The organism is Luteimonas sp. AC640a, from assembly GCF_979256585.1.
On the sequence record NZ_CEEDOV010000008.1, the window covers coordinates 1 to 56,469 of the forward strand.

Annotated in this window: 49 protein-coding genes and 1 pseudogene; 21 read left to right on the forward strand and 29 right to left on the reverse strand. The window is 67.8% G+C overall.

Annotated elements, in window-relative coordinates; all coding sequences use genetic code 11:
• Nucleotides 1-363: 363 nt before the first annotated feature.
• From ACZ9YD_RS08375 to ACZ9YD_RS08385, 3 genes are all read right to left on the reverse strand, one after another.
• The gene (locus ACZ9YD_RS08375; RefSeq protein ID WP_159681218.1) at nt 364-798 is read right to left on the reverse strand and encodes a response regulator; all 435 of its coding nucleotides are present in this window, start codon (nt 796-798) and stop codon (nt 364-366) included.
• On the reverse strand, nt 795-1,862 hold the full coding sequence (locus ACZ9YD_RS08380) for a sensor histidine kinase (RefSeq protein ID WP_465074715.1): 1,068 nt from the start codon (nt 1,860-1,862) through the stop codon (nt 795-797). The genes ACZ9YD_RS08375 and ACZ9YD_RS08380 overlap by 4 nt, the downstream gene beginning before the upstream one ends.
• Before the next feature lie 81 nt (nt 1,863-1,943).
• Nucleotides 1,944-3,038 (reverse strand): PA0069 family radical SAM protein, encoded by a 1,095-nt coding sequence (locus tag ACZ9YD_RS08385; RefSeq protein WP_465074716.1) that lies wholly within the window; start codon nt 3,036-3,038, stop codon nt 1,944-1,946.
• A 197-nt stretch (nt 3,039-3,235) separates the two neighbouring features.
• Between ACZ9YD_RS08385 and ACZ9YD_RS08390 the strand changes: the two genes are divergently transcribed.
• The gene (locus tag ACZ9YD_RS08390; RefSeq protein ID WP_465074717.1) at nt 3,236-4,555 is read left to right on the forward strand and encodes a sigma-54 interaction domain-containing protein; all 1,320 of its coding nucleotides are present in this window, start codon (nt 3,236-3,238) and stop codon (nt 4,553-4,555) included.
• A gap of 194 nt (nt 4,556-4,749) precedes the next feature.
• Here the strand turns inward: ACZ9YD_RS08390 and ACZ9YD_RS08395 are convergent, their stop codons facing one another.
• From ACZ9YD_RS08395 to ACZ9YD_RS08420, 6 genes are all read right to left on the reverse strand, one after another.
• Complete coding sequence (locus tag ACZ9YD_RS08395) at nt 4,750-6,060, reverse strand: transporter family protein (RefSeq protein WP_465074784.1); 1,311 nt, start codon at nt 6,058-6,060, stop codon at nt 4,750-4,752.
• A 115-nt stretch (nt 6,061-6,175) separates the two neighbouring features.
• The gene (locus tag ACZ9YD_RS08400; RefSeq protein WP_465074719.1) at nt 6,176-6,937 is read right to left on the reverse strand and encodes a hypothetical protein; all 762 of its coding nucleotides are present in this window, start codon (nt 6,935-6,937) and stop codon (nt 6,176-6,178) included.
• A gap of 13 nt (nt 6,938-6,950) precedes the next feature.
• Nucleotides 6,951-7,646 (reverse strand): C39 family peptidase, encoded by a 696-nt coding sequence (locus ACZ9YD_RS08405; RefSeq protein WP_465074720.1) that lies wholly within the window; start codon nt 7,644-7,646, stop codon nt 6,951-6,953.
• Nucleotides 7,647-7,829: 183 nt separating this feature from the next.
• A complete protein-coding gene (locus ACZ9YD_RS08410) occupies nt 7,830-9,404 on the reverse strand; it encodes an adhesin (RefSeq protein ID WP_465074721.1) in 1,575 nt (524 codons plus the stop codon).
• A gap of 53 nt (nt 9,405-9,457) precedes the next feature.
• On the reverse strand, nt 9,458-10,075 hold the full coding sequence (locus ACZ9YD_RS08415) for a hypothetical protein (RefSeq protein WP_465074785.1): 618 nt from the start codon (nt 10,073-10,075) through the stop codon (nt 9,458-9,460).
• Nucleotides 10,075-10,596 (reverse strand): hypothetical protein, encoded by a 522-nt coding sequence (locus tag ACZ9YD_RS08420; RefSeq protein ID WP_465074722.1) that lies wholly within the window; start codon nt 10,594-10,596, stop codon nt 10,075-10,077. Before ACZ9YD_RS08420 ends, ACZ9YD_RS08415 begins: the two co-directional genes overlap by 1 nt.
• 299 nt (nt 10,597-10,895) lie before the next feature.
• On the opposite strand from ACZ9YD_RS08420, the gene cls reads away from it, so the two are divergent.
• The 3 genes from cls to ACZ9YD_RS08435 all read left to right on the forward strand — a co-directional run bounded on the left by cls (nt 10,896) and on the right by ACZ9YD_RS08435 (nt 13,744).
• Entirely contained in the window at nt 10,896-12,338 is a 1,443-nt protein-coding gene (cls, locus tag ACZ9YD_RS08425; RefSeq protein ID WP_465074723.1) for a cardiolipin synthase, read from the forward strand.
• A 369-nt stretch (nt 12,339-12,707) separates the two neighbouring features.
• Nucleotides 12,708-12,989 (forward strand): hypothetical protein, encoded by a 282-nt coding sequence (locus tag ACZ9YD_RS08430; RefSeq protein ID WP_465074724.1) that lies wholly within the window; start codon nt 12,708-12,710, stop codon nt 12,987-12,989.
• The gene (locus tag ACZ9YD_RS08435; RefSeq protein ID WP_465074725.1) at nt 12,986-13,744 is read left to right on the forward strand and encodes a pyridoxine 5'-phosphate synthase; all 759 of its coding nucleotides are present in this window, start codon (nt 12,986-12,988) and stop codon (nt 13,742-13,744) included. Before ACZ9YD_RS08430 ends, ACZ9YD_RS08435 begins: the two co-directional genes overlap by 4 nt.
• A 268-nt stretch (nt 13,745-14,012) precedes the next feature.
• Here ACZ9YD_RS08435 and ACZ9YD_RS08440 read toward each other — a convergent pair whose 3' ends face one another.
• From ACZ9YD_RS08440 to dnaA, 10 genes are all read right to left on the reverse strand, one after another.
• Entirely contained in the window at nt 14,013-14,423 is a 411-nt protein-coding gene (locus ACZ9YD_RS08440) for an ExbD/TolR family protein (RefSeq protein ID WP_465074726.1), read from the reverse strand.
• A 15-nt stretch (nt 14,424-14,438) separates the two neighbouring features.
• On the reverse strand, nt 14,439-14,861 hold the full coding sequence (locus tag ACZ9YD_RS08445; protein WP_465074727.1) for an ExbD/TolR family protein: 423 nt from the start codon (nt 14,859-14,861) through the stop codon (nt 14,439-14,441).
• 37 nt (nt 14,862-14,898) lie between these two features.
• Nucleotides 14,899-15,648, reverse strand: a complete 750-nt coding sequence (locus ACZ9YD_RS08450; RefSeq protein ID WP_159681206.1) for a MotA/TolQ/ExbB proton channel family protein — start codon at nt 15,646-15,648, stop codon at nt 14,899-14,901.
• Nucleotides 15,649-15,748: 100 nt separating this feature from the next.
• Entirely contained in the window at nt 15,749-16,414 is a 666-nt protein-coding gene (locus ACZ9YD_RS08455) for an energy transducer TonB (RefSeq protein ID WP_465074728.1), read from the reverse strand.
• Nucleotides 16,415-16,549: 135 nt separating this feature from the next.
• Nucleotides 16,550-17,785 (reverse strand): tetratricopeptide repeat protein, encoded by a 1,236-nt coding sequence (locus ACZ9YD_RS08460; RefSeq protein ID WP_465074729.1) that lies wholly within the window; start codon nt 17,783-17,785, stop codon nt 16,550-16,552.
• Between the two features lie 109 nt (nt 17,786-17,894).
• Nucleotides 17,895-18,704 (reverse strand): M48 family metallopeptidase, encoded by an 810-nt coding sequence (locus tag ACZ9YD_RS08465; protein WP_465074730.1) that lies wholly within the window; start codon nt 18,702-18,704, stop codon nt 17,895-17,897.
• 107 nt (nt 18,705-18,811) lie between these two features.
• The gene (gyrB, locus tag ACZ9YD_RS08470) at nt 18,812-21,250 is read right to left on the reverse strand and encodes a DNA topoisomerase (ATP-hydrolyzing) subunit B (RefSeq protein WP_465074731.1); all 2,439 of its coding nucleotides are present in this window, start codon (nt 21,248-21,250) and stop codon (nt 18,812-18,814) included.
• A 224-nt stretch (nt 21,251-21,474) separates the two neighbouring features.
• Entirely contained in the window at nt 21,475-22,572 is a 1,098-nt protein-coding gene (gene recF / locus ACZ9YD_RS08475; protein WP_465074733.1) for a DNA replication/repair protein RecF, read from the reverse strand.
• Nucleotides 22,573-22,710: 138 nt separating this feature from the next.
• Entirely contained in the window at nt 22,711-23,811 is a 1,101-nt protein-coding gene (dnaN, locus tag ACZ9YD_RS08480) for a DNA polymerase III subunit beta (RefSeq protein WP_465074734.1), read from the reverse strand.
• Nucleotides 23,812-24,065: 254 nt separating this feature from the next.
• A complete protein-coding gene (dnaA, locus tag ACZ9YD_RS08485) occupies nt 24,066-25,403 on the reverse strand; it encodes a chromosomal replication initiator protein DnaA (protein WP_465074735.1) in 1,338 nt (445 codons plus the stop codon).
• 207 nt (nt 25,404-25,610) lie between these two features.
• Between dnaA and rpmH the strand changes: the two genes are divergently transcribed.
• The 5 genes from rpmH (at nt 25,611) to ACZ9YD_RS08510 (ending at nt 30,574) form a co-directional block, all read left to right on the forward strand.
• A complete protein-coding gene (gene rpmH / locus ACZ9YD_RS08490) occupies nt 25,611-25,751 on the forward strand; it encodes a 50S ribosomal protein L34 (protein WP_047138036.1) in 141 nt (46 codons plus the stop codon).
• Between the two features lie 61 nt (nt 25,752-25,812).
• Nucleotides 25,813-26,229 carry a ribonuclease P protein component gene (gene rnpA / locus ACZ9YD_RS08495; protein WP_465074736.1) on the forward strand — a complete coding sequence of 139 codons (417 nt, stop codon included), beginning with the start codon at nt 25,813-25,815 and terminating at the stop codon, nt 26,227-26,229.
• Between the two features lie 13 nt (nt 26,230-26,242).
• On the forward strand, nt 26,243-27,952 hold the full coding sequence (gene yidC, locus ACZ9YD_RS08500; protein WP_465074737.1) for a membrane protein insertase YidC: 1,710 nt from the start codon (nt 26,243-26,245) through the stop codon (nt 27,950-27,952).
• Nucleotides 27,953-28,018: 66 nt separating this feature from the next.
• Nucleotides 28,019-29,356: a tRNA uridine-5-carboxymethylaminomethyl(34) synthesis GTPase MnmE gene (gene mnmE / locus ACZ9YD_RS08505; protein ID WP_465074738.1), complete on the forward strand. Its 1,338-nt coding sequence runs from the start codon at nt 28,019-28,021 to the stop codon at nt 29,354-29,356.
• Nucleotides 29,357-29,521: 165 nt separating this feature from the next.
• Entirely contained in the window at nt 29,522-30,574 is a 1,053-nt protein-coding gene (locus ACZ9YD_RS08510) for an energy transducer TonB (RefSeq protein WP_465074739.1), read from the forward strand.
• Nucleotides 30,575-30,852: 278 nt separating this feature from the next.
• Here the strand turns inward: ACZ9YD_RS08510 and ACZ9YD_RS08515 are convergent, their stop codons facing one another.
• From ACZ9YD_RS08515 to ACZ9YD_RS08525, 3 genes are all read right to left on the reverse strand, one after another.
• Nucleotides 30,853-31,554: an alpha/beta fold hydrolase gene (locus ACZ9YD_RS08515; RefSeq protein ID WP_465074740.1), complete on the reverse strand. Its 702-nt coding sequence runs from the start codon at nt 31,552-31,554 to the stop codon at nt 30,853-30,855.
• A 19-nt stretch (nt 31,555-31,573) separates the two neighbouring features.
• Nucleotides 31,574-33,751, reverse strand: coding sequence for a beta-glucosidase BglX (gene bglX / locus ACZ9YD_RS08520; RefSeq protein WP_465074741.1), 2,178 nt, complete (start codon nt 33,749-33,751; stop codon nt 31,574-31,576).
• A 104-nt stretch (nt 33,752-33,855) separates the two neighbouring features.
• Nucleotides 33,856-34,035, reverse strand: coding sequence for a hypothetical protein (locus ACZ9YD_RS08525; protein WP_465074743.1), 180 nt, complete (start codon nt 34,033-34,035; stop codon nt 33,856-33,858).
• Between the two features lie 148 nt (nt 34,036-34,183).
• On the opposite strand from ACZ9YD_RS08525, the gene ku reads away from it, so the two are divergent.
• From ku to ACZ9YD_RS08540, 3 genes are all read left to right on the forward strand, one after another.
• The gene (gene ku / locus ACZ9YD_RS08530) at nt 34,184-35,119 is read left to right on the forward strand and encodes a non-homologous end joining protein Ku (protein WP_465074744.1); all 936 of its coding nucleotides are present in this window, start codon (nt 34,184-34,186) and stop codon (nt 35,117-35,119) included.
• Between the two features lies 1 nt (nt 35,120).
• A complete protein-coding gene (gene ligD, locus ACZ9YD_RS08535; protein ID WP_465074745.1) occupies nt 35,121-37,736 on the forward strand; it encodes a DNA ligase D in 2,616 nt (871 codons plus the stop codon).
• A 62-nt stretch (nt 37,737-37,798) separates the two neighbouring features.
• On the forward strand, nt 37,799-38,407 hold the full coding sequence (locus tag ACZ9YD_RS08540; protein ID WP_465074746.1) for a hypothetical protein: 609 nt from the start codon (nt 37,799-37,801) through the stop codon (nt 38,405-38,407).
• Between the two features lie 6 nt (nt 38,408-38,413).
• On the opposite strand, the gene ACZ9YD_RS08545 is transcribed toward ACZ9YD_RS08540, so the two are convergent.
• Nucleotides 38,414-39,850, reverse strand: coding sequence for an ABC transporter permease/substrate-binding protein (locus ACZ9YD_RS08545; protein WP_465074786.1), 1,437 nt, complete (start codon nt 39,848-39,850; stop codon nt 38,414-38,416).
• A 35-nt stretch (nt 39,851-39,885) separates the two neighbouring features.
• Entirely contained in the window at nt 39,886-40,623 is a 738-nt protein-coding gene (locus ACZ9YD_RS08550) for an ATP-binding cassette domain-containing protein (protein ID WP_465074747.1), read from the reverse strand.
• 107 nt (nt 40,624-40,730) lie between these two features.
• On the opposite strand from ACZ9YD_RS08550, the gene ACZ9YD_RS08555 reads away from it, so the two are divergent.
• The 4 genes from ACZ9YD_RS08555 to ACZ9YD_RS08570 all read left to right on the forward strand — a co-directional run bounded on the left by ACZ9YD_RS08555 (nt 40,731) and on the right by ACZ9YD_RS08570 (nt 46,217).
• Entirely contained in the window at nt 40,731-41,336 is a 606-nt protein-coding gene (locus ACZ9YD_RS08555) for a hypothetical protein (protein WP_465074748.1), read from the forward strand.
• 48 nt (nt 41,337-41,384) lie between these two features.
• Entirely contained in the window at nt 41,385-43,079 is a 1,695-nt protein-coding gene (locus ACZ9YD_RS08560; RefSeq protein WP_465074749.1) for a M28 family peptidase, read from the forward strand.
• 75 nt (nt 43,080-43,154) lie between these two features.
• Nucleotides 43,155-44,195 (forward strand): patatin-like phospholipase family protein, encoded by a 1,041-nt coding sequence (locus ACZ9YD_RS08565; protein ID WP_465074750.1) that lies wholly within the window; start codon nt 43,155-43,157, stop codon nt 44,193-44,195.
• Between the two features lie 396 nt (nt 44,196-44,591).
• The gene (locus ACZ9YD_RS08570; RefSeq protein ID WP_465074751.1) at nt 44,592-46,217 is read left to right on the forward strand and encodes a mechanosensitive ion channel; all 1,626 of its coding nucleotides are present in this window, start codon (nt 44,592-44,594) and stop codon (nt 46,215-46,217) included.
• Nucleotides 46,218-46,469: 252 nt separating this feature from the next.
• On the opposite strand, the gene ACZ9YD_RS08575 is transcribed toward ACZ9YD_RS08570, so the two are convergent.
• From ACZ9YD_RS08575 to coaBC, 4 genes and pseudogenes are all read right to left on the reverse strand, one after another.
• Nucleotides 46,470-47,345, reverse strand: a complete 876-nt coding sequence (locus tag ACZ9YD_RS08575) for a DNA ligase (protein WP_465074752.1) — start codon at nt 47,343-47,345, stop codon at nt 46,470-46,472.
• A gap of 402 nt (nt 47,346-47,747) precedes the next feature.
• Nucleotides 47,748-50,084, reverse strand: coding sequence for a phosphomannomutase/phosphoglucomutase (locus ACZ9YD_RS08580; RefSeq protein WP_465074753.1), 2,337 nt, complete (start codon nt 50,082-50,084; stop codon nt 47,748-47,750).
• 12 nt (nt 50,085-50,096) lie between these two features.
• Nucleotides 50,097-50,570, reverse strand: coding sequence for a dUTP diphosphatase (dut, locus tag ACZ9YD_RS08585; RefSeq protein WP_465074754.1), 474 nt, complete (start codon nt 50,568-50,570; stop codon nt 50,097-50,099).
• Nucleotides 50,567-51,783, reverse strand: a pseudogene (gene coaBC / locus ACZ9YD_RS08590) (bifunctional phosphopantothenoylcysteine decarboxylase/phosphopantothenate--cysteine ligase CoaBC). Before coaBC ends, dut begins: the two are co-directional and overlap by 4 nt.
• 173 nt (nt 51,784-51,956) lie before the next feature.
• On the opposite strand from coaBC, the gene radC reads away from it, so the two are divergent.
• From radC to ACZ9YD_RS08615, 5 genes are all read left to right on the forward strand, one after another.
• A complete protein-coding gene (gene radC, locus ACZ9YD_RS08595) occupies nt 51,957-52,631 on the forward strand; it encodes a RadC family protein (RefSeq protein ID WP_465074755.1) in 675 nt (224 codons plus the stop codon).
• Between the two features lie 100 nt (nt 52,632-52,731).
• Nucleotides 52,732-53,130, forward strand: a complete 399-nt coding sequence (locus tag ACZ9YD_RS08600; RefSeq protein WP_465074756.1) for a YchJ family protein — start codon at nt 52,732-52,734, stop codon at nt 53,128-53,130.
• Nucleotides 53,131-53,218: 88 nt separating this feature from the next.
• On the forward strand, nt 53,219-54,484 hold the full coding sequence (locus ACZ9YD_RS08605) for a lytic murein transglycosylase (RefSeq protein WP_465074757.1): 1,266 nt from the start codon (nt 53,219-53,221) through the stop codon (nt 54,482-54,484).
• A gap of 270 nt (nt 54,485-54,754) precedes the next feature.
• The gene (locus tag ACZ9YD_RS08610) at nt 54,755-55,561 is read left to right on the forward strand and encodes a hypothetical protein (protein WP_465074758.1); all 807 of its coding nucleotides are present in this window, start codon (nt 54,755-54,757) and stop codon (nt 55,559-55,561) included.
• A 64-nt stretch (nt 55,562-55,625) separates the two neighbouring features.
• Entirely contained in the window at nt 55,626-55,853 is a 228-nt protein-coding gene (locus tag ACZ9YD_RS08615; RefSeq protein ID WP_465074759.1) for a hypothetical protein, read from the forward strand.
• A gap of 89 nt (nt 55,854-55,942) precedes the next feature.
• Here the strand turns inward: ACZ9YD_RS08615 and ACZ9YD_RS08620 are convergent, their stop codons facing one another.
• Nucleotides 55,943-56,383 (reverse strand): I78 family peptidase inhibitor, encoded by a 441-nt coding sequence (locus ACZ9YD_RS08620; protein ID WP_465074761.1) that lies wholly within the window; start codon nt 56,381-56,383, stop codon nt 55,943-55,945.
• Nucleotides 56,384-56,469: the final 86 nt, after the last annotated feature.

A 56,469-nucleotide genomic window follows, 5' to 3' on the forward strand; every position in this document is an offset into this window, starting at 1 on the left:
CCGCGCTGTCGCGCGGCTTACTTTTGTCTTGGCAAAAGTAAGCAAAACCGTCTTCGCCGGACGCGATCCGCCGCGATGAAGCCGCGGCGGTCCCCTGCGCTTCTCAGACGACGGGGCACGCAGCCCAAACTCGCTACGCTCAGACATGGGCTGCTCTTCGACCCCGTCGTCCTGCGATGCTCGGCTCGCTTTACGGCTCGATTGAGATCAAGAGCCAACGCAAAGCCGAAGCAAAAGCCAAGGCGAAAAGCGGTAGCACCTCTATTCCTGGATCTAAGCCCAACGCGGCGCACGGAGCAGACGCTAGACCCGCGCCTTATATGAAACCGACCGCCTCAAAGGCCGAAACCCCAGAACCCACCATCACCCCCGCGGATGATTCAACACCAGCCAATACAGCCCGATCTGCTTCACCACCTCGACGAACTTCTTGAAGTCCACCGGCTTGCGGATGTAGCTGTTGACGCCCAGCGCGTAGCTGGCTTCGACGTCGAAGGGCTCGGTGCTGGTGGTCAGCACGACGACCGGCAGACCGCGGGTCGCGGGGTTCGCGCGCAGGGCCTGCAGCACTTCGCGGCCGTCGAGCTTGGGCAGGTTGAGATCGAGCAGCACGATCGACGGCAGGTCGGCCGCATCGCGCGCGGCGTACTTGCCTTGGGCGAACAGGTAGTCGAGCGCTTCGGCGCCGTCGCCGACCACGACCAGCTGGCTGTCGATGGCGGCCTCGGCGAAGGCGATGCGGGTCAGCTCGGCGTCGTCGGGGTTGTCCTCGATCAACAGGATCGTGTGGTCGCTCATGGCGCGGCTGCGTCCTCGTCCGGCACCGCCGGCAGTTCGATGAAAAAGGTGGTGCCGGCGTCCGGTTCCGATTCCACGCGGATGTGTCCGCCCTGCGCACGCGCCAGTTGCTGGGCGATGGCGAGGCCGAGGCCATGTCCGGCCCCGTCGTCGGCGCTGTGCAAGCGCCTGAAAGGCACGAACAGTCGTTCAGCATAGCGCATGTCGAAACCGCGGCCGGCGTCGCGCAGGCGCAGCTGCAGGCGGTCGCCGATGCGTTCGCCGTCGAGGTCGATGCGCACCGTGTCGCGCAGCGCCGAGAACTTCCAGGCGTTGTGCAGCAGCTTGCCGAGGAGTTGCTTGAGCGCGTGTTCGTCACCCCAGGCCCAGAGGTCCGGCGCGATGTGGATCTCGGCGGCGCGCCCCGGATCGGCGTCCTGCAGCTCGGCGCAGATCCAGTCGCCGAGCAGGCTGACATCGACGGCGGCGGCCGCGCGGGGCGGGCGCGAGGCGCGCATGGTTTCGAGCAGGGCATCGATCAGGCCGCCGGCGTGGCCGGACGCGTGCTGGATGCGCTGCAGATGGTCGCGGGCGGTCTGGGGATCGGCGCCAGCGTCCTGGGCGAGCAGACGGCGCGCGAACTGTTCGATCGCGCGCACCGGCGCGCGCAACTCGTGCGAGATACCAAAGGCCAGCGTCTCCTGCTGGGCTTCCAGCATCTTCAGTGCGGTGTCGTCGTGCAGCTGCAACAGCGCGGTGCCGTCGGCCAGCGGGCGCAGGGTCAATCGCAGATGGCGGCCGGTCGCGTCATCGGGAACGGCGACATCGCGCAGGGTCTCATCGGCAACCGGCAGCTGGGCCAGCGCGGCATCGATGCGCGCGGCAAGGGCCGGCAGGTGCTCGCGATGGGCGGCGTGGCCGACCAGCGCAGCGGGCGCCACGCCCACGAGATCACCCAGCGCCGCATTCGCACGCAGCCAAGTCCCGTCCGCCGCGAGCACGGCGAGGCCGTTGGGCAACTGGTCGATCAGGTCCGCGGAGGCGCCGGCTTCGGCGGCGTTCCGCAATGGCGCGGCATCGGACATTGCGACGGGTCGTCTGACGGGGACCGCGCAGTGTAGGAGACGCCCACGTCGATGCGGGGTGCAGACCGGGTGAATGCCCCGTTAGAACAGTTCGCCCTGTGGTGTCTGCGGGCGCAGTGGGACGAACAGGTCTGTCCGCAGCGGCGGCAAACGCGCGAACCCCAGGCTGCGCCGCGCCCGGGCGAAGCGCGCGGCGATCAGGTCGGCGAACGGGCCTTTTCCACGCATGCGATGGCCGAAGGTGCTGTCGTAGTCGCGGCCGCCGTGCAGCTGCTGCAGCAGACTCATGACGTGGGCGGCGCGCTCGGGGTAATGCAACTCCAGCCATTCCCGCCACACCGCCTTGAGCTCGTTCGGCAGACGCAGCAGCACATAACCGGCACTGCCGGCGCCGGCCTCACGCGCCGCGCCGAGGATCGCTTCCAGCTCGTGATCGGTGATCGCCGGCACGACCGGCGCGACCAGCACACCGACCGGCACGCCGGCCTCGTGCAGCGTGCGTATCGCCCGCAGCCGCGCGTGCGGGGCCGCCGCGCGCGGTTCCATTCGGGCCGAGAGGCGGTTGTCGAGCGAGGTCACCGAAAAGTGCACCGTGACCAGGCCGTCGGCCGCCATCGGCGCCAGCAGGTCGAGATCGCGGACGACGTTGGCGCTCTTGGTCACGATGCTGAAGGGATGCCGGGCCTCGGCCATGACCTCGATCAGCGCGCGCGTCAGCCCGTAGCGGCGTTCGATCGGCTGGTAGCCGTCGGTGTTGATGCCCAGCGCGATCGGCGAGCAGACATAGCCGGGGCGGGCGAACTCCGCGCGCAGGCGCTCGGCGGCGTTGGTCTTGGCGAACAGCCGGGTCTCGAAGTCCAGCCCCGGCGACAGATCCAGATAGGCATGGGAGGGCCGGGCGAAGCAGTAGACGCAGCCGTGTTCGCAGCCGCGATACGGATTGACCGACTGCGAGAAGCTGATATCGGGCGAGGTGTTGCGGCTGACGATGCTGCGCGCGCGCTCCTCGGTGACGACGGTCGCCGGCGAGATCGCGTCGTCCTGCAGGCTTTGCAGCGCGTCCCAGCCGTCGTCCTCGGCGATCGCAGATCGCTTTTCGAAACGGCCGGCGACCCACGACGCACTGCCGCGGCCTTTCAGGGCGACGGAAACGGGGGGCGGCGCGCGAGAGCTCATGCGGGCAGTGTCGCCGGTGCCCGTCTCAACCCCTGCGACCCGGGCCCACGTGAATACGCGTGCGATGTCTGTCCGCCCCCGGACGCTCCCGGCGTTGGACGGACTGACACTCGGGGCATCGAATGGAGAGGGGGCATGTCTAACCGTTTCGCGCCGGCGTTGGCCGGTCCGTCCGCACGGCTGCGCGGGGCTGCGCCATGGCATCGATGACGGCGCCGCGCGTGCAACGCTGCGCGGTCTGGTTCGGCACCCCGGGCCCTCGCGAAGAGGCCGTGTTCGCGGCCAGCGGTTGGCACCTGCGCGTGGCCTGTCCGGAAGTCAGCGTCCAGGTCGGCATGCGTGGCGGCGATCAGGTGATCGCGATCGTCGACCTGCGCGGCGCCGATGCGGTGCGCCTGGCCACATTCGAACGGATTCTCGCCGAGCACGCCGACCTGCCGAGCCTGGCGCTGGTCGACGACACCGTCGATGCGAGCGATCCCGTTTGCCTGCGCGTGCTGGCACGCTGTGGTGGACACCTGCCGCAGCCGCTCGATCCGCAGCGCCTCGATGCCGCGCTCGCCACCTTGTTGACCAGCCCGCGGCGCGATATCGCCAGCGTCGGTGGCGAGAGCGCGGTGATGCTCGGCGTGCGCGCCCTGCTGCATCGTTATGCCGACGTCGAACTGCCGGTGCTGATCACCGGCGAGTCCGGCACCGGCAAGGAACTCGCGGCGCATGCGCTGCACGATCTGTCCGGCCGGCGCGCGCGTCCGTTCGTGGCGATGAACTGCGGCGCGATCTCGCCGACACTGGTGCAGTCGGAACTGTTCGGCCACGAACGCGGCGCGTTCACCGGCGCGGCGACGCGGCGCATGGGTCTGTTCGAATCGGCCGATGGCGGCACCGTGTTTCTCGACGAGATCGGCGATCTCCCGCTCGATGCGCAGACCAATCTGCTGCGGGTGCTGCAGGAAGGCACGATCGAACGCGTCGGCAGCAATCACGCGATCCGCGTCGACGTGCGCGTGCTCGCGGCGACCCATGTGGATCTGGAAGCGGCGATCGCCGCCGGCCGCTTCCGCCAGGATCTGTACTACCGCCTCGATGTGCTGCGTCTGCAGTTGCCACCACTGCGTGCGCGCGGCGCCGATGTCGAACTGCTCGCGCGCCAGTTCCTCGATGAATTCCGCGCGGGTCACTCCGTGCAGGCGCGCGGCTTCAGCGCGGCCGCGCGGCAATGTCTGCGTCAGCATGCGTGGCCGGGCAATGTGCGCGAACTGCTCAACCGCGTGCGTCGCGCCGCAGTGGTCGCCGAGCACGCGCTGATCGAACCGGCGGACCTGCAACTCGGTGCGAACGCGCAGGTGGTCGCACTCGATCATCATCGCGACCGCACCGAACACGACGCCTTGGTCGACGCGCTGCGCGCGACCGGCTGCAACGTCAGCGCCAGTGCGCGTCGGCTCAGCGTGTCGCGCGTGACGATCTACCGGCTGTGCCGCAAGCACGGCGTGTCGCTCGAGGCGTTCCGCTGACGCATGGCGATGCGTGAGACCGAACCGCAGGATGGGTAGCGCGCAGCAACGCCCATGGCGTGGTCCGCGATATCGACGCATACGCCCGATAACGCGCATGGCTTCGATCGATTCGCCGGAGACCTGATCGCGCATGGACGATGGGTTTCGCTGTGCTCTACCCATCCTACGAAGCGGGCCGCGAAGCGCGCGCCCTACAGCGAGTAGGGCACCTTCACCGTCAGATTGAAATCCGGCGCATCCGGCGTCAGGCCGATGCCGAGTACGCCGACGAAGGTCGCGTTCGGGGTCATCGCATGGGTCACGCCGAGGCTCATCGTCGCGGCATTCGCATCGCTGCCGATCAGCTTCATCCAATCGGCGCCCTCGTAGCGCGTGCGCGCACGGGCGTTGAGGCGATCGCTGAAGGAGATGCTCAGGCTGGTGCGTTCGTTGAACGCGAACGCGACGCCGGCGCCGAAGTAGAACGCATCACCCAGCTCGACCCGGCCGGGATTCGTCGTGTCCGGATTGTTGTCGAGATCGCCGAAGTCCTTGCCGAACGAACGCACGTAACCGATGTTGCCGAACAGGATCGCCGGATCGGTGGTCTTGACCGCCGACAGGCCCACGGTCGCCTGCCACAGGCCGTTGCCGGTGGGTTGTTCCTCGGGCACCGCGAAGCGGATGAAGTTGTCGGAGTCGCGTTCGAGCACGCGCCACGGAATGCCGTAGGGCTCGCGGCCAGTCGGTGCGGTGACGCCGACATTGAGCACGGTCTCCGGCCAGGGTCCGCGTTCGCCGAACAGTTTCCAGTTCGCGCTCGCGCTGATGTCGCCCAGGCCGTGGCCGTCGGTTTCTTCCTGTGCGATTGCCGCCGCAGCACCACCGGCGCCGCCCTTCTGATAGACGGTCTTGCGCGCGATGTAGGGCACGTCGAGGTTCAAGCTCAGGCGCGGGCTGACGCCCCAGCGCGCAGCGAAGTTGTAGTTCACCGTGTCGGACTCGACGTTCTCGATCGCGATGTTGCCGAGGAAGATCGCATCCAGCGCGAGGAAGCCGTTGAGCGTGACCTGCTTGCGGTCGTAGCGGTTGTAGCTGATGCCGTTCTCGAGCGTGAGCCGGCGATTGAACAGCGCGGTGCTCTGCTGTTTGACGTCGGCGACGCTGCGCGAGTCGGTGTCCTGGGCGCGCTGCGCATCTTCGGCGGTACTGGCATAGCCTTCGTCGCCGCGCGACGCCGGCGCCGCGGCCGCGTTGGCCGGCAACGGTGGCGGACTGGTCGATGGCATCGACGACACCGGCGCAGGCGCGCCCGGCTGCGCCGCCATCTGCGGCGCGTCACGCGGTGCGATAGCCGGTGCCACGCCTGCGACGCGCGCCTGCAGCGCCTGGATCTGCATGTCCAGTTCGCGCAGCCGGCGCACTTCCTGCGCGTAGTCCTGCTTCAGCGACTGCAGCGCCTGCAGCAACTGCTGCATGCGCGCACGGTCCTCGGCGGTGATCTGCCCGGCGTCCTGCGCCATGCTGATCGACGGGCACAGCAGTGCCAGTCCCAGCGCGATGGCCAATGGCCGTCGCGCGCGTGTCGGTGTCGATTTCAAGGTGCCCCTCCCGCATCGACGCGTATGTGTGCCTGCCTCAGATGCCGCCGGCACGTGTCATGCCGATGGCCTGGATCAGGTTCTGGTGGATGGTCTGGCTGGACGGCACCGACTGGCGCACGAGATCCAGCTGCAACTGGTTGCCGACCGCCTGGCCATTGCCGGCGAGCTGGATGCTCTGGCCGAACGAACGTGCATCGATCCATTGCTCGGCGGCGCCCTGACCGGCCACCTGCAGCAGGATCCGCGCGCCGCCGTCCTCGAGCGACGCCCGCGCATGCGCACCGTTGAGGGTCATGTCGGCGACCGTCGTGCTGCCGGTGTTCGCAGCCGCGACGGGCACCTCGCCATCGCGCACCTGCAGCGACATGCCGTTGCGCGCGATATTGCCGTCGCCGGCGACCTGCACGCTCTGCACCAGTCCGCCAACATTGGAGAGGCCGGATGCATCCACTTCACCAGTGCCCGCAGCCGCAGCCAGTGCCGGCGTCTGCTCGGTGATGGTGACGCTGGGCTGGAAGCTGACTTCCGGCTTCGCGCCGCGCAGATCGAAGCCCAGCTTCACCGCGCTCTGTATCGATTGGCCGGCGCTGGTAACCCAGTTCGACACCATGGTCACGCCGAACCAGGCGACGCGGTTGTCGCCGACGATATAGCGGCCGCGCATTGCGCCGAGTTCGCTGTCGGGAATCTCGCGCAGGCCGCTGGCGTGCGTCGATGTCGTGTCGTCGCTGGACCACGCCGGCGCGACGCTCGCGCCCAGGGCGATGGCCACCAGCCATGTCGTGTAGTTGCGCATCTCATGTCTCCTGTCAGAACAGGTCCGCGTGGCTGAAGCCGAAATCCAGCAGCTCGGCATCGGTCACCGGACCCTGACGCGCGAACAACCGCTTCGCGCTCGGGCGCTCGACCGGCTGCAGCAGCGCGGTCGAACGGTCGAAGTCACTTCCTATGACGATAAAAATGGCCCGCGACGGCCACGACTCGAGAAACTCGGCCATCGGCACACTGCGGTTGCCGAGGATCGGGTCGGCGACTTCCGCGTACTCGCCGCTGATCTGCTTGAGCACCACGAAGTGGCGGAAGCCGCGCACGTCCATCAGCACCAGGCCCGGCACACGCAAGGCGCGCAGCCGATCTTCCTCGATGCGATACCCGCGGCCGCGCATGCCCAGCGATTCCACGTAGCGCTTGATGTCCAGCAGCGAGAAGCCGCGTGCCTGCACGGTCTCCGGATCGGCCAGGCCCATCATCCCTTCGATGACGGTCGCTTCTTCGACATCCAGCCGGTAGGCGAACTTGAGCACCGTCGCGAGTGCGGCGGCGCCGCAGCTGTAGTCGGTGTGCTGGCGCACGATGTTGCGGTAACGCGCCTCGCGCATGCTCTCCACGTTGACCGGCATCACCGCGCCATTGGGCAGGATGCCCTGGAAGGCCACGTCGGCCGCCCGCACGGGGCTGGCCAGCGCGAGCAAGACCACTGCGATGCCGGAAAGACTGCGGATCATTGCGTTGACTCCTGATGCGCATTGCGCGCATCGCGTGTCTTCCATTGCCGGACCTGACACCAGCCTCCGGCAATGGAAGCCACGACCTTCGAAAGGAAGGCCCCGCGCCACGGGGCATGTGGCGCGGGGCTTCCGGGAGAAGCCCGGTCTGGGGGCAGACCGGGCGTCACACCTCGTGGGCGCTTACTCGCCGCCACCACCGCCCGGAGGCGGGGCCGCTGCGCCCGGCTGCGCGACCGCCATCGACAGGCTGTTGGCCTGCAGATTGCCGGTACCCGCCGCCACGTTCACACCGATGTTGCCCGAGGCCGCGCTGAAGGCGCTGCCCGACAGGCTGGCATCGTTGGTCGCCGCGACCGCGACCCAGCGCGACGTGGTGACCGTGCCGCTGAGCGCCGCGTCGAGCTCGGTGTAGCCCAGCTCGATGAAGGCCAGGTCGCCCGACTCGGTGCCCTCGTAGGCGCCTTCCGAATCCGTATCGAACGCCAGGCCGCCCACGCCCGGACGACCCGGATTCTGGACCGCACCCTGGCTGTCGGTATCGAAGTCCGCATGGCCGATCACCGGGCCGTTCGGGTGGTTCTCGCCCTCCCACATGTCGGCGTAGAAGTTCGACTGCTGATAGGCGTTGCCGGTCGACTCGGTGGAGCCGCTGGTGCTGCCCTCGTAACCGCCGTACCCCACCGCCACCGATCCGCCGCTCATCGTGCCGCTGAGCGACACGTTGACCGTATCGGTGAAGCGCTCGTAGCTGCCGGCGTTCGACGTCATGTTGCCCGACGAGGCCTGGTTGGAACTGACGCTGGCCTGCGCATAGGCGGCGGTGGCGACTGAAGCGGCCATCGCATTCTTCTGCGCGTTGTTGTTGCCCGAGGCGATGTTGACGCCGATGTTGCCGGTCGCCGCCGAGAACGCGTTGCCGCCGATGCTGGCGTCGTTGGTGACACCATGGTTCATCGTCATGTTCTGCGAGCCGGACTGGTTCACGAACACTTCGGCATCGGCGAGACCGAACGCGAAACCGGCATCGGCGGCCGACAGCGCCGCGGCGTTGTCCTGCACGTTGTTGTCGCCGGCGGCGACGTTGAACAGCAGGTTGCCCGAGGCTTCCGAACCTACGTCGTCGGCGATGCCGGCGGTGTTCTCGAGCACCTTGTTCAGACCCGTGTTGCCGCTGACCGACTGACGGTTGTCGACGACGGCGATCGCGGCCGAGTCCAGATCGATGTTGCCGGTGATGGTCGGGTCGCCGCTGAAGGCGATGTCCGAGCTCAGCGACAGATCCTTCTCGAGATTCACCGACACGCCGTGTTCGTTGCGCTCGCGACGCACGTCGGAGCTCACGTTCTCGGTGCGGTCGATGTTCTCGTAGACCTGGTTGGTGCGGATGCGATGGGCCTCGTCGAGGCTCTGGTCGACCTGCTGGTTGACCTCGCGATTGAACGCATCGTTGACGCTGATGTCGTAGGACTCGGTGAGGCTGCGATCGACGGTCTCGGTCAGGCTCTGGTCGACCGACTGGTTGACGGTCTGGGTCCAGTCCTGGGTCTGGTTGACCGTGGTGTTGACCTCGGTATTGGTGTTGGTGATGTTGGTTTCGTAATTGCGCGTGTCGTCGACGTTGGTCTCGTAGTTGCGCGTGTCGTCGATGGTGATGTCGTAATCGACGATCTGCCAGTCGACGCTCTGGGCCTGTGCCGCGCCCACCGCGGCTGCGCTGACGGCAATCGCCAGCAGTGTGGTCTTGATGGTCTTCATGTCTGTGATCTCTCTCTCGTCTGCTCTCGTGGAGTTCCCGTTGAAGTGCCCGGTCACGGCCCCGCCTGGATCGACATCGCCAGCGTGTTGCCGGTGTCGTTCCCGGATCCCGCGACCTGGTTGAGCTGCAACACACCTTCGAAGCCCTGCAGCGCAGTGGACTCGACGGACGCCACGCGACGATTCGATGTCGCGCCCCCGTGTTCGAAACCGTGCTGTTGCCCCGCCGACGCGAACGCCGCCGACAACGAACCGTCGTCGTCGGTTTCGCGTATGCCCTGTTGCGCCAGTGCGAGCGACACCGCGTTGAACGACGCGTTGCCGGCCCCACTGGCCTGATTGATCGATGCGATGCCCGACGCGCCCGCGAGCGTGTTGCCGGCGATGACGGCCGTGGCCGTATCGGGCGATGTGGCGAAGTCGCGACGGCGCGACTGGCGCGCGTCGACATCGGCGATCGCATGCGTGCCGACCGCGATCGCACGCAGGTTCGCCTGCTGGTTGAGATCGCCGGCGGCGACGTTGATCGCGATCGCGCCGGACGCGCCGGTGAACGCGTTGCCGTCGACGCGCGACTGCGTGAGGTAGCCGAGCATCGCCGGGTAATCGTCCGCGGCGATCACGGGCGCGGCGGCGAGCAGGCCCAGCGCGAGGCAGGTGGCGATACGGATCACGGCCCGCCTCCATTCGCCGGCTGGGCGAAGGGCATCTGCGACAGCGCGCCGGTGATCTGGCTGCCGATGCCGCGGGTTGCGCCAGTGACCATGCCCGAGACGCCGCCGGTGGTGGCGCCCAGCGTGCCGGCGCCCTGGATGCCGCTGGCATCGCGTGCATTCGCGCCGCCGCCGAGCGTGCCGGTCAGCGCGCGCGTTACCGGCGCGGCGATGCCGCCGTCGCCGCGCATCGCGCCCTGTACCTGGTTGCCGGTGTCGAGCGCGAGGAAGTCGGCGTCGCTCAGTTCGCCGCCGGGCAGCGACGGCATCAGCTGCCTGTTTGGTGTCGGGTCGACGATCAGGCCGATGCCCGGGGGCGCCTGGCGCACCGCGTGGCGAGCGCTGACGTCGCGCAGCAACACCATCTCGCCGTGCGTCGGCTGCACGCCAGCGCGCGCGCCTGCGGCCTGCGCCGTGCCGGCGGCCAATGCGAGGCACGGCAGCAGCAGGATCAGGCCCGTCTGGATTGGATGGCGCATCGTCGGCTCCCCGGTTCTTCAGCGAGGGAGTCAACGCAGAGCGCGTGCCAAGTCTTTTTATCCTTTCGGATCAATCGCTTGGAATTATCTGTAAGGATTTGTGCAGTGCCCGGCGTCGCCACTTGTTACAGGTGGATCGACCATTGAGCGCCTCGAACCGCGCCACGACGCGGCTGCGCGGGTGTCACAGGGATGCGACACCCGGATGTGACAGGTGACAGTGCTCCGGCGTTGCGCGTTTTTGCATGGGGCGCCGCTACCCTGTGCGCGGCGCGATCGGCGCCGTCGTCGAGTCCTCCATGTCCGCACCCTTGCAGCGCGCCTGGGAGTCGTTCGCGACCATGCCGCATCTCGTGACGCTGCTGACTGTCGGCTGGGTGCTGTATCTGCTGGTGCTGGGCATGTGGATCGTGCTGCAGAAGCGAGAGCCGGTCGCCACGCTGAGCTGGCTGCTGGGCCTCGCGCTGCTGCCGTATATCGGCTTTCTGATCTATCACGTGTTCGGGCCGCAGAAGATCCACCGCAATCGACTACGCCGCAGCCACAGTCGCGCCTCGATACGGAGTAACCAGATCGAGGCGGAGCAGGGCGAAGCTGCCGAACTCGTACGACTGGGACAGGCGACGACCGGGCTGCCGGCGACCTCCTCGGCCGAAGTCGACCTGCTGGTCGATGGGGCTGCGAAGTACACCGCGCTGCTCGCCGACATCGCGCGCGCCGAACATCACGTGCATCTCGAGTACTACATCTACGAACCCGACACGACCGGCGCCGCGCTGCGCGATGCACTGGTGGAACGCGCGCGCGTGGGTGTCCACGTACGGGTGCTGCTCGACTTCGTCGGCTCCAAAGCCTCGCGGAAGTTCTTTGCGCCACTGATCGATGCCGGCGGCGAACTTGCGTGGTTCCACCCGATGCGCTTTGGTCGCATCTGGCAGCGGCCCTGGACCAACCTGCGCACGCATCGCAAGATCGTCGTCATCGATGGCCGCATCGGCTACACCGGCGGCATGAACATCACCGACGAGCAGGACGAACGCCTGCGCAAGGACGCCTACCGCGATCTGCACATGCGTCTGGTCGGCAAGTCTGTGCGCGTGCTGCAGCTGGTATTCGCCGAGGACTGGGCCTATGCCACCGGCCGGCGGGATTTTCTCGCCGACGTCGAACGGCAGACGCCGCCCGCCGACGCCGGACCGATCCGCACCCAGGTGCTGACCTCGGGCCCGGACTCCAACTGGGAAGCGATCCACCGCGCGCACGTCGGCGCGATCCACGCCGCGAAGCACCGTGTGTGGATGACCACGCCGTACTTCGTGCCCGGCGAGGCCGCGATGATGGCGCTGACCTCGGCCGCACTCGCCGGTCTCGACGTGCGCCTGCTGGTGCCGCAGACCAGTGACTCGACACTGGTGACGCTGGCCGCGCGTTCCTATTTCGGCCAGCTGCTGGTCGCCGGCGTGAAGATCTACGAGTACCGCTCGCGCCTGCTGCACAGCAAGACGCTGCTGGTCGACGACCATCTCGCGTTGATCGGCAGCGCCAACTTCGATCACCGCAGCTTCCGGCTCAATTTCGAAGTGTCGGTCCTGTTCGATGACGCCGGTATGGCAGCCTCGCTGGCGCACTATATCGAGCGCGAATTCGCGAATGCCCCGCGCGTGCAGCGCGGTCGCCATCGTCCGCTGCTGTCGGCGCGTCTGCCCGAAGCCCTCGCGCGGCTGTGTTCGCCGTTGCTGTAGGCGCGCCCTGCGGGCGATCAGAGTGCCATCACATTTCGCAGAATGGTCGGGCGCCGGTGAGGTCCACCTCGGCCTCTCCCACTGACACGGCTCGGAGACGCAAAGACGCTTGCATCCTGCCTGTTTCGCCAGGTCCGGGACCGTGAGCCACGTATTTGCAGTTCGCGCGCACCCACCCATCTGGGTGTCGCTGACGCGCTCATCAAACACCCATCCTGTCGTTGCTCAGCGTGTCCGTGGAACACCGCTGCGATGCAGGACCGCCGCTTGTCGCGCCCGTGCCACGTTCGTCGTGGCGCCGGCGCCTCGGGGCTGGTTCCGGCCAACGACTGGTTTAGACTCGCGGACACGTCAGGCGGAGCCCGTCCCATGCCCTGGTTGTTCCTGTTGCTCGCGCTCGGCGCGGTCGTCATCGCGTTCACCACAACGTCGGTCCCGCTCGCGGCGATCGCGCTGGTGTTGTCGCTCGTGTTCGTGGTGATCGGTGTGCTCGGCCTGCTGGCCCAACGCGTCGGCAACCAGAGCCGCAGCGAAGCGATGATGGTCGACCCGGCGGAGCTGCGTCGTCTGCGCGAGCAGGCCGATGCCCGCCGCGCGGCCGCGACGTCGTCGGTCGACGATCCGGCCCGCACGCCACCCGCCGGTCCGTGACCCGGCTCAGCGTCAACGTCAACAAGATCGCGGTGCTGCGCAATTCGCGCGGCGGTCGCGATCCCGATGTCGTGCGCGCGGCGCGTGCCTGTCTCGACGCCGGCGCGCACGGCATCACTGTGCATCCGCGGCCCGATGCCCGGCATATTCGCGCCGACGACGTGCGTGCACTGGCGAAACTGACGGCAGAGCGCGGTGTCGAGTTCAACATCGAGGGCAACCCGTTCGCGCCACCGCGCGAGGGCTATCCGGGGCTGCTCGCCCTATGCGAAGAAACACGTCCGGCGCAGGTCACCCTGGTGCCCGACGGCGATGCACAACTGACATCCGATCACGGCTTCGACTTCGCGCGCGAGCGCGACGCGTTGATTCCGGTGGTCGCAGCCTTCCGCGATCTCGGGTGTCGTGTCAGCCTGTTCGCCAACGCCGGTGCCGACATCGAATCGGCATGCGCCACCGGTGCCGATCGCATCGAGCTCTATACCGGTCCGTGGGCCGAGGCCTTCGATGCGGGGGCGCCGGAGATCGCACTGCCCGCATTCGTGGTCACTGCGCAGCAGGCCCGCGCCGCCGGACTCGGCGTCAATGCCGGACATGATCTGAGCCAGGCCAATCTCGGTACGTTCCTCGCCGCCCTTGGCGGTATCGACGAAGTGTCGATCGGTCATGCGCTGATCGGGGAGGCGCTGTACGACGGCCTGGAAACGACGGTGTGTCGCTATCTGGCGATCACCGGCACCGCTGCTGGCGTGTGATCCGCGCGTTGCGATCGCAGGCGTTCGATCGGACGCCTGACTGCACCGGATAGCAGCTGCATCCGTCGCTATCAAATCCGCGCCGCACTCTTCACGCACGACGGACCGCGGTACACATCGATGCGCGCAGGACGCACGCGGCAGGCTTTGCATCGACATACCGCCCAGTTTCTGAAACGCATAAAAAAACGCCGCCCGAAGGCGGCGTTCAAATCACTGCATCGATCACCGGCGCGTGCTGCAGGCCCGCACCGGTGCTGACTGCATCTTACTGGCGCACGAAGCCGATCTTCTGCATCTGCGCGTTCTTCGCTTCCGCCAACACCTTGGCCAGCACGCCGTAATCGGCGTCGCCATTGGTGTCGATCTCGAGCGTCGGCTGATTGGTCGGGTCACGCTGGACTTCCGACTCCATCATGTTGCGCAGTGCCGAGACTGGCGTCGGGCTGTCGTTCCAGAAGACCTGGCCCGAACCGTCGATGCGCAGCCGGATCGGCTCCGGTGGTTCCACCGGATTCTCCGGCGGCGTCGTCGAACGCTGCGGGAGATCGATGTCGATTGGATAGGAAGCCTTCGGCGCCGTCACCATGAAGATGATCAGCAGCACCAACATCACGTCGCAGAGCGGAATGATGTTGATGTCGGCCATCGGGCCTTCGCCACCGGATGAAAATGCCATGCGTGTTGCTCCGGTTTACCTGTTTTCGACCGTCGCGATGAAGCCGACCTTGCGCATGCCCTGGGCCTGCGCAGTGTTGACCACATCGTTGATCGTCCGGTACTTCGTCGTCGAGTCGCCGCGGATGTTGACCGGCGGCTGCGGCGTCTTCTGGGCCTCGACCGAGAAAGCGCTCTCCAGCAGCTGGAGCGTCACCGGCTCGTCGTTGAGGTAGATGTCACCGGTTTCGGTGACCGCTACCGTCAGCGGCGTCGGACCTGGTGCATTTTCCGGCCGCTCGTCGAGGTTAGCTTCCGGCAACTCGACCTGCACCTTGTGCGCCATCAGGGGTGCCGTGACCATGAAGATGATCAGCAGCACCAGCATGACGTCGACAAGCGGGACGATGTTGATCGTGGCGTTGACCTTGTCGTTGCCACCACCTGAGCTGAAAGCCATATCTGAACTCCGTTGTCGCTACTGACGTGCGCGCTTCTTAGACCTTGGCCGGAGCCGGCGTCTCGCCGACGCGCGAACCGGTGGCGAAGAAGTCGTGCAGGTCGTGCGCGAAGGTGTCGAGCTTGTTGTTCGTACCGCGGTTCAGACGGACGAAGAAGTTGTAGCCAAGCACGGCCGGGATTGCGACGCCCAGACCGATCGCGGTCATGATCAGCGCCTCGCCGACGGGACCTGCCACTGCGCCGATGTCGGCCTGGCCGCTGGCACCGATGCGGATCAGGGCGCGATAGATGCCCCACACCGTACCGAGCAGACCCACGAACGGGGCGGTTGCACCAACGGTCGCGAGCACGGTCAGACCGTCTTCGAGCTTCAGCGATTCGCGAGTCACGGCCTGACGCAGGGCGCGATCAACGAATTCCGAACGGTTCAGCGACTCGACCAGACGCGAGCCTTCATGACGCTGGTGATGCGCGGCGGCCTGTGCGGCGTCGAGGGCGACCTTCGAGAAGGGCTCGCTCTTCGGCTGCTCTTCCATGAAGCGGATCGCATCCTGCGCGTTCGAGGTTTCCCAGAACGTGTTGATCACGCGATCGGTGCTGCCCTTGAGGCGCGCAGCCTTGATGGCGTTGAAAATGATCCAGAAGATCGACATGGCCGACATCACGATCAGAACGATGAGCACGGTCCAGTTGACCGCGTCCATGTGCTCGATCATGTCAGCGAAGCCCATCGACTCCAGACCGGCAGCGTTGGACACAGCGGCGTTGGTGGTTTCCTGCAGCATGACGCTTACCTTCTAGATGTAGTGGTTTGAAGAGTGCAACGTTGACGCGTAAGTGTCGACGTCCCGAAGAACGCCGGTGTATCGGATACAGCGGAATCGATCAACCGAGGTTGAAGTCAACCGGGACGCGGACGCGACCTGCAGCCGGCTGGCCATTCGACATGGCCGGTGCGAAGGACCACTTGCGTGCGGCTTCGATCGCGGCGCGGTCGAGGTCACGGTTGCGGCTGGACTTCTCGACCGACACGTTGGTGACGTTGCCATTCGCATCGACGTCGATCACCAGGATCACCGTGCCCTCGATCTGTGCGCGGGCGGCGGCAGGCGGGTAGCGCGGCGGATTCATGTTCTTCGACGAGATGTCGACGCTGGCGCCGATGTCGGCGGACGGCGCGGGCGGCGACGGCGGTGCCGGCGGCGGCGCGGGCGTATCCATCGGCGACGGATCGTCGAACACGACCGGCGGCGCTTCCGGCGGCGGCGGCACCGGCGTCGGACGCGGCGGTGTCAGTTCCTTGATCGGCGTCGGCTTCGGCGGTTCCGGCGGCGGCGGCGGCGGCGGGGGAGGCGGCGGCGGCGGTTCGATGATCACGACACGCGTCGCCGCTTCTTCCTGCGCTGCAGCGTTCGGCGGATTGACGGGCGCGAGCAGCAGCATGATCGCAGCGGCGTGGAACGCGACCACCATCGTGAAGCCGGCGATGCGGCCCCAGTTCAGGCCCTCGTCTTCGTCGTTCCTGTCGGTCGTCGTCGAGCGTTGCGTCATGCGGAGAACTCTGGTGAGGCCGGGGTCGAAACCCCGGTGGAAAAGTTGAACTGCCGACCTGTTCGGGCGGCAGGAACCCTAAAGCTTATACCAATCCAAGTGGCCAGTACCATCGATAATTCCGGCAACTTTTTTTTAACGGCCCGAAATGATGCGCTCTGCGTCGGTGTTGGATTTCAGGCCTTTTGCAATCGCCTGACGTGCCGCTTCCTTCGCTTCGTCCGCACGTCCTTCCTGATGCAGCACGCGCGCGAGATTGAGGTAGGTGTCGCCATTCTCGGCAAGCGGTGCAGCCTTGCGCCACGCAGCAATCGCGGGCTCGATCTGCTCACTGAAATAGTTGGCCTGACCGAGCGCCGCCATCGTGCGGTAATCCTCCTTGAGGATGTTCTTCTGCAGGCCCTCGTTGATCACGGCGATCGCTTCGCGTTCTTTGTTTTCGCTGTTGAGGTACAGCGCGTAGAGGTTGCGATACTCGCTCTCTTCGGTGAGCTGACCCGCTGCGCGCAAACGCTCGAATACTTCGATCGCCTTGTCGTTCTGGTCGGTCTGCAGATACGACACAGCGAGATTGACCTGCGAACGCTTGTCGTCCGGCGTCGCCTGCGCGACCTGCTCGGCGAGACGCGTGGCCTCGGCGCTATTGCCCGATTCGGCGTACGACGCCATCAGGATCTGCGACCACTGCGGATCGACTTCGCCGCCCGCATCGACCAACGGCTTGAGCGTCGCGATCGCCTCCGGATACCGCTCCAGGCGATACAGCAGATTGCCCCTGAGTGCCTGGTCCTTGGCCTCGGTCGAACCCGACTCGCTGATGTAGCGGTCGAGCGACACGAGCGCCTGGTCGTACTTGTCTTCCTGCGCCTGCAGCTGCGCGACGATCAGCATCGCCTGGAAGTGATTGTTGTTGTCGAGGCCGCCGGTTTCGATCGCCTGGTTGAGATAGGCGATCGCGCGATCGTTGTCTTCGTTGAGTAGCAGCTGACCCGCGATGAGACCCGCTATCGACTTGTCATAGGTGTTGGCGGCCTCGTTGGCGAGGATCTCGTCGGCGATCGGGAGTCCTGCGGCTGCGTCGGACGCGTTGCTCGCTTCCGACAACGCGTTGAGCTGCTTGACCAGACGCTCGCTGGCTGCGACACCGGGCTCCTGTCGGCTGCTGTTGGGATACAGCGCCTCGGCCTTCTGCGGCGCCTGACGCGAGCTGCGGCGTTCGCTGCGCTCCGAGCTGCGCGAAGACCGGTCGGCGCGGCTGCTGCGATCGCTCCCTTCGTCCTGCGCAAACGCCAGCGTCGGCGCGGCGAATGCCAGCAAGGCGGTGGTCAGGGCAGCGGCGAGCGCCTGCTGGGACATACGGGACTTCGACATGGAGCACCTCGATTGGCTGGTGGCCCGCGGTGCGCCGGGGCCGGAGTCTGGGGACGGCGATTATCGCCCGATGGTGGCGGATCTACGTGCAGGCGCGGGTGAAACGCGCTCAACCGCAGCGCGGACGCTTGCCTGCAGCCTGGGCCTGCTCGAAGGTCGGCACGAGGCTGGCGGCGCGCGTCTGCAGTTCGCTGATGCGGTTCTCGGGATTGGGATGCGTCGACAGCCACTGCGGCTGGCTGCTGCCGCCACTGGCCGCGATCATGTTCTGCCAGAGCCCGACCGCCGCGCGCGGATCGAAGCCCGCCTTGGCCATCAGGTCCTGACCGACGACGTCGGCTTCGGTTTCCTGGGTGCGCGTGCCGGGCAACAGGAACGTCGTCTGCAGCGCCGCGCCGCCGAGCTGGTTCGCCGACTGCTGCGCCCCTTCGCCGTAGCGTGAGCCCAGCGCGGCGCCGGCGACGCCGAGCAGACCCTGCGCGCCCATCTGGCGGGTGATGCGCTCGTCGTGATGGTTTGCGTAGACGTGACCGATCTCGTGGGCGATTACCGCGGCCAGCTGATCCTGATTCTGCGCGACCTTCAGGATGCCGGTGTGCACGCCCACCTTGCCGCCGGGCAGCGCGAACGCATTCGGGTTGTCGTCGACGAAGACGACCGATTCCCAGTTGAGCTGCTGCCAGTTGGACGGCAGTTCGCGCACGATGTCCGTGACAATGCAGCGCACATAGGCCTGCTGCTTCGCATCGGGCGAGGCCCGCATCTGGGTCTTGGTTTCGGCGAACGCCTGCTCGCCCATCTGGTTGAGTTGCGCGGCGGTCACGGCGCCGACGTACTGGGTACGGCCGGTCGGGGACGTGGTGGTCGCACAGCCGGCAAGCAGCACAGCTGCAGCGAGCGCCGCAATAGGCGTTTTCATGACGAGACTCCCCTGTTCAAGAACCCACGTTTTAAAACGTCGTGGATTAACGCGCCGTCAACCGCAGCCCCCATACGGGGGCGCACGGCGTATCGCAATCCGACGGATCAAACGTCGAGATTGGCGACCTTGAGCGCATTGTCGTCGATGAATGCGCGGCGTGGCTCGACGACATCGCCCATCAGCGTGCTGAAGATTTCGTCCGCGGCGACGGCGTCTTCGATCCGCACCTGCAGCAGGCGGCGGGTTTCCGGATTCACCGTGGTGTCCCAGAGCTGCTCGGGGTTCATTTCGCCCAGACCCTTGAAGCGCTGGATCTGGCGGCCCCGCTTGGCCTCCTCGAGCAACCAGGCCTGCACGTCGGCGAAGGACTTCACCGGCTGCGCGCGGTTGCCGCGGACGATCTGTGCGCCCTCACGGATCAGGCCATGCAGCTCGCGCGCCGCTTCGCCGATCGTGCGCAGCTCGCCGCTCTCCAGCGTGGCCAGCGGCACCAGCTGGGTGATATCAAGACCCATGTGCTGGCGATCGATGGTCAGCACGGCGCCGCGCGCTTCTGTCGCCGGCTGGATCGCGAACTTGAAGCGCGGACGCCCCAGACCCTTCTGGTTCAGCCGTGCCTCGAGCGCACGCAACGCGGTGTCGATCTCGGCATCGGTGCCGGACGCGATCGGCGCGACATCGAGCAGCAGCTCCATGACGGCCGGATCGTAGCGATGCGCATTGCGGGCGATCGTCTCCTTGGCGGCGGCGAAGGTCAGCAGCAGCTTCTCCAGCGCGGCGCCCTCGATCGCGGGTTCACCCGCGGCCGGCGTCAGCGCTGCACCTTCGACAGCGTTGCCAGCGAGGTAGACGTCGAGCGCGGCGTCGTCCTTGAGGTAGAGCTCGTTCTTGCCCTGCTTGATCTTGTACAGCGGCGGCAGGCCGATGTAGACGTAGCCGCGCTCGATCAGCTCCGGCATCTGCCGGTAGAAGAACGTCAGCAGCAGCGTGCGGATGTGCGATCCGTCCACGTCGGCGTCGGTCATGATGATGATGCGGTGGTAGCGCAGCTTGTCCGGGTTGTACTCGTCCTTGCCGATGCCGGTGCCAAGCGCAGTGATCAGCGTGCCGACCTCGGCACTGGCGAGCATGCGGTCGAAGCGCGCGCGTTCGACGTTGAGGATCTTGCCGCGAAGGGGAAGCACCGCCTGGTTCTTGCGGTTGCGGCCCTGCTTGGCGGAGCCGCCTGCAGAGTCACCCTCGACGATGAAGAGTTCCGACAGCGCCGGATCCTTTTCCTGGCAATCGGCCAGCTTGCCCGGCAGGCCGGCAATGTCGAGCGCACCCTTGCGACGCGTCAGATCGCGGGCCTTGCGGGCGGCCTCGCGAGCGCGCGCGGCGTCGACGATCTTGCCGGCGATCGCGCGCGCTTCGGCCGGGTTCTCGTCGAGGAATTCCTGCAGCCGCTGGCCGAAGGCGCTCTCGACCACCGGACGGACCTCGGAGGACACCAGCTTTTCCTTGGTCTGCGAGGAGAAGCTCGGGTCCGGCACCTTGACCGACAGCACCGCGATCATGCCTTCGCGCATGTCGTCGCCCGACAGTGCCACCTTGGCCTGCTTGGCGATGCCGTTGCGTTCGATGTAGTTGGTCAGCGTGCGCGTCAGCGCGGCGCGGAAGCCGATCAGGTGCGTGCCGCCGTCCTTCTGCGGGATGTTGTTGGTGAAGCAGAACATCGTTTCCTGGTAGGCGTCGGTCCACTGCAGCGCGACGTCGACCGTGATGCCGTTCTGCTCGCCGGTCACCGAAATCACGTTCGGGTGCAGCGGCGTCTTGAGCTGCGCCAGGTGTTCAACGAACGAGCGGATGCCGCCTTCGTACTCGAACAGGTCGCGACGGCCGTCGCCGCGCAGGTCGACGAGGTTGATCTTGACGCCGGAATTCAGGAACGACAGCTCGCGCAGGCGGCGGGCCAGGATGTCGTAGTGGAAGGTGACGTCGGAGAACGTCGCCACGGCCGGCCAGAAGCGCAGCAGCGTGCCGCGTTTGGTGGACGGCTCGCCGCGTTCGACCGGCGACACCGCCTCACCCATCGCGTATTCCTGATGGTGGTGGAAGCCGTCGCGCCAGATGTCGAGGGTGAGCTTCTCGCTGAGCGCGTTGACCACCGAAACACCGACGCCGTGCAGGCCGCCCGAAACCTTGTAGCTGTTGTCGTCGAACTTACCGCCGGCATGCAGCTGGGTCATGATGACCTCGGCCGCCGAGATGCCTTCTTCCTTGTGGATGTCGACCGGAATACCGCGGCCGTTGTCCGACACCGAGACCGAGCCGTCTTCGTGAATGGTCACCACGATATCGTCGGCATGGCCGGCCAGGGCTTCGTCGATCGAGTTGTCGACGACCTCGAACACCATGTGGTGCAGGCCTGTGCCGTCATGCACGTCGCCGATGTACATGCCGGGACGCTTGCGCACGGCCTCGAGGCCACGCAGGACGGTGATTCGGCTGGAATCGTAATCGGAGTTGGCGGTATCGCCGCTGGAGATCGTCTCGTCGCTCATTCGGTTCGCTGTCTGGCCGGGAGCGCGGCGTCCGTGCGCGGCGTCCGGAGCACCGGTCGCACACGGCAGGAATGGGCCGCAAGGGCGGAATTATAGCAGTTCGGGCCCGGTACCCCGACCGGTGTTCCACGTGGAACACCAATGCGGCAGAAGCGTCTTCAAACCTGCTTCGGTGATGTTTCACGTGGAACACGACGCCACACGCTAGATGCTGGATTGAACTCTCAGGCCTGCCGGACGACGCCATGTTCCACGTGGAACGTCGTCACTTCATCGAGCACTGCGTCCGGCCAGTGGTCCGGGCGCTCGGTACCGGTGATCAACACCTGCGCGCCCGCGTCCCGCAGATACGTCAACACCTGTCGCTGATGATGCCGATCAAGTTCGGACGCCAGATCGTCCAGCGCGATCACAGGCCAGCGCCCTTCGAAGCGATCGGCGCAGTCCCGCGCCTGGGCGAGGAGACAGCACAGGGCGGACTGTTTCGCCTGGCCACGCGAGAGCAGTGACTGCTCGGGTCTGCCATCGAAGCGGATCCGCCAGTCGGCACGGTGCGGCCCGACGCTGGTATGGCCCGCAGCGCGATCCCGGTCACGCGCCACCACCAGTGCATCTGCGAGCGACAGCTCGTGCCGGCGCCAACCCGGCAGAAACACCAGCTCCGGAGCACCCAGTGCGGGCGCGACCTGATGCGCAACCGTCTGCAGTGCGCCCTGCAGCCGTTGGAGATAGGCCTCACGTCGGGTGTCGAGCGGAGTCGCCGCATCGGCAAGTTCGTGGTCCCACGCATCCAGCTGCGAGCCGCCGGCGCCTGATTTGAGCAGGGCGTTGCGCTGTCGCAGCGCGCGGGCGTAGCGGCGCCATTGTTGGAGAAAGTCCTGTTCCACGTGGAACAGTCCCCAATCGAGAAACCGTCGGCGCACTTCGCTACTGCCGGAGATCAGCGCGTGGCTTCCGGGCTCGAAGGTCACGACCATCAGCGCGGCGCAGAGATCGCCGAGCTGGGCGACATCCTCGCCGTCGAGGCGGCCGCTCCAGTCCTGTCCAGTGTGGCGCAGGCCGGCGCGACGGATGCGCTCCGGATGCGCGGGATCCTCGCGCCATTCGGCGTAGAGCTCGACCGCCTCGCAGCCGCGTTGCACCAGCCCGTCGCGCACCCGGCCCCGGAAGCTGCGTCCGTAGGCCATCAGATGCAGCCCTTCGAGCACGCTGGTCTTCCCGGCCCCGTTGTCGCCCAGCAGCAGATTCAGGCCCGGACCGGGGCGCAGCGATGCCGGCTGCAAGTTGCGCACTTGGTGGAGGTCGAAGCGGGTGATCTGCACGGAAGTCCTGGGAATGGCGTTTTCTGCGCCTGCCACGGCGGGCGCACTCGTCGGGCTGGAACGGAAGACGCCCGGCAAGCCGGGCGTCGTGTTCCACGTGAAACATGTGTGGGCGACGGGCGCCCAGTCTACCGATCGTCAGAGACGCAGCGGCATCACCACGTGACGGCTGCGCTCGTCGGTCGCCTCGCGCACCAGCGCGGACGAGTTCGCATCGCGCAGCTTCAGGATCACCTGTTCGCCGCGCAATGCCGTCAGCGCGTCCAGCAGATAGTTCACGTTGAAGCCCACCGCGAGATCATCGACCTTGGTGTCGGCCTCGACTTCCTCGTGCGCCTCTTCCTGCTCGGGGTTGTGCGCGTTGATGCGCACGGTGCCCGGCGAGACTTCCAGCCGCACACCGCGGTACTTCTCGTTCGACAGGATCGCCACGCGCTGCAGCGCGGCACGCAGCAGTTCGCGGTCAATCGTGACCTCACGGTCGGCGCCGATCGGAATTACGGCCTCGTAATCGGGGAAGCGGCCGTCGATCAGCTTGCTGGTGAAGGTCACATCGTCGCGCTTGACCCGCAGGTGATTGCGGCCGAGTTCTAGCTCCAGCGTTTTGTCGCCGCCTTCGAGCAGGCGCTGAAGCTCGGTCACGCCCTTGCGCGGCAGGATGATCTGCCGCTTGGTCTGAACCGGCGTCTCGAGCGTCGTCTCGCACAGCGCGAGGCGGTGCCCGTCGGTCGCCACGCAGCGCAGGCGGGTATCGCCGAGATCGAACAGCAGGCCGTTGAGGTAGTACCGGACGTCCTGCTGCGCCATCGCAAACGCAGTGCGCTCGATGAGTTCCTTGAGCGCCGCTTCCGGCACCGCGATCCGGTCAGTGGCTTCGACCTCGTCCACGGAGGGGAAATCGCCGGCCGGCAAGCTCGACAGCGTGAAGCGGCTGCGCCCGGCCTGCACGGTGATTTTCTCGCCGGTCTGTGAGATTACGATCTTGCTGCCATCGGGCAGTGCGCGAACGATGTCGAACAGCTTGCGCGCCGGAATCGTGGTCTCGCCGTCCTGAGAATCCTCGACCGCCCGCCGCGACACCATCTCGACTTCGAGGTCGGTACCGGTCAACGACAGCTGACCGTCCTGGACCTGAACCAGCAGGTTGGCCAGCACGGGCAGGGTCTGACGACGCTCGACGACGTTGACGACCTGGGCCAGCGGCTTGAGCAGTGTTTCGCGTTGGAGACTGAAACGCATGTCGGTGTTATCCCCTTGTCCCGTGCTTTTATAAAAAGGATATAAATCTAAAAATGGTGGTGCTTGGTGCAGCTGAAATCGGTTGGTATCTACTGCAAACCACTGAATCAATTAGCTTTTCAGGACCTCCAAACCCGGTGGACAGTACGGTGTGGAGGGGTGGATCAAGCTGTGGACAACTTTCGACCCCCAAAGTTGTCCACAGGCTCTCCACCTCCGGTCCCCGTGTTGTACAGGGCCCGGTGACGCACAGCTTACTCGCTGAGTTTACGGAGCAGCTTGTCCCAATCCTCGCGCAGTTTGCCGTCGCTTTCGATCAGTGTGCGGATCTGCCGGCAGGCGTGCAGCACAGTGGTGTGGTCGCGGCCGGCAAAGGCCTCGCCGATCTCCGGCAGGCTGTGCTCGGTGAGTTCCTTGGACAGTGCCATCGCGACCTGACGTGGACGCGCCAGTGAGCGTGTACGGCGCTTGGAGAGCAGGTCCTTGATCTGCAGGCCGTAGTAATCGGCCACGACCTTCTGGATGTTGGACATGCTCACCGCCTGCTGCTGGGCGCGCAGCAGGTCTCGCAGCGTCTCCTGGGCGAACTCGACGGTGATCGCCCGACCCATGAAGTTCGCACGCGCAGCCAGCGTGTTGAGCGCGCCTTCGAGGTCGCGCACGTTCGAATGCATTTTCTTGGCCAGCAAAAACGCCACGTCGTCGGGCACTTGGGTCCCGCGTTCTGCGGCCTTGGCCAGCACGATCGCCGCGCGTGTCTCGAAATCCGGCGGATCGATCGCCACCGACAGGCCCCAGGCCAGGCGCGACTTCAGCCGCGGCTCCAGGCCATCCACCTCACGCGGGTAGCGGTCGCAGGTCATGATGATCTGCTGCTTGCTGTCGAACAGCGTATTGAAGGTGTGGAAGAACTCTTCCTGGGTGCGGTCCTTGCCGGCGAAGAACTGAATGTCGTCGATCAGCAGCGCGTCGATCTGGCGAAACTGGCGCTTGAACTGGTCCGAGGTCTTTTCCTGGATCGAGCGGAAGAACGCGCTGTAGAACTCCTCCGAACGCAGGTACAGCACGCGCGCACGCGGATTGGCCTGGCGCATGGCATTGCCGGCGGCGAACATCAGATGGGTCTTGCCCAGTCCTGTGCCGCCGTAGAGCAGCAGCGGGTTATGGGCGCGGTCGCCCGGCTTGAGCGCGGCCTGCCACGCGGCGGCGCGGCCCATCTGGTTGCTGCGGCCCTCGACGAAGTTGTCGAAGGTGTAGTGACTGTCCATGTTGCCGGCGAAGGCTTCGATCGGCGCGGCGGGCTGTGCCCGCGCATCGCTACCCGCGACACCCGTGGCAGCCGGCGGCGGCGCCGCGCGCGGCAGCGACCCGACCTGCAGGCTCACATCCTCGACACCGGCGAAATGCGCCAGCAGCTCGCGGATACGCGGCATGTACCGCGCCTGCACTTCGTCGCGGACGAAGGCATTGGGCGCGTAGAGCACGGTCGAGCGATCGTCGGCGTGGGCCTGCAACGGCTTGAGCCAGGTGTGGACATCCTCGGCCGGAAACTCGGCTTCGAGGCGTTGAAGGCAGCGGGGCCAGGCATCCATCATGCGGCGGAATTCGACAAAAGCGGGCGCCGCCACGCAGGTGCGCGGCAAGGTCGCCGGGGAAGGGCACGCAGACTATCATGTCGCCACCCGCGGCCCGGTCCCGAGCGGCCTGCGCAGCGACGATGCGCCCTCGGCTTGACCTGTCCCGGGGTGGGCCGCTAGAATTTCCGGTTCTATTCGTCACGTTGCCCGAAGGGCTCGACCATGGCTACCAAGCGCACCTATCAGCCCAGCAACCTCAAGCGCAAGCGCGACCACGGTTTCCGTGCCCGCATGGCGACGGCCGACGGCCGCAAGATCCTCGCGCGTCGCCGCGCGAAGGGCCGCAAGGTCCTCTCGGCCTGAAGCCCTCCGGGTTGGTGAGTCGCGTCTCCGCACTCCCGACCCGTTCTGCAGCGCAGCTTCCATGACCGCCGGTGTCCGCTATCCGCGGCACGTGCGTGTGCGCGCGCGTGCGGATTTCGATCGAATTTTCGCCAGTGCGACGCGGACCGCGTCGCCGATGCTGGCCGTGCATCTGTTGTCCGAAGAAGGTCCCGCGCGTCTGGGTCTCGCGGTCTCGCGCAAGGTCGACAAGCGCGCCGTCGGTCGCAACCGGATCAAGCGCGTACTGCGCGATGCCTTCCGGTTGATGCAGCCGCAGCTGGCCCCGGGCAGTTATGTCGTCGTGGCCCGTCCGGCCGCGGCCCACGCGGACAATTCCGCGTTGCGCGCCGCCTTCCTCAATGTCTTGCGGCGTGCCCGCGCGTTGCCGCCGTCATCTGCGGCCGGCACAATGCCCGCCTCCCCGATTCCATCCACGCCGATGTCTTCCGGCGCATGAGCCTGCCTGCCTGATGAACCAGATCCGTACTTTCCTCGTCCTAGCCTGGCTGATGGTGGCCGTGTTGTTGTGGATGGAGTGGGGCAAGGAAAAGACCGCCGCCGCCCAGCCGCAGACCAGCGCTGCCCAGGCGTCGCCGTCGGTCACTGTGCCGGGTGCCGTCGCCGGCACGGCCGCTGTCCCGACCGCGCCCACCGACGCCGCGCCGGTGCCGCCGGCGCCGGGCGCTGCGCCGGTCGCCGCCAGCGCAGCATCCACCGCGCGCCAGGTCGTCGCCCAGAGCGACGTGCTGCGAGTGGTGCTCGATGCCGGCAACATCATCGAAGCCGACCTGCTGGCGTATCCGCAGACCCGCGAAGACGGCGCGCCGCCGGTGCGAATGTTCGACACCGATCCGCTGCATTACTACGCCGCGCAGACCGGCTGGGTCAGCAACAGCAATGCTGCGCCGAGCCATGAGGGCCAGTTTGTGCCTGAAGGCACCGCCACGGCGGCGACGCTTGCGCAGGGCGAGAACACCGTCATCGTGCCGTTCGTGTGGACCGGCGCTGACGGCGTGACGATCCGCCGCAGCTTCGTGTTGACCCGCGGCGACTACGCCATCGAAGTCCGCGACGAGATCATCAACACCGGCACGGCCGCGTGGCAGGGCTTTCCGTACCGCCAGTTGATCCGGACCGCACCTGCGGTCAAGCGCGGCATGACCAATCCCGAGTCCTACAGCCTCGTTGGCGCCACCTGGTTCGGCAACGACATCGGCTACAGCCGCCGCCAGCTCGGTGACTTCGAAAGCGACGGCCCGCTCAACGCCAAGGACAGCAACATCTGGATCGCGATGGTCCAGCACCACTTCTTCAGCGCGTGGATCCCGCGGCCGGATGACACCGGCACGATCTCGATGCAGATCGACCGCAGCACCGGCGCGCCGCGTTACCTGATCCGCGAGTTCGGCGCGCCGATCGCGGTGCCGGCCGGTCAGCAGGCTTCGACGACCGCGCGTCTGTGGGTCGGTCCCAAGCAGGTCGATCTGATCCAGGCGCAGGGCGTGCGCGGGCTCGACCGCGTGGTCGACTACAGCCGCTTCTCGATCTTCGCGATGCTCGGCGAAGGCCTGTTCTGGGTGCTTGCCAAGCTGCACGGCCTGATCGGCAACTGGGGCTGGTCGATCATCGGTCTGGTGCTGCTGGTGAAGCTGGCGCTGTATCCGCTGTCGGTTGCGCAGTACAAGTCGATGGCGAAGATGCGCAAGTTCCAGCCGCGTATCGCCCAGCTCAAGGAGCGTTACGGCGACGACAAGCAGAAGTTCCAGCAGGCAATGATGGAGCTCTACAAGAAAGAGAAGATCAACCCGATCGGCGGCTGTCTGCCGGTGCTGCTGCAGATGCCGGTGTTCTTCGCCCTGTACTGGGTGCTGCTCGAGTCGGTGGAACTGCGCCACACGCCGTGGATGCTGTGGATCCAGGATCTGACTGCACGCGATCCGTATTTCATCCTGCCGGTGCTCAACATCGCGATCATGTGGGCGACGCAGAAGCTCACGCCGATGGTCGGCATGGACCCGATGCAGGCGAAAATCATGCAGTTCATGCCGCTGGTGTTCGGCGCGATCATGATCTTCTTCCCGTCCGGTCTGGTGCTCTACTGGGTCACCAACGGCGGCCTCGGCCTGCTGCAGCAGTGGTGGATGATCCGCCGCTACAGCGAGGCGCCGGCGAAGGCCTGACGGCTGCGCTGACGCATTCTCCACGAGCCCGCCGCATGGCGGGCTCGTGCGTTGAGGACACACGACATGACGATATCCACCGAGACCATCGCCGCGATCGCCACTGCGCCCGGCGCCGGCGGCGTCGGCATCGTGCGGCTGTCGGGACCGGCCTCGCTGTCGATCGCGCGCGCGGTGTGCGGACGGGCGTTGCGCGCGCGGCATGCGCACCACGTGCGATTCCGCGATGCCGATGGCGCCGTGCTCGACGACGGCCTCGCGCTCGCGTTCTCCGGCCCGGCCAGCTACACCGGCGAAGATGTCGTCGAACTGCAGGCGCACGGCAGTCCGGTCGTGCTGCAGCAGCTGCTGGCGCGCTGTCGCGGCCTCGGCGCGCGACTCGCGCGGCCCGGTGAGTTCAGCGAACGCGCATTCCTCAATGGCCGGCTCGACCTCGCGCAGGCCGAGGCCGTCGCCGATCTGATAGCCGCCGGCGACGAACGCGCTGCCCGCGCTGCCCGTCGCGCACTTGACGGCGTGTTCTCCGATCGCTGCGACGCACTCGCCGCCGAGCTGCTGCATCTGCGCGTCTACGTCGAAGCGATGATCGATTTCTCCGACGAGCCGATCGACACGCTCGGCGGTGACGAGGTCGCACGCCGCATCGACGCGCTCGCCGCGTCGCTGTCGCAACTGCTGGCCGAGACCGAGCAGGGCCGGCGTCTGCGCGACGGGCTGCATGCGGTGATCGTCGGCCCACCGAATGCCGGCAAGAGTTCGCTGCTCAATGCGCTGGCCGGCGTGGACCGCGCCATCGTCACCGATATCGCCGGCACCACGCGCGACCTGCTGCACGAGACGCTGCGCATCGGCGGCGTCGAACTGACCCTGGTCGATACCGCGGGCTTGCGCAGCGAGGGCGACGCGATCGAGCGCGAAGGCATGCGCCGCGCGCGCGCCGAACTGCAGCGCGCCGATCTCGCGCTGGTGGTGCTCGATGGTCGAGCGCCGGATGCAGGTTGGGCCGCGGTGGCGGATGCGATTGCCGGCGTCGCCGATCGCATCGTCGTGCACAACAAGATGGACCTACTCGCGACCGACGCAGTCGCCGCGCACGATGCCTTGCTGGTGTCCGCGCGTACGGGCGCAGGTCTCGACACCGTGCGCGATGCGCTCCGGTCACGGCTCGGCGGCGACACACTGGCGGGCGAAGGTGCGTTCACTGCGCGGCAGCGGCATGTCGATGCATTGCGCGACGCCGCCGACGCGGTCGAGGACGCGCGCGGCACGCTGGCGGTGCAGCATCTCGAACTCGCCGCAGAGTCCTTGCGCGTCGCCCACGAAGCGATCGGCGCGATTACCGGGCGGATCCTGCCCGACGATCTGCTCGGGCACATTTTCTCGAGTTTCTGCATCGGCAAATAGCCGGCAGCCGCAGCGCCGAACAGGCGCAATCGACGGTGATCGGGCCGCCAAAATTCGTGATCGCGTCGACAGCCTGCAACGCCGGGATGCGCAGAAGGATTGACAAATCGTCTCGGTTAACGCGTTCTACGCACTCTTGCGGACATGCATCCTTGGGGAAAGATGATGGTCTCGAAGATTCCGACGACCCGTCGCGCGTCCCGCGCGCGGCTGGCCGCCGCCGTGGGGCTCGCCTGTGTACTTGCCGCGTGCGGCCGTAGCGACGATGCGCCGGCGCCCGTCGCTGCTGCGCCCGGCGCGGTCACTGCGCAGGCCAGCCAGCAGGCTGCCGCGCGTCAGCAGGCCGCCGACGATGCGATCGCAGGACTTTCCGCGGACGAGCTGCGCAGTGCAGGCGCTGTCGCGTATCAGGAAAGCCGGCTGTACGCCCCGGCTGGCGAGAACGCGATGGAGTACTACCTCGCGCTGCGCGAAAAGCAGGCCGGTGATGCCGCTGCATCCAGCGCGCTGATCGATCTGTTGCCGATGAGCGTGATCGCCACCGAACAGAGCCGTGACCGCGGCGACTACGCCGAAGCGCGTCGCCTGCTCGGCCTGATCGAACGCGCCGACAGCACGCATCCCGCGCTCGAGCGCCTGCGCGCGAGCATCGCCACTGCCGAAGAACAGGCCGCGGCGCGCGTCGAGCAGCAGAAGCTGACCGCCGAACAGGAAGCCCAGCGCGCGCAGACCGTGGAACGCGAACGTGTGGCGCAGCAGCAACAGCAGCAGGCCGCCGCCGCGCAGCAACTGGCGCAGCAGCAGACCGCCGGCGAACAGGCCGCGCGCGAAGAAGCCGCGCGTCAGGCCGCTGCGCGTGAAGAGGCTGCGCGTCCGGCACAGGCTCGACCGGAGCCCGCGCCGCAGGCGGCGCCCGCGCCCGCGCCCGCGCCTGCTGCACCCGCACCGACCGCCGCGCCCGCGCAACTGCGCCCGCTGAGCACGCCCGCACCGCGCTATCCCGCCGACGCCCTGCGCGCTGGTACGAGTGGCGAAGTCATGGTCGAGTTCACGGTTGGCGTCGACGGCTCGGTCAGCAACGCACGCGTGGTGCGTGCCGATCCGCCGCGCACCTTCGATCGCGAGGCATTGGCAGCGGTGCGTCGCTGGCGGTTCGAGCCGGTGCCGGCGCCAGTGACGACGCGGCGCACGATCGGGTTCTCGCCGACCGCGAACTGACCTCGCGGATGCGTCGATGCGCGCCTTGAACCGGGGCGCATCGCGCGCGTCTGGGACCCGTGCGACGAACCAGTGCGTGCGAGATGACGCGAGCGGCCGACGCGCGTTCTGCTGACGCCCATCGCCAGGCGCGCTCCGCTGGCCTGCGTCAGCACTGACACGCGCCCGTGGGTACTCACTGCTGCGATCAAAGCATTGAGACGTGCGTCAGACGCCGAAGCGCGAAGCGAATGGTGCGCGCGAACCGGGAGGTGCTTCGCGGATACTTGTGAGCGGACTCAAGCCGCGGCCAACCACGCCCGCATCAACGCCGCGGTGTCATCTGCCCGCTCGAGCGGCGGCAGATGTCCGCACACGTCGAGCCGACGCAAGGTCGACCCCGCAATTCCCGCATGCATCGCTTCCGCCTCCACGGGCGGCGTCAGCCGATCCTCCGCACCGACGACGATCAACGTCGGCACGTCGATGGATGCGAGCACGGGTTCCGAATCCGGACGACCGAGAATCGCCGCCTGCTGTCGTAGATACCCGTCCGCACCGACGTCAGCCGCCATCGACTGCACGATCTCGCCGATCGGACCGTCCACGTGCGCCGGATGCACGAGGCTCGGCAACAACTGGCGGGTCACGCCGACGAAGCGGCCGCGGCCGATCGCGTCGATGCCGCGGCGACGTTGCGCGGCGCGTTCCGGGGAATCGGGACGCGCGCTGGTCGCGATCAACGCCAGACGCGTGACGCGTTCGGGCGCGCGGCGCAGGATTTCAAAGGCGACGTAGCCGCCCATCGACAGCGCGGCGAGGGCAAAGCGCTGGGGCGCATCGGCGAGTGCGCGCTCGGCCATTGCGCCGACGCTGTCATCCCGGGTGAGGTCGGCGACGTGCGACTCGGCGACATCGCCGAGCGCGTCGATCTGCGCCTGCCACAACCGGGCCGTGCACAGCAGGCCCGGCAGCAACAGCAGCGGTGCGCGGTCGATCACGACGCCAGGCGCAGTCGCATCACGCCTTCAGCAGGGTGAACTGCGCGGCCGTGCCGGCTTCCGAATCCGCTGCGATCCACAAGTCGAACAGACCCGGCTCGGCAGCGAACGCGCCGCTGCGCGTGGTGAAGGCGAGCTGGTCGCGATGCAGGGTGAACGACACCGTGGTGTGCTCGCCCGGCGCCAGTGCGACCTTGCGGAAATCCTTGAGTTCGCGGATCGGGCGCACGCGGCTGGCGACGCGGTCGTGGATGTAGAGCTGCACGACTTCCTCGCCGAAGCGGCTGCCGTCGTTGCGCAGCGTCACCGATACAGTCAGCGTGCCGTCCCAGTCCAGCGTGTCCGTCGACAGTTCGACATCGCCGTAGACGAAACGCGTGTACGACAGGCCGTGGCCGAACGGATACAGCGCGCTGTGCGGCACCTCGCGCCAGCGGCTCTTGAACTCCGACATCGTCGGCAGCTCGGGGCGGCCGGTGCGCTGGCGGTTGTAGTACAGCGGCTGCTGGCCCGAATCGCGCGGGAAGCTCACCGGCAGACGCGCGGACGGGTTGTAGTCGCCGAACAGCACTTCGGCAACGGCGGGACCGGTCGCAGTGCCGAGGAACCAGGTCGCGAGAATCGCCTGCGCGTCGTGCACTGCGCCGTGCAGCGCGAGCGCGCGGCCGTGACGCAGCAGCACGACGACTGGCGTGCCGGTGGCGGCGACCGCCTCGGCCAGCGCCTGCTGCGCGGCGGGGATGACGATCTGGGTGCGCGATTGCGCTTCGCCACTGAAACCCTGCGGTTCGCCGATCGCGAGCAGCACGACGTCGGCATTGCGTGCGGCCTCGACCGCGGCCTCGAGACCACCATCGATCGCCTCTTCCATGCCACCGCCGTCGACGACATCGAGCGCATCGCCGTCCTCGAGCGCGGCGCGGAGGCCGTCTTCGAGATTGACGTGCAGGCGCTTGTCGCCGAACAGCGTCCAGCAGCCTTCGATGTTGTCGCGGTCGCGCGCATACGGGCCGATCAGCGCGAGCTTTTGACCGGATTTGCGCAGCGGCAGCAGATCGCCGTCGTTCTTCAGCAGCACGATCGAGCGCCGCGCGGCGTCGAGCGCGAGGTCGCCGTGCAGTGCTTTCGGATCGAGCGCGGCTTCGACGACGGGATCGAGCGAGCGGTATGGGTTGTCGAACAGGCCGATCGCCTGCTTGACCGCGAACACACGGCGCACGCCCTGGTCGATCACGTCCATCGGCACCTCACCGCTGGCCACGAGATCGGGCAGATGCGCGGCGTACAGGCCGCTCTGCATGCTCATGTCGACGCCGGCGGTGAACGACAACTTCGTCGCCTCGCGGTCGTCGCCGGCGAAGCCGTGCGCGACGAGTTCGAAGTCGGCGGTGTAGTCGGACACCACGAAGCCCTTGAAGCCCCATTCGCCGCGCAGCAGATCGGTCAGCAGGCCGTCGTGGGCCGAGGCCGGTACGCCGTTGATGTCGTTGAAGGCGCTCATCACCGTCAGCGCGCCGGCATCCAGTGCGGCCTTGAACGGCGGCAGGTGCACGTCGCGCAGCGTGCCTTCGGAAATCTCGACACTGTTGTAGTCCAGGCCGCCCATGACCGCGCCATAGCCGACGAAGTGCTTGGGCGTGGCCAGCATCGAATCATTCGCGGTCAGGTCGCTGCCCTGGAAGCCGCGCACGCGCGCCGCCGAGAACGCATTGCCGAGCACCACGTCTTCGCCGGCGGCTTCGGCCACGCGGCCCCAGCGCTGGTCGCGGGCGATGTCGAGCGTGGGTGCGAAGGTCCAGTGCAGGCCGCAGGCGGTCGCCTCGATCGCCGCGGCGCGCGCGGTGCGCTCCGCAAGTTCGGGCTCGAAGCTCGCAGCCTCGCCCAGCGGGATCGGGAACACGGTGCGCATGCCGTGGATCACGTCGGCGCCCATCAGCAACGGGATGCCGAGCCGGCTCTCTTCGACCGCGATGCGCTGCGACTCGCGGCCCTGCACAGCGCCGACGCCGTTGAACACCGCGCCCACGCGGCCGGCGCGGATCTGCTCGCGCAGCTCGCCCGCGTTCAACTCGTTCATCTCGGGATTCACGTCGGCCGCGAACGGACGCAGCATGTCGGCAAAGATGCCGAGCTGGCCGATCTTCTCCTCGAGGGTCATCCGTGCGAGCAGCGCTTCGAGCCGGTCATCCAGGCGCATCAATTGTTCCCGTGTAAACGATTACAGCCGGCGATTATAGGACGCACGCCGGGAGGCGGGTCCAGTATCGCCGCGCGCGCCGCGCAGGAACAGCCGCAGCGCGGTCAGCCGAGGTCATCCACGGTGGGTGCGGGCGCAGCCGGTGGCACCGGGCGGCGCGCAGGCATGAAGGGCGAGACCGGATCGCTGGCCGGAAAGGTCTCGTCCAGCGCTTCGTCCTGGGTCTCTTCCACGTGCTGCCGCTCGGCGTCGGGATCAGGCGGGGATGTCGGAGGCGTGTGCATACGGTCACCGTGGCCCTGTGGCGTGCGTGCGCGCGTGAATCCGGCCGACGGGTTTATGGCTGCGGGTTGACGCGCGTTGCACGGCAGCGGTGCGAGCTTCCCAGATTCATGCGGCCGGCCGCCCCGCGCCGGTGCATCGGAGGCTTCCATGGCACGTCCCATCTGGTCCGGCTCGCTGTCCTTCGGCCTGCTCAACATCCCGGTGTCGCTGATGTCGGGCGAGCGCCGGACCGATCTCAGCTTCCGCATGCTCGATTCGCGCGACAAGAAGCCGATCCGCTTCGAGCGCGTCAACGCCGATACCGGCGAGGAAGTGCCGTGGAAGGACATCGTCAAGGCCTTCGAGTACGACAAGGGCAGCTATGTCGTCATCGAGAAGGAAGACATCGCCTCGGCCGCGCCCGAATCGCACGAGTCCGTCGACGTGGAAGCCTTCGTCGATGCCGGCAGCATCGGCACGCGGTTCTACGAGAAGCCCTACATCCTGGTGCCCGGCAAGAAGGCCGAGAAGGGTTACGTGCTGCTGCGCGAGACACTGAAGAAGACCGGCAAGATCGGCATCGCGCGCGTCGTGATCCGCACCCGGGAATACCTGTGCGCGGTGATGCCCGAGGACGATGCGCTGGTGCTGATGCTGCTGCGCTATCCGCAGGAACTCGTGGATCCCGCCGACTACACGCTGCCGACCGGGAGCGCGTCGAGCTATCGCATTGCCGACAAGGAAGTGCAGATGGCGAAGCAGCTCATCGACTCGATGGCCGCCGACTGGGCGCCGGACGCCTACCACGACGAATTCCGCGAACGCCTGTCGGACATCATCAAGAAGCGCATCAAGGCCAAGGGTGTGAAAACGAAGGTCGTCGACGATGCGCCGCATCGCGAGGATGCGTCGACCAACGTCGTCGATTTCGTGGCGCTGCTGCAGAAAAGCCTCAAGGACAACAAGCGCACGCCGGCTGGCAACAGCGACAAGGTGCCGGTCAAGAAGTCCACGACAAAGAAGGCCGCGAAGAAAACGACGAAGAAGGCGGCCAAGGTGGCTGCAACGAAGACAGCGAAGAAGACCACGCGCAAGGCGTCCTGAGATGTCGTTGACCGAGTACCGGCGCAAGCGGAAGTTCGATGCGACCCGCGAACCGGAACCGGGCAAGCCCGCGCCACGCGGACACCGCGCGATCTTCGTCGTGCAGTTGCACCACGCCAGCCGGCGGCATTACGACTTCCGTCTGCAGATCGGCGATGCGCTCAAGAGCTGGGCGGTGCCGAAGGGGCCGAGCTACGATCCCGACGTGAAGCGCATGGCGGTCGAGGTCGAGGACCATCCCCTGGATTACGCCGGCTTCGAAGGCGAGATCCCGAAGGGCCAGTACGGCGGCGGCCATGTCGCCCAGTTCGACACCGGCGTCTGGGCCGCCGATGGCGATGCCGAAGCCGGGCTGGCCAAGGGCCATCTGCGATTCGAACTGTTCGGTCGCAAGCTCAAGGGGCGCTGGCATCTGGTGCGTTCCGGCAAGCCCGCGAAGCAGCCGCAGTGGCTGCTGTTCAAGGACCGCGACGACTACGCCGGCACGCTGGAAGCCGACGACCTGCTCGCGGATGTGCCCGCGCCGCCGGCCGAGGATGCGAAACGCGCGGGTACAGGCAAGGCGCGCAAACGCAAAAAGACTGAAGTAGACCTTCCGACCCTGCCCGCCCGCAACTGGGCGGCTGAGGCGCGCAAGTTGCCCGGTGCGCAGCGCGGTCCGGCGCCGACCGGCGCATTCGAACCGCAGCTCGCGAAACTCGGTAATGCCGCCCCCGCTGGCGATACCTGGCTGCACGAACTCAAGTGGGACGGCTATCGGCTGCTCGCAACGGTCGCGCGAGGTGATGTGCAGCTGTGGTCGCGCAACGCGCTGGAGTGGACCGGCAAGGTGCCGGAGATCACCGAGGCGGTGTCGCGGCTCGGGCTGAAATCGGCAGCGCTCGATGGCGAACTCATCGCAGGCCGCGGCAGCCGCGAGGATTTCAATCTGCTGCAGGGCACATTGTCGGGCGAACGCCAGGGCGCGCTGGCGCTGGTGCTGTTCGACGTGCTGCACGTGGACGGCGTCGACATCAGCGAGGTTCCGCTGCTCGCGCGCAAGGCGCTGCTCCAGCGCATTCTCGGCGACGCGCCGCCCGCGCATCTGGCCTTCAGCACGCACATCGAAGGCAACGCCGACACCGCGATTGAACTGGCATCGGAGTCCGGCTTCGAAGGCATCATCTCCAAGCGCAGCGATCGCGGCTATCGGCCCGGACGCGGCGACGACTGGCGCAAGACCAAGGAGCTGGCCAGCGACGAATACGCGGTCGTCGGCTACACCCCGCCCAAGGGCAGCCGCAGCGGCTTCGGCGCGCTGCTGCTCGCGCGGCCCGATGCCGAGCACGGCTGGCGTTACGCCGGACGCGTGGGTTCGGGTTTCAGCGACGCCCTGCTCGACGAACTCACCCCGCGCATCGGCCGCGCCGGACGCAACGAGCCCAGCGTATACGTGCCGCCAAACGACACGGATCTGCGCGCGGCGAAATGGTTCGCGCCGCGCTTCGTCGTCGAGGTGTTCTCGCGCGGCACCGGCGGCCATGGTCTGCTGCGCCAGCCCTCGCTCAAAGCGGTGCGGCCCGACAAGTCGGTGGACGATCTGCACGACAGCGATCGCGAAGGAGATGACGACATGGCCAAGCGAGGCGAACGATCGGCGAGCACCGCGGCGCCGACGCAGAAGAAGACTGCCAAGCGGGCCACAAAGGCCGTTTCGAAGGCCGCTGCAAAGGCGCCTGCAAAGAAGCGTACGAAGCGCGATACCGACAGCGAACGCGTACCGCCGACCCTGTCCAGCCCTGACAAGGTGCTGTTCCCCGGTGACACCCTGACCAAGCGCGATGTCGCCGACTACTACGCCGCGGCGATGCCGTGGCTGCTGCCGGAGATCGTCGGGCGTCCGCTGTCGGTGATTCGCTGTCCCGGCGGCATCGACGGTCCCTGCTTCTTCCAGAAGCACCACACCGCCGGCATGACCCTGGTCGAGACGGTGCGACTCAAGGATGAAGCGGGCGCCAGCGACTATCTGGTCGCCAACGACGCCGCCGCGGTCATGGAGCTGGTGCAGTTCAACGCGCTGGAATTCCATCCCTGGGGCTCGCATGCCGATGCGCCCGACACCGCCGACCGCATCGTGTTCGACCTCGATCCGGGCGACGGCGTGAGCTGGGCCGAGATCGTCGCCGCCGCGCGCCAGGTGCGCGGGCTGTTGCAACAGCTCAAGCTCGAATCTTTCGTACGCACCACCGGCGGCAAGGGCCTGCACGTGGTGGTGCCGCTGGATCCGGGCAGCGACTGGGATGTGGTCAAGCCGTTCGCGCATGCATTCGCGCAGGGCATGACCGAACTCGACCCGCTCAAGTACGTGGCGACCGCAACCAAGAAATTCCGCAAGCAGAAGATCTTCGTCGACTACCTGCGCAATGGCCGCGGCGCGACTGCGGTCGCGTCGTTCTCGCTGCGCGCACGCGCCGGCGCGCCCGTGTCGATGCCATTGCGCTGGGAGGATCTGGGCAAGGTGAAGTCCGGCGACGCCTGGACCCTGCGCAACGCACCGGCCCGGCTCAAGCGGCTCAAGGCGCATCCCTGGGGCGATTTCATGGCGTTGCGGCAATCGCTCGACGGCATCGTCGACTGAGGTGCACGGGTGGTCCGGTAGCATGCGGCGCGTCCGTGACCCCTTCCACACCGGCCGACACCATGCGCATTCCGCACGATCCCTACACGCCGCCGGCAACCGAAATCCGCGACACGCCGTCCGCGGCAATGCGCGACGCGCCGTTCTACGTGGTCTCGTCGACGAAGTTCGTCGTGCTGTATGTCGCCACGCTGGGTCTCTACCAGCTGTTCTGGTTCTGGACGCACTGGTCGCGCTGGCGTGTGGGCCGCAACGAGACAATCTGGCCGGTGCCGCGCGCACTGTTCGGCCTGTTCTACGTCCACGCGCTGGCAGGTCGCATCGACCGCACACTGGACGAGCGCGGCGTCACCCGGCGCTGGTGGCCGATGACACTGGCCACCGTATTCGTGGTCATGGAAGTGCTCAACTACGGCAGCGCGATCGCGTGGCCGTGGCTCGTGTTCCACCTGTCGAATGCATGGCTGTGGCTCGAGTGGCTCGGCGTGATCGTCATTCCGCTCAACTGCGTGTGCCTGCTGCGTATGCAGCTGGCAGCGAATGCGGCGTGCGGCGATCCGGATGGGCGCGGCAATCGCCGCTTCACGATCTACAACATGGCCTGGATCCTGGTGGGCGTCAGCGCGACTGTCTGGACGGTCTGGGACGGCCTGCGTACCGGCACGCTCTGATCCGTTTCAGCGCCGCGCAGCCAACCGTAATCCACGCGGCGTGAGCACGCGCTCGGCGATCTCGAACACACCCTGCACTGCCAGCGCGAGCAGCGCCGCCGGCACGGCGCCTTCGAGGATCAGGCCGATGTCGTCGAGGCGGATGCCGGTCAGGATCGGTTGTCCGTAACCGCCCGCACCGATCAGCGCGCCGAGCGTCGCGGTGCCGACATTGATGACGGCTGCGGTCTTGATGCCGGCGAGGATCGTGCGCAAGGCCAATGGCAACTCGACGCGCCATAAACGGGTGCCGGCCGGCAGACCGATCGCCGCTGCCGTTTCGCGCAATTCGCGCGGGATCCCGGTCAGTCCAGCATGCGTGTTGCGCACGATCGGCAGCAGGCTGTAGAGAAACAACGCGGCGATCGCAGGACCGGCGCCGATCCCGAACAGCGGAATCATGAACACGAACACCGCCAACGACGGCAACGTCTGCAGCACGCCCGTGAGCGCGAGCACGGTCTGTCCGAGGCGCGGCCGACGCGCGGCGAGAATGCCCAGCGGCAATGCGACCAGCAGGGCGGCGCCGAGCGAGATGCCGACCAGCGCGAGATGTTCTCGCGTGCGCTGCCAGATGCGTGCGACGCGGCCGTCGCTGTCGGGCGCGTCGAGTCCCAGCCAGTCGGCCGCGACCGCGGACTCCGTTTCGCGATCCAGCTTCACGCGTGCGTTGAGTCGCTGCATCGTCGCCGCATCGATGCGCCCTTCCAGACCCTGCAGGGCATCGCGCAGCGTAGGCGCGCGTTGCGCCAGATCGCTGCGGTAAAGATAGACCGCCGCGTAGGACGGGAAGTACTGGCGATCGTCGCGCAGCACGACGAGGTCGTAATACGGGATCTCCGCGTCGGTGCCGTAGAGGTCGGTCGCGTCGATCGCGCCATCGCCCAACGCGCGGTAGGCCAGATCGTGGTCCAGCCCGGTCGGCGTCTGCGGCAGCGCATATGCGTTGCGCAGCCCGGGCCAGCCATCGGCGCGCGACATGAACTCGTTGCTCAGACCCAGCCGCAGCGTGGGATGCGCGCGCAGGTCGGACAGCGTGCGGATCCCCAGTTCCGCCGCGTGCGCACGCCGCATGCCCAGCGCGTAGCTGTTGTCGAAGCCGAGCGGTGCGGTCATCGCCAGGCCTTCGCGCGCGAGCGTCGCCTGCAGTGCCGCGATGTCGGCGCCCGGCATCTGCAGCAGCTCGTCGGCCAGCGTGCCGGTGTACTCGGCGTAGGCGTCGATGCTGCCGTCCTGCAGCGCGCGCCACAGAATGCGCGTGCCGCCGAGCTGGCGCTGGTGGCGCACGTCGGCGCCGGCGTCGCGACCGGCCTGGGTCGCGATCTCGCCGAGCAGCACGCCCTCGGTGAAGTTCTTCGAGCCAACGACGACCGGTGCAGCGAAGAGACTGCCGCACACAAGCATCAGCAGCACCGCCACGGCGCACCGCACGCCCGGCCTCACGCGGCGTCCTCGACGCTGCGCTGCGCGGTCATGAAGGCGCGTACGAACGATTCCGCTGGCGCATCGAGGAGGGTCCTCGGCGCGCCCTGCTGGACGATGCGTCCGTCGCGCAGCAGCACGATGGTGTCGGCGAACCACGCGGCCTCGGCGACGTCGTGGGTCACCAGCACGACGGTCTTGCCGAGGCGCTCGAACAGCGCACGCATTTCGGCCTGCAGGTCGAAGCGGACGATCGGATCGAGCGCGCCCAGCGGTTCGTCGAGCAGCAGCACGTCGGGGTCGAGCATCAAGGCGCGGATCAGTCCCACGCGCTGGCGCTGACCGCCCGACAGTTCGGCCGGATAACGTCGCAAGGCATCGTCTGGCAGACGGCACAGGGCGGCGAGTTCGCGCGCACGCGCAATGATGCGCGACGACGACCAGCCCAGCGTGCGGGGCAGCAGACCGACGTTGCCGATCGCATCGAGATGCGGAAACAGCCCGCCTTCCTGGATCACGTAGCCGATGCGTCGCCGGTGCGCGAGCAAGGCATCGCGACGCAGCGGTACGCCTTCGAACCGGACCTCGCCGGCATCCGGCCATTCGAGGCCGATCAGCAACCGCAGCAACGTCGATTTGCCGGCCCCGCTCGGGCCGATCAGCGCCGTCGTCCCGCCCGGCGCGATGCGCAGATCGATACCGTCGAGACCGACGGTCGCGTCGAAGCGGCGATGCACCTGGTGGAGTTCGAACATGGGCCGACAGTAGCGCAGCCGATGGCGGCGACGTGTCGCGATCGGCCGACTGTTCGTGGCCGCCGCCCGGACATACGATACAGGCTTCTCATTGCAAGGACGCAACGATGCAGGACACCCGCCCGGAACCCAATCTCTACGCGCCGCCCGCCAGCGAGATCCGCGCCGAATCACCGGCAGGCGCGCTGCAGGCGCACACGTTCTACGTCGTGTCCATCCCGAAGTTCTGCGTGCTCTACGTCGCCACATTCGGGGGCTACGGGCTGTACTGGTTCTACATGCACTGGCAGCGCTATCGGCACACCTCCGGCCGCAGCGAAACAATCTGGCCGGTGCCTCGCGCAGTGTTCTCGATCTTCTTCACCCACGCACTGACCGAGCGTATCGCGCGCATCCTCGGCCCCGGTCGCCGGGATATCCACTGGTCACCGCGCAGCCTGGCGACAAGCTACGTGGTGCTGGCGATCGCCGGCAACATCCTCGATCGGCTGGCCGGCGGCGGGATCGGCTCACCGACGACCGACCTCATGTCGATCGTGGTGCTCGCGCCGACCGCATGGGTGCTGGGGGAAATCCAGTCTGCTGCCAATCACGCCTGCAACGATCCGGCCGGCAGCGGCAATGCGCGTTTCACGTGGGCGAACTGGATCTGGATCGCGCTGGGGGCCGCACTCTGGGCGCTGGTGATCCTGGGCCTTTTCATGCCCGAATGAGGTACCGCGCTGGCGTGCTACCGTCGCCCTCCCGCACCGGAGCCGCCCATGTCCCGTCCCGTTCTGACCGTCGCCTGCGCGGTGTTGCTGGTCGCCTGCGGAGGTCGTGACAGCGACGCGGCGGTGCAGGCGCAGACCGCGCCGGGTGCGCCGATGCCGCCGGCCGCCGTGGTCGCCAACGAGACGCCCGCCGGACAACGGATCGAGGCCGACGTCCGTGTGCTGGCCGACGATGCGATGGCCGGGCGCGAGACCGGAACCGAAGGCTTCGATAGTGCCGCCGAGCACGTCGCGCGTCGCTTCGCCGAAAGCGGCCTGCAGCCTGCGGGCGATGACGGTGGTTGGTTCCAGCGGGTGCCACTGGTGCGCGCGGTGGCAGACGCTTCCGCGGCCACGCTGTCGGTGTCGCGCAACGGCCGCACGATCGCACTGCGGCCGAGCGACCAGTTCCTGCCGATGCCGGACTTCAATTCGGCGCAGGGCGAGATCACCGCACCGGCGGTGTTCGTCGGCCAGGCGATCCATGCGCCGGAACTTGGCCACGACGACTTTGCCGGTGTCGAGCTGCAGGGCCGCATCGCCATCGTGTTCGGCGGCGCGCCGCGTGGCTTCGAGCCGAACCCGCAGGCGCACTACGCCAGCCTGCGCACCAAGATCGAAGCGGTGGTCGCGCGTGGCGCGGTCGGTCTGGTGCTGGTCAATACCGTCGACGACGAAGCCGGCATGCCGTGGACACGCAGCGTGGCGCAGGCGGCGCGACCGGCGATGCGTCTGCGTGATGCCGATGATTGCCCGATCGATGCGCCTGCGCAGCTGCGCGCGAGCGTGCGCGTCGCCGCGACTGCCGCCGATCTGGTCTTCGCCGACGGCCCACGCACGGCCGCGCAACTGTTCGAGGCTGCGCGTGCCGGCACGCTGAAACCCTTCGCGCTGCCAGGCACGCTGACGCTGCGCACGCGCACTCGCATCGACACGCTCGAATCGCGCAACGTGCTCGGCGTGCTGCCGGGCCGCGATGCCGCGCGCGCGGGCGAGTCGCTTGTGCACACCGCGCATCTCGACCACATCGGCACCGGCACGCCGGTCGATGGCGACGCGATCTACAACGGCGCGCTGGACAACGCGCTGGGCGTCGCGATCCTGATCGAGGCGGCACGCACGCTGGCCGAGGGCGACACCGCGCCGGCGCGCAGCACGCTGTTCGCCGCGCTCACCGCCGAGGAACAGGGCCTGCTCGGTGCCGAATGGCTGGCGCGACATCCACCGACCGCGGCCGGCAGGCTGGTCGCCAATCTCAACATCGACATGCCGATCCTGACCGCGCCGACGCGCGACATCGTCGCGATCGGCAGCGAGCACTCCACGCTGTCGGCCGCGGTGACGCAGGCCGCTGGCGACGTCGGCGTCGAGGTGTCGCCGGATCCGTTCCCCGAAGAAGTCGCGTTCGTGCGCAGCGATCAGTACGCCTTCGTGCGCGCAGGCATTCCCGCGCTGTATCTCGATGCCGGCGTGGCGCCCGCCAACGACAACCAGAAGCCGAAGATCGCGGCGACCTGGTTCCTGCGCAACTGCTACCACCAGCCCTGCGACCAGGTGGATCTGCCGATCCAGTACGGCGACGCCGCGCGCATGGCGCAGGTCGTGGTCGCGCTGACGCGCATCGTCGGCGACGCCGATGCACCGCCGCGCTGGAACGACGGCGACTTCTTCGGCACGCGCTTCGGCGGCCGTCCCGCGCGTTGACTCAAGGCGAGCTTCAGCCGCCGACAGGCGAGGCCCGGGTATCCTCGGCGCCAGTCCAGAACCGGCGTCCGTCGCATGCGTCTCCGCACTCCGCTCCGCCACGCGCGTACCGCGCTGCTCGTCGCCGGCTTGCTCGTGCTCGCGGCCTGCGGCCGGGACGATGTCCGTCCGACGCCGCCGGTCGCCGTGCAGCCCACGCCCGCTACGCCGGTCGCGCCACGTCTGCAGCCGGTCCGCATCGGCCTCGCGCTCGGCGGCGGCGCAGCCAAGGGCTTCGCGCACATCGGCGTGATCAAGATGCTCGAGGCCAATGGCATCAAGGCCGATGTCGTCGCCGGCACCAGCGCCGGCAGCGTCGTCGGCGCGCTGTACGCCAGCGGCATGGATCCCTTCCAGATGCAGGAACGCGCGGTCGCGCTCGACGAATCCAGCATCCGCGACGTGCGTTTGTTCTCGGGCGGCCTGGTGCAGGGCGTCGCGCTGCAGAACTACGTCAACCAGGAAGTCGACAACCGCACGCTCGATCGCATGCGCATTCCGTTCGCCGCTGTCGCGACGCGCCTGGAAACCGGCGACCGCATCGTGTTCGTGCGCGGCAACACCGGCCAGGCGGTGCGCGCGTCGAGCAGCGTGCCCGGCGTGTTCGAACCCGTGAAGATCGGCGACCGGCATTACGTCGATGGCGGTGTCGTGAGTCCGGTGCCGGTGGATGCGGCCAAGCAACTCGGCGCCGATCTCGTGATCGCGGTCGACATCTCCAGCAAGGCCAGCGGCACGATGCCCGGCAGCATGCTCGGCATCGTCAACCAGTCCATCGCGATCATGGGTCAGAACCTCGGCCGTCAGGAACTTGCACGCGCCGACGTGGTGATCCGTCCGCAGGTCGCCGACATCGGTCCTGCGAGTTTCGAACAGCGCAACGCGGCGATCCTGCAGGGCGAACGCGCAGCGCTGGCGGCAATGCCGCAGATCCGCGACAGGATCGCCGCGTTCGAGCGTGCACGCGCGGCCGCACGCACGCCGGCAAAGCCGGTCGAACCCGCGCCGGTCGACATCGACTGCGGCGACAGCTGGGTCCGTCGGCTCAATCCATTCGCTAAGGAACGCGCCTGCTGAGGCTTCGAAGCGTCGCTGACGATTCGCTGCTGCCGGCTGCAACGTGCGCATCGGACTGACGTCACGACATCCGCGCCTGCAGGTTTGATTGCGCGCATGCGTGCGCATGCACCTCCGGCGATTTCGATCTGCGCATTCAAGCCCATGAATGCGGAATTCCATGCAGTGCATTCACCGTAAGCGCACGCTAGGTGCGGCCACACTGTGCGCGGCATGGAGTTCTGCATCCGCTGCACATGCAGCGATGCCACGTATCAAGGGGACTATCTGACCGCGTTCTGCGCGGCACCTTTCCGATCGCTCCGTGCCGATTCGCCGTCGGCTGCGCGCCTCGCGTTGTCCTACACCCATCGACGCGGAGCGGTCACACCGCCCGTCTGCGAGGAGACCTTCCCTATGCACCCCAACACCCTTGCCCGGCAACTCGAATTGAGTCTGGGCACGTACCTGCCATCCGTCCTCGGCGCGGTCCTCGTGCTGATCGTCGGACTGATCGTTGCGCTGTTCGTGCGCGGACTGATCCGCACGGGCCTGGGCCGTCTACGCGTCAACGAGCGCGTCAACAGCCAGACGGCGTCGCAACTCGACATCGTCAAGGTGGCGGCGTCAATCGGCTTCTGGTTCATCATCATCGTCACCCTGGTCGGTGTGTTTAGCGTGCTGCGTTTCGACGGACTCTACGGGCCGTTCTCGGCGCTGGTGACCGAGGTCATGCTGTACCTGCCGCGGATCATTTTGGCCGGTGCGCTGGCGCTGGTGGCGTGGGTGCTGGCGACGGTCTTGCGCGCTGGCATCAATCGCGTGATGGCGGCCGGGCGCTGGGACGAGAAGCTGTCCGAGTCGGCAGGTGTAAAGCCGATTTCGGCCGTTCTCGGTGATGTCGTCTACTGGCTGGTGCTGTTGCTGTTCCTGCCGGCGATCGTCGGCGCGCTGCGCATCGAAGGCTTGATGGAGCCGCTGACCGGCATGACCGCGCAGGTCACGTTGATGCTGCCCAACATCTTCGCTGCGATCGTGATCGGCCTGGTCGGCTGGCTGGTTGCCAAGGTGCTCCGCGGTCTGGTGACGAACCTGTTGGCCGCATCGGGCGTCGACCGCTTCAGCAATCGTGAACACCTGACCGAGGGCGTGAAGCTGTCACAGCTCGGCGGCACGCTCGCCTTCATCCTGATCATCGTGCCGACGCTGATCGCCGCGCTCGACGCACTGGCAATCCGCGCGATCTCGGACCCGGCAAGCGACATGCTCGGGATGTTCCTGATCGCGATTCCGAACATCCTCGCCGCCGCGGTGATCCTGATTGCCGCCTGGTATCTGGGTCGGTTCGTGTCGGGTCTGCTGACCCGATTGCTGGAGAATCTCGGGTTCGACGGTCTGCCGGCGCGTCTGGGTCTGGGCCATCTGTTCACTGAAACCGCGCCCGCCCCGACCGCAACGCCGATGCCGTCGGACGTCGCCCTGCAGAGCGCAGATCCCGTGGCAGCTGCGGGCACGCCCGAACCGGGTCTGCCAATCGGGACGACGCATGCGGCGTCGGTCACGGATGCACGTGCGGGGACCGGCCTGTCGGCCTTCGTCGGCCGTGTCGCGTTGTTCTTCATCATGCTGTTCGCAATCGTCGAAGCCGCGCATCGCCTCGGTTTCACCGGCGTCCGCGATCTGCTAGCGACCTTCATCACGTTCGGCGGCGACATCCTGCTGGGCGCGGTGATCCTGGTGGTCGGCTACTGGCTGGCCGATCTGGCGGCGCGTGCGATCCAGCGCGCGAATCCCGACCGCAGTGTGGGCCTGTCGCGTATCGCGCGGGTTGCGATTCTCGGCCTGGTGATCGCGATGGGCCTGCGTGCGATGGGCATTGCGGACGACATCGTCAATCTCGCCTTCGGTCTGGTGCTGGGCGCGGTGGCCGTGGCCACGGCGCTGGCCTTCGGTCTCGGTGGTCGCGAAGCGGCCGGTCGGGTCGCGGATCGCTGGGCGAATGGCTATCTCGAGCGTCGCCGGGATGACGAACGACTGCCGTGATGAGCCGTCTGCTCTGACGTAACAGGAAGGCCCGCCTTGATGGCGGGCCTTTTTTTGGTAGGTGGTGGGGATGCCTGTGGTGGGTTCGAGCCTTCGACTGGAGTGCGGGATTCGTCTGCGTCGCTAATGCGCCGACGCGAAGGTGATGGTTTGCCGAAGTGCGCGCGGCGACAGACTCACAGCGTCCACGAGCGCCAGGCGTTGTGCAGGGGGAGAGGGGTCGGTGTCATCCGCGGCGCGGATGACGATGTCTCAAGGGGGCATCTCGTCGCGGATGCGCAGGAACCGGGCGAAGCGCGGTAATCCTGTCGACGTCAGGCCGTTGTAGCGATACGTAACCCAGCTGCCGGGCGGTGGCGGATCGGCGCGCTGCGCGTCAGTGAAGCCGGTGCCGATGCGGAACTGGCGGCCGTCGTGATGTTCGACGACGAGCGCGCCGAGCATGCCGGTGTACTTGCCCTTGCCGGGCGCATGCGCGAGCACGCGCGCTTCGGCATCGTCGTGCGGTTTCAGTTTGAGCAGGGCGTTGCTGCGGCCAATGCCATAGCGCGCGTCGGCGTGATGCAGCATCAGTCCCTCGCCGCCGGCGGCGACCACCTGCGCCAGACGTGCATCGAGTGCGGCGCGCGACGCGAGGCGATGCTGTTCGACCATGCGCAGTTGCGGGTGCGCGGTGCGTGTCACGAGTGTCCGCATCGCGGCGACGCGCTCGGAAAATGCGCCCGTGTGCGCGGGCAGGTCGAACACCATGAAGCGCACCGACTCCCATGCCGCGGGATCGGGACGCGTACTGCGCGCGATGCCGCTGACGACATCGAAGCGGTTGCGTGCGATCCACAGTTCGCCGTCCATCGGAGTGTCCGGCCAGCCCTGCACGAAGGCCGGCGGCGTCGCGATGCGGTGGCCGCCGCGTGTCCACAGCGCGCGGCCATCCCAGCGGGCACGCACGCCATCGAGTTTTTCGCTGACGAAGTACGCCGGCACGTCGATCGGCGTGGTGCCGAGGTCGCGGGCGAGCATCAGGGCGGGCGGCGATGTGGCGCGTGCCTGTTGCGGGATCGAGAACGCGCACAGCAGCAGGAGCAGCAGTGCGACGGATGGACATTGGCGTGCGTGGCGGAGCGGCATCGGCGGACTCCGGTGAGGGAGGTCGCCAGCGTGCGATGCGGATGCGTTTGGCGGAACTGCGTGAGTGCGCGATGAGCCGTCGGCCCGGCGGCTGATGGGATGTCGGAAGCCTGGATGGGGGCGCCGAGAAAGGGCCCGCCCGATTCGCGACGACCTGACACACCCACCTTGGGAGAGAGCCTGCCCCGAACCTGATCCGGGGTCGATGCGGGTAGCGCGTCGGGTGAGGGTAGTGCGTTGGGAAATGCGCTTGAAAGACGGGCGTTGTTTTCGGCACGTGTTTGAAAGCAGTGGTCCGCGAGGGGCCCACCCTCACCCCACCATCGGCGTCCGCCGATGATCCCCCCTCGCCCGCTGGGGGAGAGGGTCATTGGAATCTTCCGCCGTGGGCGGAAGATGATCCTAGAAGGGCAACGCCAGATCGGGATCGATCGCCAGCAACTGCGCGCGGAAGGTCTGCTGGATGCGCACCAGTGCGTCACGGCTGTCGGCGTCGAAGCGCAGCACCAGAACGGGCGTGGTGTTCGATGCGCGCACCAGGCCCCAGCCGTCCGGCCAGTCGGCGCGCACGCCGTCGATCGTCGACAGGCGCGCGCCGTCGAAGGCGGACTCGGCCTGCACCCGCGCGACGAAACTGTGCGGATCGTCGTTGGGCGCGGGCACCTTGATCTCGGGCGTCGAGATGCCGTTGGGCAGCGCCTTGAGCACCGCCGACGGGTCGTCGTCTAGCGCGAGGATTTCGAGCAGACGCGCGGCGGCGTAGATGCCGTCGTCGAAGCCGTACCAGCGCTCGGCGAAGAAGAAGTGGCCGCTCATCTCGCCGGCGAGTTCAGCGCCGGTCTCGCGCATCTTGGCCTTGATCAGCGAGTGGCCGGTCTTCCACATCAGCGGGCTGCCGCCGTGGCGCAACACGTGGCCGGGCAGGCGGCCGGTGCACTTCACGTCGAACACGATCATCGCGCCCGGGTTGCGTTCCAGCACGTCGGCGGCGAACAGCATCAGCAGGCGGTCGGCGAAGATGTTCTCGCCGTCCTTGGTGACCACACCGAGGCGGTCACCGTCGCCGTCGAACGCGATGCCGAGGTCTGCATCGAAGCGCTGCACCGTGCGCACCAGATCTTCGAGGTTCTGCGGCTCGCTCGGATCGGGATGATGGTTCGGGAACGTGCCGTCGATGTCGCAGTACAGCGGCACGACCTCGGCGCCGATCGCTTCCAGCACGCGCGGGCCGAGTTCACCGGCCACACCGTTGCCGGCATCGACGACGATCTTCAGCGGACGCGCGATCTGGATGTCGTCAGCGATGCGCCGCACGTAGTCCTCGCTGATGTCGCGCTCCGACACCGCGCCCGGCTGCGGCGCCGTGTGCAGGCGGTCGTCGGCGACGCGCGTGTGCAGATCGGTGATCGCATCGCCCGACAGCGTTTCGCCACCGACGACGATCTTGAAGCCGTTGTAGTCCGGCGGGTTGTGGCTGCCGGTCACCGAGATGCAGCAGCCGGTGCGCAGGTGATATGCGCCGAAATAGATCAGCGGCGTCGGCGCCATGCCGATGTCAATGACATTGCGGCCGGCCTTGCGCAGGCCGGCGATCAGACCGGCAATGAGATCCGGACCCGACAGACGGCCGTCGCGGCCGACGACGATGTCGGCCAGATCCTGTTCGCGCATCAGCGAACCGACGGCCTGGCCGATCAGTTCGGCGACGCCCGCGTCGAGCGTCGTGCCGACCACGCCGCGGATGTCGTAGGCGCGGAAGATCGACGGATCCAGGATCACCGACGACGGCGCTGCCTTCTTCTTCGGCGCCTCACTGCGAACCGGCACAGGCGGCGGCGTGATGCCGTCCTCGCCTTCCACACCCTCTGCCGGCGTGCGCAACGCCTCTGCGAGGGTCGGCGTGGTGTCTTCGACCTTGCTGACCGATGTGGCGCCGCGCGGCAGACGGAACGCCACCACTGCGAGCAGCAGGAATACGCCTGCGCCTGCAAGCAGCGGAATTGCACCGAGGCCGAGCAGTGGCGTGTCGACACGCGGCACGGCGGCGGCGATGCGCAGCGGCGTGCCGGGAATCGGCTGGGCCATGCGTGCGGCGACGTTGGACAGGCCTTCGTCACCGCGTGACAGGAGCGTGTGGTTGCCCTGGCGCAGCGCGAGGTAGGTCGCACCGTCCAGCGGCGCGGCTTCGAGACCGGCCGTCGCGAGCGCCATCGGCAGCTGCGCGAGCGCGACGCCGACCAGGCGCGTGTCGGCTCGCGCCGGCGCAGCGATCAGCACCCGCGGCGCGCCGTCGATCTGGGCAATCGCGAGCACGGCGCGGTCCTCGACCAGCGCTGCCTCGAGCGCGGACAGGCGACCGAAGCCGCCGGCGTCCAGACCCGCGTAGGCGTCCTTGAGGTCGGCCGGCACGATGGTCGCGGCTTCGAGTTGCGGCCAGTCGGCGGCGAGCGCGGTGCCGGCCGCGGCGAGATCGCCTGCACCCAGCGCGCGCTGCACGGCAGCATCGGCGATGCGCGTGTCGATGCGCTTGAGTTCCGCGCCGAGCGATTGCTGCGTCGCTGCGACCGCGGCATCACGTCCCTGTTCGGCGGCGGCGGTGCGCTGCTCGCCGCGCAGCTGCTGCCAGCCGTTCCAGGCGAACCACAGCGCCAGTAACACCAGCAGCACAGCCAGCAATGGCGCGGCCTGGCGCAGCTGCGCCAGCACTGCCCCCGCCTGTCGCGGTTCCTTCTCGCTCATCTGCATTCCCCGTCAGCGCACGCCGGAATGGCCGAACCCCCCGGCCCCGCGCGTGCTTTCGACGAAAGTATCCACCACATTCAGGGTCGCCCGCACGACCGGAAGCATGACCAGCTGCGCAATCCGGTCGCCCGGTTCGATCGTGAAGGCATCCTTGCCGCGATTCCAGACGCTGATCATCAGCGGGCCCTGGTAGTCGGCATCGATCAGACCAGTGCCATTGCCGAGCACGATGCCGTGCGTGTGGCCCAGGCCCGAGCGCGGCAACACCACGGCGCACAGACCGGGATCGCCGATGTGGATCGACAGGCCGGACGGCAGCAGTGACACATCGCCCGGCAGCAAGGTCAGCGGTTCGTCGAGCGCGGCGCGCAGGTCGAGACCGGCGCTGCCGTCGGTGGCATAGGCCGGCAGCGGCCACTGCTGGCCGAATCGCGCGTCGAGCACGCGGACATCGAGGACATGGTGCGTGGCGGAAGTGCTCATCGGGAATCCTGTACGAGGCGGGCCGCGACCAGCGCGACCAGACGGTCGGCGATCTCGGTCTTGGAGGCGGGGCCGAGCTGCACGTGGCCCACGGCGTCGTGCACCAGCAGCGTGTTGTCGTCGCCTTCGAAGCCGCTGCCGGCGATGCCGACACGGTTGGCGGCGATCAGGTCGACGCGCTTGGCGACGCGCTTGCCGCGCGCGTTGGCATCGACGTCGTCGGTCTCGGCGGCGAAGCCGACGACCAGCTGCGGGCGCGGGTTGGCAACGGCGACGTCGGCGAGGATGTCGCGGGTGCGCACCAGATGCAGGTCGAGGCCATCCTCGCCCGGACGCTTCTTGATCTTCGACGGCGCGACCTGGGAAGGGGTGAAGTCCGCGACCGCGGCGGCGCCGATGTAGAGGTCGGCCGGCAACGCGTCGAAGACCGCGGCATGCATCTGCGCGGCCGAGCGCACATCGATGCGCTGCACGCCTTCGGGCGTCGGCAGGTGAACGGGGCCGGCGACCAGCACCACGTCGGCGCCGGCGCGCTGCGCGGCCGCGGCGATCGCGAAGCCCATCTTGCCGCTGCTGCGGTTGCCGAGGAACCGCACAGGATCGAGGTCCTCGAAGGTCGGACCAGCGGTGACCAGCACGCGGCGTCCGCTGAGCGAAGTGCTCATACCGGCAGCGCGGCCACGATCGCCTGCGGCTCGGCGAGACGACCGGGGCCGGATTCGCCTTCGGCCAGCGGACCGTCCTCGGGGCCGATCACCTGCACGCCGCGCTCGCACAGCAGCGCGATGTTCGCCTGCGTCGCCGGGTGCAGCCACATGCGATGGTTCATCGCCGGACACACGGTCAGCGGCGCGGTCGTCGCCAGGCACAGCGTGGTCACGAGATTGTCAGCGAAACCGTGTGCGAGCTTTGCGAGCGTGTTCGCCGTCGCCGGTGCCACGACCACGCGCGTGGCCCAGCGCGCGAGTTCGATGTGTCCCATCGCGGCTTCCGCGCCCGGGTCCCACAGCGTGGTGCGCACGGCGTTGTGCGAGACAGCCTGGAAGGTGGTTGCCGAGACGAAGTGCTGCGCGCTCTCGGTCATCGCCACGCGGACCTCCGCGCCGGCGTCTCGCAGCCGGCGCACCAGATCGGCTGCCTTGTAGGCGGCGATGCCGCCGCACACACACAGCAGGATGCGCTGCCCGTGCAGCGGGGTCGAAGCGGCGCCCATCGTCGGCGAAGTCCTACCGGAAAACCGGCCGACAGCTTACCCGAAGCGATGTCCGCAACCGCTGCCGGGCCTGCGCTGCGTACGGTGCAATGGATGCTTCGCCGGTCCGGGCGCGGCGCGCATCCTTCCCCTGTGACGCGACCGCCCGCACCGGTGTTCTGTCTGGAGCGCGCATGCATATCCGCGAATGGCCGGCCGGTGAACGGCCGCGCGAGAAACTGCTGGGCCAGGGCGCGGCCGCGTTGTCGGACGCCGAACTGCTGGCGATCTTCCTCGGCTCGGGCCTGCGCGGGCAGGACGCGGTGACGACCGCGCGGCAACTGCTCGCCGCGCACGGCCCGTTGCGCACGTTGATCGAACGCGGCGCGGCCGGACTCGCCGTGCTGCCCGGCCTCGGCCCCGCACGCGCGTGCGCACTGACGGCGGCGCTGGAACTCGGCAATCGCATGCTCGCCGCCGATCTCGCGCGCGGCGAGGCGATGACGGATCCGGCTGCCGCCGGCCGCTACTTCTCACAGCGCCTGCGCGGATTCGCGCACGAGGTGTTCGCAGTGCTGTTCCTCGACACCCGCCACCGCGCGCTCGGATTCGAGGAGCTGTTCCGCGGCACGATCGACGGCGCCGAGGTGCATCCGCGCGAAGTCGTGCGCCGCGCGCTGGCGCACAACGCCGCCGCGGTGATCGTGGGCCACAACCATCCCAGTGGCAGCCGCGAACCCAGCGCAGCAGATCGCGCGGTCACCGCGCAGCTCAAACAGGCCCTGTCGCTGGTCGACGTGCGGCTGCTCGATCATTTCGTCGTCGGCGATGGCACGGCGGTATCGCTGGCGGCGCGGGGCTGGGTCTGAGCTTCGACCGTGCGTATCGAACGGCACACGGGGCGAAGCGTGCGGATATTGCGCATGCACAACGGTTGGCGCGACGCTGGTGCGGCCGCACACTGGCGCGATGCCGACACCCAACATGGATCCGACTTCGCCGTGCCTCTGCGGCCGCCGGCGCACGTACGCAGCCTGTTGCAAACCGCTGCACGAAGGCGCCGCCGCGCCAGATGCCGAAGCGCTGATGCGCTCGCGCTACGTCGCCTATGTGCAGCGCGACGCGGATTACCTGCGCGCGAGCTGGCACGCGTCGACACGTCCGGACGATCTCGGCTTCGACGATCCGCAACCGGTGTGGCTCGGCCTCGACGTCAAGGCGCACGACGTCCTCGATGCCGACCACGCCGAAGTGGCGTTCGTCGCGAAGTACCGCATCGGCGGCGGCAGCGTGGTGCGGATGCGCGAGCGCAGCCGGTTCGTGCGCGAGGACGGGCGCTGGTTCTATGTCGATGGCGACGTCGGCTGAGCGCACCGTGAAACCGGCGCCAGCGCGGGGATGCGCCTGCCCCACCGGCTCGTGCACAGTGGTCGCCCCGCACGCGCAGGTCGCCCGCATGTCCCGTCTTCCGACGCATCGCTTCTCCAGTCCTGCGCGCCTCGCGCTGTCCGGCCTGCTGCTGTGCGCGGGCGGCGCTGTCGCGCAGGTGCCCGCGACGCCGGTGCCAGCCGCTGCGCCGACCTACGACGCCGCCGCGTTCGCGCGCTGCATCACCGGCATCCGCGGCGACGCAGCCAAGGCCGGCGTTCCGCAGGCGGCGTTCGACGCGCTCGCCGATGTGACGCCGGACATGACCGTGCTGCCGCTGCTCGACTCGCAGCCCGAATTCACCACGCCGCTGTGGGATTACCTCGCCGGTCTCGTCGACGACGAACGTGTGGCCGACGGACGCGCGCGTCTGGTCGAACATCGCGCGCTGCTGGATCGCGTGGCCGCGCAGTACGGCGTCGACGCCGAAACCGTGGTCGCGATCTGGGGCGTGGAGAGCGACTATGGCCGCATCTCCGGCAAGCGGCCACTGCGCGTGTCGCTGGCGACGCTGGCCTGCAACGGCCGCCGCCAGCCGTTCTTCCGCAGCGAGTTCGTCGCCCTGCTCAAGCTGATGCACGACGGCGATCTGCAGAACCGCGACACCACCGGTTCCTGGGCCGGCGCGTTCGGGCACACGCAGTTCATGCCGAGCACCTATGCGCGCATCGCAGTCGATTTCGACGGCGACGGCCGCCGCGATCTGGTCGACAGCATTCCCGATGCGCTCGCGTCGACGGCGAACTACCTCAAGCGTTCGCGCGGCGGCTGGAAGACGGGCCAGCCCTGGGGTTACGAGATCAAACTGCCAGCCGGGTTCGACACCGCGCCGGCCGGCCGCACGAGCCGCAGGACCGTCGCCGACTGGACCGCGCGCGGCATCGCCCGCGTCGACGGCGGCGCGCTGCCGGCCGGCAACACGCAGGCGGCAATTCTCGTGCCGACCGGCGCCAAGGGCCCGGCCTTCATCGTCTTCAGCAACTACGACGCGATCTACAGCTACAACGCGGCAGAGAGCTACGCACTGGCGATCGCGACGCTGGCCGACCGCCTGCGCGGCGGCAGCGGACTGCGGACGCCGTGGCCGACCGACGATGCGGGCCTGTCGCGTGCGCAACGCCGCGAACTGCAGACGCTGCTGCTCGCGCGCGGCCATGCGATCGGCGAGGTCGACGGGATGATCGGCACCGCGACACGCCGCGCGATCCAGACCGAACAGCGTCGCATCGGTCTGACGCCCGACGACGGTCGCGCCGGCGTGCGCATCCTCGACGCATTGAAGATGGGGCGCTGAGGCTTTGCAGGATGGGTCGAGCGCAGTGAACCCCGTTTTTGCCACGCTGGCGCCGCAATCGCGACGTCGAGTTCTCGACGGCAGCGGATCAACCGAGATCCGCTTGAGCCAGGCGCACTGCATGTTGCCGCGCTGGCCCGTCCCAGGTTCGGCCGCGAACCGTGATGGCTGTCGCGGTCCAGCCGTGTGACCTCGGGTTCGCACCAGATTGCGTGAGAGATCTACACGCCTAGAGTCTGAAGTGACTCGAACCCGACGACGGAGCATCCCATGAGCGATGGCAGCGACGGCGCAGGCGGCGTCGGCAGTGGCAGCGGCAACAGCGGCGCGGATGCGGCCGCCTCGGCCAACGATGCACTCGGCGCGGCGGCGGATGCGCTCGGCGGCGCGGTCGACGCGGCTGTCGATGCGCTGAGTTCGGCAATCGGCAACGCGCTCGGCACCGCGACCGACGCGCTCGGGCTCGACAACGCGCTCGACGGCCTGGCGAATGCGCTGGGCATCGATGCCAGGGATCTGCAGGGCATCGTCGGCGCCGCAGTCGTCGGCATGCTTACCGGCGGCCTGCCGGGCGCGGTCATGGGCGTGGTCAATGGGCTCGTCGGCGGCAGCGTCACCGAGGCGGCGCGTGGGGCGATCGCCGACAATCTGCCGGCCGGGATGCAGCCGCTGGCGAATCTGGCGCTGGATCAGTTCGCCGGTCGCATTCCGGGCGCGAACGTCTCGGTGCAGGATGCGCTCACCGGTCTCGCCAGTGGCGCACTGACCAACGGCCGTGCGCCGGACATGGGCGACATCGGCGCGATCGCACGTTCGCTGACGGATGTGCAGTCGGCTGCGCGCGGGCTGTTCGACGGCGTCACCAGCGGGAATTTCTCGAGCGCCGCCGATGCGGCATCGACGCTCGACCACGCGCTCGGTGGCCAGCTGGGCCAAGCGCGCGAGATCGCCAGCGGTATCGCCGACACGCTGTCGAACGGTGGCGCCGCTTACGCCAACGGCGGCCACAACGATTTCGGCAACGCCGTCGAGCAGCTCGCGGTCGATGTCACCCGACTGGTCGCCAGCCGTCGCTGACGCCTGTTTGCGACACCTGGGGCGATCTGCGATTGTCGAAAATCCAACACGACGGAGACGACACATGCGTAGTACGCGCATCGCCGGTGCGGTTCTGCTGCTCGCAGGCTGCGGTTCCTACGAGTACCGCGACAACAGCGCGGCGGTCGACGGCAATCCCTTGTGCATGAGCCGGCCGAGCCAGCCGGGCGAACCGGTATCCCGCGATTGCGAGCGTGACGCCAGCGGCCGCTGGAGCAGCGAGCGTGATGGCCAGCCGGTGGACTTCAAGCGCACGCGCGACGATCGCTGAGCACGAGCTTCCCGCGGGCGCACGTGCCCGCAACGCAGAACGCCCGGCGCGAAGCCGGGCGTTCTGGTGTCTGCCATGAGTGGAACGGATCAGCCGCAGCGGAAGCCGGTGATCTTGCCGCTCGCGTCGAGATCGATGTTCAGCCGGTCGGGACGGAAATCCATCGTCGCCATGTCGGTCGGGCCCAGCGCGCGGTGCGACTTGGCGCCGGAATCCTGGACCGCCTTGGCGTAGACCGTCTCGCTGCCCTGGCTGCCGATCAGGCTCTGCACGGCTTCGGTATCGCAGGGCGTCTCGCCCGGTGCGTCGGCGGGCGGTGCCGCGGCTTCGGGTGTATCGCCGATCTCCGCTTGCGCAGTCTCGGTTTCGATCGCGCTGCCAGCGCCGGTATCGGCATCGGCCGCGCTCGCGGCGGGCTGTTCTTCTTCGAAGCCTTCTTCAGGCGCGGGCGTGCAGGCCGCCAAGGCCAGCAACGGGACGAGGGCGGCGGCCAGCAGAGACGGCGGCGCAACGCGGAAGCGACGGATCATCGAGTGCTCCTGGAAGGGGGGAACCGGCGGCCACTGTAGCCAATCGGCGGCGCCCTCGGCCACTTGCGGCATCATGGCCGGCACCT

What these genes read in the sequence shown, in the direction of transcription:
- ACZ9YD_RS08510 (WP_465074739.1), top strand. Translation starts at nt 29,522, where the DNA reads ATGGTCTCGAAGATTCCGACGACCCGTCGCGCGTCCCGCGCGCGGCTG.
- dut (WP_465074754.1), bottom strand. Translation starts at nt 50,570, where the DNA reads ATGAGCACTTCCGCCACGCACCATGTCCTCGATGTCCGCGTGCTCGAC.
- ACZ9YD_RS08565 (WP_465074750.1), top strand. Translation starts at nt 43,155, where the DNA reads ATGCGTCTCCGCACTCCGCTCCGCCACGCGCGTACCGCGCTGCTCGTC.
- ACZ9YD_RS08555 (WP_465074748.1), top strand. Translation starts at nt 40,731, where the DNA reads ATGCAGGACACCCGCCCGGAACCCAATCTCTACGCGCCGCCCGCCAGC.
- ACZ9YD_RS08380 (WP_465074715.1), bottom strand. Translation starts at nt 1,862, where the DNA reads ATGTCCGATGCCGCGCCATTGCGGAACGCCGCCGAAGCCGGCGCCTCC.
- cls (WP_465074723.1), top strand. Translation starts at nt 10,896, where the DNA reads ATGTCCGCACCCTTGCAGCGCGCCTGGGAGTCGTTCGCGACCATGCCG.
- dnaN (WP_465074734.1), bottom strand. Translation starts at nt 23,811, where the DNA reads ATGCGTTTCAGTCTCCAACGCGAAACACTGCTCAAGCCGCTGGCCCAG.
- ACZ9YD_RS08540 (WP_465074746.1), top strand. Translation starts at nt 37,799, where the DNA reads ATGCGCATTCCGCACGATCCCTACACGCCGCCGGCAACCGAAATCCGC.
- bglX (WP_465074741.1), bottom strand. Translation starts at nt 33,751, where the DNA reads ATGCGCCTGGATGACCGGCTCGAAGCGCTGCTCGCACGGATGACCCTC.
- ACZ9YD_RS08375 (WP_159681218.1), bottom strand. Translation starts at nt 798, where the DNA reads ATGAGCGACCACACGATCCTGTTGATCGAGGACAACCCCGACGACGCC.
- ACZ9YD_RS08450 (WP_159681206.1), bottom strand. Translation starts at nt 15,648, where the DNA reads ATGCTGCAGGAAACCACCAACGCCGCTGTGTCCAACGCTGCCGGTCTG.
- ACZ9YD_RS08420 (WP_465074722.1), bottom strand. Translation starts at nt 10,596, where the DNA reads ATGCGCCATCCAATCCAGACGGGCCTGATCCTGCTGCTGCCGTGCCTC.
- yidC (WP_465074737.1), top strand. Translation starts at nt 26,243, where the DNA reads ATGAACCAGATCCGTACTTTCCTCGTCCTAGCCTGGCTGATGGTGGCC.
- ACZ9YD_RS08445 (WP_465074727.1), bottom strand. Translation starts at nt 14,861, where the DNA reads ATGGCTTTCAGCTCAGGTGGTGGCAACGACAAGGTCAACGCCACGATC.
- ACZ9YD_RS08455 (WP_465074728.1), bottom strand. Translation starts at nt 16,414, where the DNA reads ATGACGCAACGCTCGACGACGACCGACAGGAACGACGAAGACGAGGGC.
- ACZ9YD_RS08580 (WP_465074753.1), bottom strand. Translation starts at nt 50,084, where the DNA reads ATGAGCGAGAAGGAACCGCGACAGGCGGGGGCAGTGCTGGCGCAGCTG.
- gyrB (WP_465074731.1), bottom strand. Translation starts at nt 21,250, where the DNA reads ATGAGCGACGAGACGATCTCCAGCGGCGATACCGCCAACTCCGATTAC.
- ACZ9YD_RS08575 (WP_465074752.1), bottom strand. Translation starts at nt 47,345, where the DNA reads ATGCCGCTCCGCCACGCACGCCAATGTCCATCCGTCGCACTGCTGCTC.
- radC (WP_465074755.1), top strand. Translation starts at nt 51,957, where the DNA reads ATGCATATCCGCGAATGGCCGGCCGGTGAACGGCCGCGCGAGAAACTG.
- ACZ9YD_RS08550 (WP_465074747.1), bottom strand. Translation starts at nt 40,623, where the DNA reads ATGTTCGAACTCCACCAGGTGCATCGCCGCTTCGACGCGACCGTCGGT.
- ACZ9YD_RS08410 (WP_465074721.1), bottom strand. Translation starts at nt 9,404, where the DNA reads ATGAAGACCATCAAGACCACACTGCTGGCGATTGCCGTCAGCGCAGCC.
- ACZ9YD_RS08525 (WP_465074743.1), bottom strand. Translation starts at nt 34,035, where the DNA reads ATGCACACGCCTCCGACATCCCCGCCTGATCCCGACGCCGAGCGGCAG.
- ACZ9YD_RS08405 (WP_465074720.1), bottom strand. Translation starts at nt 7,646, where the DNA reads ATGATCCGCAGTCTTTCCGGCATCGCAGTGGTCTTGCTCGCGCTGGCC.
- ACZ9YD_RS08560 (WP_465074749.1), top strand. Translation starts at nt 41,385, where the DNA reads ATGTCCCGTCCCGTTCTGACCGTCGCCTGCGCGGTGTTGCTGGTCGCC.
- rpmH (WP_047138036.1), top strand. Translation starts at nt 25,611, where the DNA reads ATGGCTACCAAGCGCACCTATCAGCCCAGCAACCTCAAGCGCAAGCGC.
- ACZ9YD_RS08570 (WP_465074751.1), top strand. Translation starts at nt 44,592, where the DNA reads ATGCACCCCAACACCCTTGCCCGGCAACTCGAATTGAGTCTGGGCACG.
- ACZ9YD_RS08430 (WP_465074724.1), top strand. Translation starts at nt 12,708, where the DNA reads ATGCCCTGGTTGTTCCTGTTGCTCGCGCTCGGCGCGGTCGTCATCGCG.
- ACZ9YD_RS08400 (WP_465074719.1), bottom strand. Translation starts at nt 6,937, where the DNA reads ATGCGCAACTACACGACATGGCTGGTGGCCATCGCCCTGGGCGCGAGC.
- ligD (WP_465074745.1), top strand. Translation starts at nt 35,121, where the DNA reads ATGTCGTTGACCGAGTACCGGCGCAAGCGGAAGTTCGATGCGACCCGC.
- dnaA (WP_465074735.1), bottom strand. Translation starts at nt 25,403, where the DNA reads ATGGATGCCTGGCCCCGCTGCCTTCAACGCCTCGAAGCCGAGTTTCCG.
- ACZ9YD_RS08600 (WP_465074756.1), top strand. Translation starts at nt 52,732, where the DNA reads ATGCCGACACCCAACATGGATCCGACTTCGCCGTGCCTCTGCGGCCGC.
- ACZ9YD_RS08395 (WP_465074784.1), bottom strand. Translation starts at nt 6,060, where the DNA reads ATGGCGCAGGACGCCGGGCAGATCACCGCCGAGGACCGTGCGCGCATG.
- ACZ9YD_RS08460 (WP_465074729.1), bottom strand. Translation starts at nt 17,785, where the DNA reads ATGTCGAAGTCCCGTATGTCCCAGCAGGCGCTCGCCGCTGCCCTGACC.
- ACZ9YD_RS08440 (WP_465074726.1), bottom strand. Translation starts at nt 14,423, where the DNA reads ATGGCATTTTCATCCGGTGGCGAAGGCCCGATGGCCGACATCAACATC.
- ku (WP_465074744.1), top strand. Translation starts at nt 34,184, where the DNA reads ATGGCACGTCCCATCTGGTCCGGCTCGCTGTCCTTCGGCCTGCTCAAC.
- ACZ9YD_RS08390 (WP_465074717.1), top strand. Translation starts at nt 3,236, where the DNA reads ATGGCATCGATGACGGCGCCGCGCGTGCAACGCTGCGCGGTCTGGTTC.
- mnmE (WP_465074738.1), top strand. Translation starts at nt 28,019, where the DNA reads ATGACGATATCCACCGAGACCATCGCCGCGATCGCCACTGCGCCCGGC.
- rnpA (WP_465074736.1), top strand. Translation starts at nt 25,813, where the DNA reads ATGACCGCCGGTGTCCGCTATCCGCGGCACGTGCGTGTGCGCGCGCGT.
- ACZ9YD_RS08610 (WP_465074758.1), top strand. Translation starts at nt 54,755, where the DNA reads ATGAGCGATGGCAGCGACGGCGCAGGCGGCGTCGGCAGTGGCAGCGGC.
- ACZ9YD_RS08605 (WP_465074757.1), top strand. Translation starts at nt 53,219, where the DNA reads ATGTCCCGTCTTCCGACGCATCGCTTCTCCAGTCCTGCGCGCCTCGCG.
- ACZ9YD_RS08545 (WP_465074786.1), bottom strand. Translation starts at nt 39,850, where the DNA reads ATGCTTGTGTGCGGCAGTCTCTTCGCTGCACCGGTCGTCGTTGGCTCG.
- ACZ9YD_RS08615 (WP_465074759.1), top strand. Translation starts at nt 55,626, where the DNA reads ATGCGTAGTACGCGCATCGCCGGTGCGGTTCTGCTGCTCGCAGGCTGC.
- ACZ9YD_RS08620 (WP_465074761.1), bottom strand. Translation starts at nt 56,383, where the DNA reads ATGATCCGTCGCTTCCGCGTTGCGCCGCCGTCTCTGCTGGCCGCCGCC.
- ACZ9YD_RS08465 (WP_465074730.1), bottom strand. Translation starts at nt 18,704, where the DNA reads ATGAAAACGCCTATTGCGGCGCTCGCTGCAGCTGTGCTGCTTGCCGGC.
- ACZ9YD_RS08385 (WP_465074716.1), bottom strand. Translation starts at nt 3,038, where the DNA reads ATGAGCTCTCGCGCGCCGCCCCCCGTTTCCGTCGCCCTGAAAGGCCGC.